Below are 57,671 nucleotides of genomic sequence, written 5' to 3'. Positions count from 1 at the left end.
CCGACGAATTTTTCATAGATTTCAATAATCCCGCCCAGTTTTACGTCCAGTTCATGCGGGTCTTTGTGCGACAAATCGAGATAAACCATGTTCTCGCCGTTAATGCCGAGTTTCAAGTCCACGCAGACATGGAAAATTTCACGGGTTGCAATGTCGCGCGGCACGAGGTTCCCGTATGCCGGATATTTTTCTTCCAGGAAATACCACGGTTTGCCGTCTTTGTACGTCCAGATGCGCCCGCCTTCCCCGCGTGCGGATTCACTCATCAGCCGCAGTTTGTCATCGCCCGGGATGGCAGTCGGGTGAATTTGGATAAATTCGCCGTTCGCATACGTTGCGCCTTGCTGGTATACAATGGAAGCCGCCGAGCCGGTATTGATCATCGAGTTGGTTGATTTCCCGAAAATAATGCCAAGGCCGCCCGATGCCATAATGACGGCATCCGCAGGAAAAGCTTTGATTTCCATTGTTGTCAGGTTTTGCGAAACGATGCCGCGGCAAATGCCTTCATCGTCTTTGATAATGCCAAGAAATTCCCAGCCTTCGTATTTCGTGACAAGCCCGTTCACTTCATGGCGCCTTACCTGTTCATCCAATGCGTATAAAAGCTGCTGACCGGTTGTTGCGCCTGCAAATGCTGTCCGGTGGTGCTGGGTGCCGCCGAAACGCCTGAAGTCCAAAAGCCCTTCCGGCGTGCGGTTGAACATGACGCCCATCCGGTCAAACAGGTGGATAATCCCCGGCGCCGCTTCGCACATCGCTTTTACCGGCGGCTGGTTGGCAAGGAAGTCGCCCCCGTATACCGTATCGTCAAAGTGGATCCATGGCGAATCCCCTTCCCCTTTTGTATTGACAGCGCCGTTAATGCCGCCCTGTGCGCAAACAGAGTGCGACCTTTTTACCGGCACTAGCGAAAACAGATCAACCTGCCGGCCTGCTTCTGCAATTTTTACAGTCGCCATCAAACCGGCAAGCCCTCCGCCGACAACAATGATTTTGCCATTAGCCAACTTGATTCACTCCCTCTTCATACTTGATGCCTCTTACAAACCAGTAAACTGCTATTTTTCGAATCTTTTCATTATGCAAATGCTAATAAAGCCCTGACGCCGACAACAGAAAGCAGCACAAAGACCACAACCATCACATATGTGGAAATTTGCTGTGACCGGCGCGACTGTGTAATGCCCCAGCTGACCAGGAACGACCAGAGACCGTTGGCAAAGTGGAAAACGGCAGCCACTGTCCCAATTATGTACCAGGCGAGCATCCAATGATTGGCTAAAAGATTTGCCATCAGATCAAAATTCAATTCCTTGCCAAGCGCCATTTGAATGCGTGTTTCATAGATGTGAAATACGAGAAAAATCAGGACCAGCACACCGCTGATTCTTTGCAAAAGGTACATCCAGTTCCGAAAGTAGCCCATCGTACCGACATTGCTCGATGCCGTAAACGAAATATATAAGCCGTAAATTGCATGGAACAAAAGCGGCAAATAAATGAACACGACTTCCACAAAAAGCAGAAACGGCAGGTTTTCCATAAAACCGGCTGCTTTATTGAAGGCAGCAGCACCGTTTACCGCATAGTGGTTCACGGTCAAGTGGATGACTAAAAATAAGCCGATGGGTATAACACCCAGCAAAGAATGCAGTTTGCGGTTATAAAACTCTCGATTTCCAGCCACATTGTATCCCCCTTTGTAGTGTGAATTTATGCAAAGAAGACAAATTTTGCATTGCTTCCTCCCGCATAAATATTTTATAACAATTATGTGACAGTTTTATTGTACTCCCGACAAATGGGCGCGTCAAGGAAACGCATTCATGAATTTGCACTGAAAATACCGTTTATTTGTCATATTTGTCAGTCTTTCTCCCATTTTTTAAAATTTTTTCAGTATAGCTCTTTTGCCATATGCTTTTGCATAAAAAAGGAATTTTTATCCAAGGCTTGTCTTTTTTCATCGGATTTTACCGCAACCGGCATCATTTCCCCATGTGACGCGGAAGCCGGCGAAAAAAAGTTCCCATTATTTTGGTGTATACTCAAAAAATGCTTTTAAGTCCGGTTTTATTTTGTATATAATATAGCATATAGAAAGAGGGGAATTGCGTGAAATCTTCTGGCGGAAATGAACAAACCGTTGCGGAACAGCTAATGGTGCCCGCATTCGGATATGAGCTGTTGCGTAATATATTAATTCCGGATATACTCGGTAAGGAAACACCGGATATTCTATACTGGGCCGGAAAACATTTGGCAAGAAAATTCCAGCTGCTTACCTATGAAGAAATGGTTTCTTTTTTCAAAGAAGCCGGCTGGGGAACGTTATCGATCAAAAAAGAAGAGAAATATCATATCGAATTTGAGTTATCCGGGCCGATGATTGAACGGCAGCTGGATATGGGCGCAGGTCAAGAGCCGACATTCAAGCTTGAAGCCGGTTTTTTGGCCGAGCAGTACCAGATGCAGAAAAAACTGATCACGGAAGCTGTTGAGGAAGTTGCGAAAAAAGCAAAAAAAGTCCGGATCACCGTGCAGTGGGATGCGAAAGACCCGGCCGGAGAATCAATATGAAAAAGCAGGGGCTCCCCTGCTTTTTCATATTTTCATATATTTTGTTCCACTGCATCCAGTTCAAATGCTTCGTGCAGGCACCGGGCGGCCCGGACCATTTCTTTTGCATCGACAACGGTGGACACTTTGATTTCGGACGTGCTGATCATTTTAATGGCAATGCCGTGATCTGCCAGCACCTGGAACATTTTTGCCGCAACGCCTGGGTTGGAAACCATGCCCGATCCGATGATGGACACTTTTGCGAGGCCGGTTTCCGTTTCAAAATGGTCTATGCTGAGGGCTTCTTTCCCGGCTTCCAAAAGATCGGCCGTTTCTTTCAGATCTTTATCTTTTATCGAAAAAGATAAATACGTTTTATGGTCCGCTGTCTGGTTCTGGATAATGATATCGACATCAATATGGTGTTCCGCCAGTGTCGTAAAAATATCCGGCAAATTGCGGAAGCCGTTTTCCAGTCCGAAAATGGTCACCCTTGTAATGCCATCTTCAAATGCAACGCCGCGGACAATTAAGTTTTTTTCCACCGAAACTTCCTCCTCTATTAACGTGCCTTCCTCCCTTTCAAGGCTCGAACAAACGATCAGCGGCACAGCCGCATTTTTGGCAAACTCCACTGCCCTTGCATGCAAAACGCCCGCCCCGAGACTCGCCAGTTCAAGCATCTCATCATAGGATACAGCCTTAAGCTTCCGGGCATTCGGAATATAGCGCGGGTCGGACGTAAACACGCCGGTTACATCCGTGTAGATCAGGCAGCGGTCCGCATGAAGCGCTGCTGCAAGCGCCACTGCCGTTGTATCTGAGCCGCCCCTACCGAGTGTCGCAATTTCGCCTTCTGGGGTGATGCCCTGAAACCCGGCGACGATTACAATTTGCCCGGCTGCCAGACGGGATTTGATTTTTTCAGTCCGGATTTCCGTGATCCGGGCGTTTCCGTGCACGGGTTCCGTTATAATGCCGGCCTGCCATCCGGTATAAGAAACGGCATCGTAGCCTTGATCGATCAGTGCCATGGCGACAAGCGAAATCGTCACCTGTTCGCCGGTTGAAAGCAGCATATCCATTTCGCGTTTTGCAGGATACGCAGAAAGTTCATTTGCAAGCCCGACAAGCTGGTCCGTTGTTTTGCCCATCGCGGAAACAACGACGACAACATCATGGCCCTTTTCCTTTTCTTCAATAATCCGGTTGACCGTATTCCGGATCCTTTCCACATTTCCAACCGAAGTTCCCCCGAATTTCTGAACAATGATTCCCAATAACTCCGCCACCTTCTGCAGTTTATAAGTAAAATGAGGCTGTCAGAGTGAAAGCAAAGCAACTTGGCGCCCATTTAAAAAAAGCAATGAGAACGGATATCTCATCGCTTTTGCATACGCGGGTACGCAGTCATTCCTGTGAGATAGCGCTCCAAGACATTTCATCCTGACAGTTCCGGACTTTTTCAGTACAGAACCAGCAAAAACGGCATTGAGGCCATTTTCACTTCGGCAAAACTTCCTTTCAGAAACGATCCCGGAAGCCCAATCTTCTCCCGTTCCTTACTCTTAAGTTTTGCGCCTCTATCATGTAACGGCTTTGCCGGACGCCGGGATGACCGCTCCCGAAAGTCTGAAACAAAGCTTGCCATATGAAATTATCATGATTATACCATATACAGAAAAACCCTGCCAGGTTATTCTTGTAATTTTTTGATTAATGCTTCGGATACGGGACGCGGGATGCCCGCTTCCACAAATTCTTCCAGCTTTGCTTGTTTCATTTTCTTCAAGGAGCCAAAGTGGCGAAGCAGTTGTTTTTTCCGTTTCGGCCCGATGCCCGGAATATCGTCAAGCGCCGATTGAAAAGCGGATTTTCCGCGCAATTCCCTGTGGAAGGTAATCGCAAACCGGTGCACTTCATCTTGGATGCGCTGAAGCAGGTAAAATTCCTGGCTGTTCCGCCCGAGCGGCACAACTTCCAGCGGGTTGCCGAACAAAAGCTGCGATGTATTGTGCTTCTCATCCTTTGCCAGGCCGCCGATCGGGATCTCAAGCCCGAGCTCATTTTCAAGCACATCCCTTGCCGCGTCAATTTGCCCTTTTCCGCCGTCAATAATGATGAGATCCGGAAGCGGCAAGTTTTCCCTTAGGGCACGGATGTAACGGCGGCGGATCACTTCGCGCATCGATTCATAATCATCCGGTCCTTCCACTGTTTTGATTTTATATTTGCGGTATTCTTTTTTTGCCGGCTTACCGTCCACAAACACGACCATCGCCGAAACCGGGTTTGTCCCCTGGATATTCGAATTATCGAACGCTTCAATCCGGTGCGGCGTGTAGATGCCGAGCTTTTCGCCAAGATTTTCAACGGCTTTGATCGTTCGTTCCTCGTCCCGTTCAATCAACGCGAATTTTTCCTTCAATGCAATCTTTGCGTTCTTCTCGGCCATTAACACGAGTTCCCGTTTCTGGCCTTTTTTCGGCTGGAGCACTTTGATTTCGAGCAGTTGTTCCGCCAGTTCCCGGTCTGCTTTTTCCGTAATCAGCACTTCTTTCGGCTTAATATGTTCCGGTTTGGCGTAAAACTGCCCCAAATAGCTCAAAAATTCCTCCTCCGGCTCATCGTAAGACGGAAAAAGCGAGACATCCCGTTCGATCAGCTTTCCTTGGCGCATGAAAAAGACCTGGACGCACATCCAGCCTTTATCCACTGCGTAGCCGAAAATGTCGCGGTCCGTAAAATCCGTCATTGTAATTTTCTGTTTTTCCATCGTCATTTCAATATTGGCGATCTGGTCACGGTATTCTTTTGCCCGCTCAAATTCAAGCTTTTCTGCAGCCTCATGCATTTTTTCTTCCAGTTCTTTTTTGATTTCCGTGTAACCCCCGTTCAAAAAGCGGGTAATTTGATCGGTGATCTCTTTGTATGTTTCTTCTTTCACCTCATTGACGCACGGCGCAAGACACTGGCCCAAATGGTAATAAAGGCAGACGCGGTCCGGCATATTGGTGCATTTCCGCAAAGGATACAACCGGTCCAGCAGCTTTTTTGTTTCATTGGCCGCCTGCACGTTTGGATACGGGCCGAAATATTTGCCTTTATCTTTTTTCACTTTCCGGGTGGTGATCAGACGCGGGTGGCGTTCATGGGTCAGCTTAATATACGGGTATGTTTTATCATCTTTCAGCATGATGTTGTATTTCGGGTCATGCTTTTTGATTAAATTAATTTCAAGAATAAGGGCTTCAATATTGGAAGAAGTGACAATATACTCAAAGTCTTCGATCTCGCTGACAAGCCGCTGCGTTTTTGCGTCATGCGAACCGGAAAAGTAAGAGCGGACACGGTTTTTTAAAATTTTGGCCTTCCCGACATAAATGATGGTCCCCTGTCTGTCTTTCATTAAATAGCAGCCGGGTTGGGCGGGCAGGAGGGCAAGTTTATTGCGGATCGTCTCGTTCAATTTCTCTTCACCTCAAAATCCTGCGTTCTGTAAAAAACCCGGACCACAGCCGGCCCGGATTTTAAAATGCATTTGCGCACGGCTTGAAGCCGCGCATTTATTGTATTATAAATGTTTGTTCACTAATTCTTGCAAAGCTTCTTTCGGCTGGTAACCGATCACTTTGTCGACCGGTTTGCCATCTTTCATGAGAACAAGGGTCGGAATGCTCATGACGCCGAATTTGCTGGTCGTTTCCTGATTCTCATCCACGTCTACTTTGACGATTTTCACCTTGTCGCCCATTTCAGCATCGATTTCTTCAAGTACCGGTGCAATCATTTTGCACGGACCACACCATGTTGCCCAAAAATCCGTTAATACCAAACCTTGGCTGACTTCCTGCTCGAAAGTCGCGTCGGTAGCATGTGTAATTGCCATATTGAAAGAACCCTCCTAAATCAAACTATTACTGCTTGGGATAAGTATATCATCCTTTATCATATGTTGCGAACAATTTGTCCGGTCCGGAAAAAGCAGTAATGATTTTATTATTTTATACCCTTTTTTCACGAATATCCAACAGAAAACAGGCCCGGAACGAATTTTTTTCGTCCGGGCCCGGGATTACGCCGATGTGACTTTTAGTTTTTTGATTTCCTCTGTGAGAAGCGGGACCACTTCGAACAGGTCGCCGACGATGCCGTAATCCGCCACGTTGAAGATGTTCGCTTCCGGGTCTTTGTTAATGGCCACAATCACTTTTGAGTTGGACATGCCGGCCAAATGCTGGATGGCGCCGGAAATACCGCATGCGATATACAAATCCGGTGTAACCACTTTGCCCGTCTGCCCGATTTGCAGGGAATAATCGCAGTAGCCGGCGTCACATGCGCCGCGCGAAGCCCCAACCGCGCCGCCGAGCACATCGGCAAGCTCTTTCAGCGGTTTGAAGCCGTCCGCGCTTTTCACGCCGCGGCCGCCTGAAACGATGACTTTCGCTTCCGAAAGGTCAACCCCTTCACTTACTTTCCGGACCACTTCTTTGATGATCGTGCGTAAATCTTTAATTTCCGCTTCGACGGTTTCAATGTCCCCTGTCCGCGATTCGTCTTTTTCAAGCGGGCTGATGTTGTTCGGCCGAATGGTCGCAAAGATGACCCCGTCTGTTACGATCTTTTTCTCAAACGCCTTGCCGGAGTAAATCGGGCGGGTAAAGACGACATGTTCCCCGGCTGATTCCACTGCGGTTGCGTCCGAAATCAGGCCGGCATCCAATTTAGCCGCTACTTTCGGGGCCAGGTCTTTGCCAAGCGCCGTATGGCCGATTAAGATGCCATCCGGCTTTTCAGATTCGACAATCGCAAGCAATGCTTGGGAAAAACCGTCTGAAGAATAGCTTTTCAGCTTCTCGTCTTCCACCACGGCAACACGGTCAGCACCGTATTGTATCATGTCTTTCCCCAAATCTTTCACAGCGTCCCCGATCAAAACGCCGACCACTTCCCCGCCTTCTGCTACCGTTTTTCCGGCGGCAATGGTTTCATATGATACATTGCGGAGCGATCCGTCACGGACTTCCCCCACTACTAATACTTTTCGACTCATGCTGATCCCCTCCATTTCCGGTTTCTTCGCTTAAATCACTTTTGCTTCGGTATGCAATAATTGGACAAGTTCTTTTACTTGGTCGACAATTTCGCCTTCAAGCACTTTTCCTGCTTCTTTTTTCGGTGGCAGGTAAACCTCGATCGTTTTGGTTTTCGGCTCCACGTCTTCTTCTTCAAGGTCAAGGTCATCCAGTTCCAGCTCTTCAAGCGGTTTTTTCTTCGCTTTCATGATCCCCGGGAGCGAAGGATAACGCGGCTCATTTAAGCCCTGCTGCGCTGTGACGAGCAGCGGAAGGGTCGTTTCAATGATTTCGGAATCCCCTTCGACATCTCTTGTGACCGTCGCTTTGTCGCCATCAATTTCCAGATTGGTGATCGTCGTGACATACGGGATACCGAGCAACTCCGCCACCCGCGGGCCGACTTGTCCGGAAGCGTTGTCAATGGCGACATTCCCGCCGATAATGAGATCCGGTTCCTGCTCTTTTAAATAAGCGGCGAGCACTTTTGCCGTTGTGACCTGGTCGCTTGCTTCCACATCGTCTTCAATATTAATGAGGACTGCTTTATCCGCACCCATCGCAAGTGCCGTCCGCAATTGCTTTTCGGCTTCTTCATTGCCGACTGTGACAACTGTGACTTCGCCGCCCTGGGCATCGCGTACCTGGATGGCCTCTTCAACGGCGTATTCATCGTACGGGTTGATGATATATTCTGCCCCGTCATCCTGGATGCGGCCGTTTGCAATCGCAATCTTTTCTTCTGTGTCAAAAGTCCGTTTTAATAATACGAAGATATTCATGCCGTTCCCTCCCTAAATCGTTAAAAAATAAAATCTTTTAAGCGCATACAAATCAAAAAATGTTAGGCCCCTGTAAAACGCGGTTCCCTTTTTTCAATAAAAGCTTTGATGCCTTCCTCTGCATCTTTTGAGCCGAACAGCTCAAGAAAACGTGCGGATTCCTGCTCCAAGCCTTTTTCGTAATCGTTTGTTTTTGAATAATTGACGAGTTCAATAGAGGCTTTCAGGGCCAGCGGGCTTTTCTTTGCAATTTTTTCAGCCAGCGCCCTTGCTTTCGGGAGCAGTTCCTCTTCTTTATAAGCATGGTTTGCAAGCCCGTGCTGCACGGCCTCCGTTCCGGTCAGCGGTTCGCTTGTCCACAGCATTTCAAATGCTTTGCCGCGTCCGACATACCTTGGCAGCCGCTGCGTTCCGGCAAAACCCGGCACGAGTCCGAGGCTCAGTTCCGGGAGGCCGAGTTTTGCATTTTCTGTGACAAGGCGGATATGGCATGCCATCGCAAGTTCGAGCCCACCGCCAAGTGCCGCGCCATGGATCGCGGCGATGACCGGTTTCGGGAACGCTTCCACTTTTTCGAACAATTCCTGACCGGAAACCGCCAGCGCATCGGAGCCGCCGGATTTCCTTAATTGGACAAATTCTTTAATATCCGCTCCTGCCGAGAAAAATCTTCCTTTCCCGTAAAGGAGCACGACCCGGGTTTCAGGATCGTTTTCAAGTTGGCCAAACGCTTGCGCAAGTTCTTTTAAAAGAGCCTGCGCAAGCGCATTGGCAGGTGGCCTGTTCATTTCAATGCAGGCGACCGCATTTTCCCGTTTGATCGTAATAAATTCCATCCCGTCTCAAACCCCCTTGTGAAAGCTGCGGCATTAAACCGCCGTTTTTTTGCCGCAGCCGTTAATGATCAATTGATGGACGGGAGCAGCCAGTGAAACGAGGTCGTATTTTTCTTTATTCATCACCCATGTCGTTACCGTTTCATCGACTGTCCCGAAAATCATCTGCCGGACGAGCCGGACGTCAAGCCCGGAATCGAATTCGCCTTTTTCCATGCCTTCGCGGATGATTTGGTCAACGAGCGTCAAATATTCTTTCAGTACGCTGTTGATTTTAAGCCGCAGATCTAAATTGGTCTGCCGCAGTTCCAGCTGGGTCACGACCGCCAAATGGTGATCGGCGGCAAGGACTTTGAAGTGGTTTTCGATCATCTTGAGCAACTTTTCGGAAGGGGAAAGGTCCCCTGCAATATATTCGGAAACCTTTTCGATAAACAGCTGCATCTTTTCTTCAAACAAAGAAATCAGGATATCTTCTTTGTTTTTAAAATACAAATAAATCGTGCCGTCCGCTACGCCCGCCTGTTTTGCAATTTTTGAAACCTGTGCCTGATGATAGCCGTGTTGTGCGATAACCACCACTGCTGCATCAATAATTTGTTTGTACTTTGGCCTGTTTTTCCTCACGGGCTATCACCTTTCAATCTCATGATCTGTCAATTTGGCCGACCGGTTTAATGGCGGCCAGAAAATGAATGACCATTCATTCATATTTTCATATTATACAAGAATGCAGCATTTGTCAAGTCCTGTTTATAAAAAAATTTCCTTACCCGATCTTCTCTCCTCCATTTTCCATCTTTTCTTTTTCTTCTGCAACCAATGAGCGCCGCAAAATTTTCCCAACGGCCGTTTTCGGCAGTTCATCCCGGAATTCGTAAATGCGCGGGACTTTATATGCCGCCAGATATTGGCGTGCAAACCGGTCCAGTTCTTCTTCCGTTACTGTCATATTGTCTTTCAGCACAATATAGGCTTTGACGGTTTCCCCGCGGTACGGGTGTGGCACGCCGGCAACCACGGCTTCCTGAACGGCAGGGTGCTCATACAGCACTTCTTCGACTTCACGCGGATAAATATTATAGCCGCCTGCAATAATGATGTCTTTTTTCCGGTCGACAATATAAAAATAACCTTCTTCATCCATATAAGCCAAATCCCCCGTAAATAGCCACCCGTCTTTTAGCACTTCCTTCGTTTCTTCCGGGCGGTTCCAGTAACCTTTCATCACTTGCGGCCCTTTTACCGCCAGCTCGCCGACTTCACCGGGCGGTAACGGCCTGCCGTCTTCGAGCGAGCGGATTTCGCAGTCCGTATCTGGCCATGGCACGCCGATACTGCCCTTGACGCGTTTTCCCCATACAAAATTGGCATGGGTGACAGGAGAAGATTCACTGAGGCCATACCCTTCCACAAGCTTGCCGCCGGTCACCCCTTCAAATTTCTGCTGAACTTCTACCGGCAGCGGGGCAGAACCGCTGATGCATGCTTCAATCGATGACAAATCATATTCCTTAATTTTCGGGTGGTTTAAAAGCCCGATATAAATGGTTGGCGCACCCGGAAACAAAGTTGGCCGCTGTTTTTCAATTGTCTTCAGCAGTGACTCCGCATCAAAGCGCGGAATTAAAATCATTTTAAAGCCCTGCATCACAGAAAGAATCAGCACGGTCGTCATGCCGTACACATGGAAAAACGGAAGCATGCCGAGCACCACTTCTTCCCCTTTTTTGGCCCTGTACATCCAGGCATCACACATTGTCGCGTTTGCAATCAAATTGAGATGTGTCAGCATGACGCCTTTTGGCACGCCGGTTGTGCCACCGGTGTACTGAAGAATCGCAAGGTCCTCTTCGATATCGAACGGCGTGTCAAGCGGTTCCGGAATTTCTTCCTTCATGATGTTCTTTAGCAAGTGATGGTGCCCGCCGTGCTCGACCCGGACAGTAACGCCCGTTTGCTTTTTCTGCAGAAACGGGTAGATGACGTTTTTGGGAAAAGGCAAATACTCGCTGATGGCGGTTACAATAATATGTTCGAGATCGGTTTTCTCAAATACTTTTGCCACTGTCGGGTACAGGAAATCAACTGTCAGGATGGCCTTCGCGCCGGAGTCTTTCAGCTGATATTCCAGTTCCCTTTCCGTATATAGCGGATTCGTCATGACGGCTATCCCGCCCGTGTAAAGGATGCCGTAAAAACCGATGACGGCCTGCGGGGAATTCGGGAGCAGCACGGCAACCCTATCGCCTTTTTCCACTCCGAGTTTTTTTAAATACCCGGCAAATTTGAGCGCCGCTTCATACACTTCACGGTATGTCATTTCTTTCCCCATAAAATGGAGCGCTTTTTTGTCAGGATACTGTTCAGCTGCTTCGGTTAAAAATGCACAAACCGGTTTTCGCGGATACGTAAGGGAAACGGGTATTTCCGGCGGATACTGGGACAGCCATGGCCTGTCTGTCATTTGCATCAACTCCATTTTGCATCTTTTATTGACTTATTTTATTATAACGAAAATTGAAAGCGTTGACAATTATTTGCAGCCGAAACAGGAGAAGGATGCGCTCCTTCTCCTTGTCACGGGCTAATCTGCAACAATCAAATAAATGACGCCAAGCAATGCAAAAACGGCACAGCAAACAAACAAAATTTTTGCCAGCTTTTCGAGAAACAAAAGGCCCTCCCCCTTGCCCTTGAAAATTACTTGAATTCTACAATCGTAACGCCGCTGCCACCTTCGCCTGGTTCCCCGAGACGGATTCGTTTTACGGCGCGGTGATGTTTTAAAAATTCCTGCACCCCGTTCCGGAGCGCACCTGTTCCTTTCCCGTGGATGATCGAAACGCGCGGATACCCGGCTAAAAGCGCATCGTCAATATATTTTTCAACTTTTAAGAGCGCATCTTCATAACGCTCCCCGCGCAAATCGAGTTCCAGGCTGACATGGGAATCGCGCCCCCTGACCGTTGCCAGGTGCTTCTCCGGCTGTTTTTGTTGCGGCGGCCGGATATATTCCATGTCGGATTCTTTTACTTTCATTTTCAAAATACCCATTTGCACGAGCCACTCGCCGCCTGCCGTTTGTTCAAGCAGCGTGCCTTTCTGGTTGAAGCTGAGCACTTTGACTTCGTCGCCCGGCTGGTAGATATGCTGTTTTTTTGCTTTTGCCGCCGGTTTGCGGTCCAGTTTCGGCGCCAGTTCCTCCAGCTGTTTTCTTGCATCAATCAGTTCATGTTCTTTCACATTGGCTTTGGATTCAAGCTGCATTTTCCGCAAGTCGCGGATGATCTCTTCCGCTTTTTCCTTTGCCTCTTCCACCACTTTTGCCGCTTTTTTCTCCGCTTTTCCGTACAGCTCATCGCGGCGGGCATAAAACGCCGCCATTTGTTTTTGCAAATCACGGTGCAGTTCCTCGGCATCCTTCAACAGTTCCTGCGCTTCCTGCCGTTCTTTTTCCGCCTCGCGCCTAGCCGATTCGAGCGCGGCAATCATATTTTCGACCTCGTTTGTGTCCGCGCCGATTAGTGATTGGGCGTGTTCAATAATGGACGGGGAGAGCCCGAGGCGCCTTGAGATTTCAAACGCATTACTCCGGCCGGGAACGCCGATTAAAAGCCGGTATGTTGGGCTTAATGTTTCCACATCAAACTCGACGCTTGCATTGACGACCCCTTCACGGTTATAAGCGTATGCCTTCAGTTCCGGGTAGTGGGTGGTGGCGACAACGCGGGCCTCCCTTTTGTACACTTCGTCCAAAATTGAAATCGCAAGGGCAGCCCCTTCCTGCGGGTCGGTACCGGCGCCGAGCTCATCAAACAGGACGAGCGACTGATCGTCGACCCGTTTCAGGATTTCAACGATATTTGTCATATGGGAGGAGAAGGTGCTAAGGCTTTGCTCAATCGACTGTTCATCACCGATATCGGCAAATACTTCTTTAAAAACAGCCATTTCCGAACCGTCCAAAGCGGGAATTTGCAGCCCGGCCTGCGCCATGAGCGTGCACAGCCCGATTGTTTTCAGCGTAATCGTTTTTCCGCCTGTATTCGGCCCGGTTATCACAATGGTCGTATATTCCTGCCCGATCGTAATATCATTTGGCACCACTTTATCGGCTGGAAGCAACGGATGACGCGCTTTGAACATACGGATGGCGCCATGATTGTTGATCACCGGTTTCGAACCTTTAATGGACCGGCCGTATAAAGCTTTGGCAAACATAAAGTCAAAATCAGCGAGAATTTCAACGATGGTTTCAAGCTCCCCGCCGGCTGCTGCCACTGCGGCGGACAATTCGCTTAAAATCCTTTCAACCTCCTGCTGCTCTTTTAAATGCCATTCACGCAGCTGGTTATTCAAGTCCACCACCGATTGCGGCTCAATGAACAAAGTCTGTCCGGAAGAAGACTGGTCATGGACGATTCCCCCGTAATTTGCCCGGTATTCCTGTTTTACCGGGATACAATAGCGGTCATTCCGGATCGTAATAATCGCATCCGACAGCATTTTCGCCGCATTTTTGCCGCGGATATAGCCTTCCAGTTTTTCACGAATGCGCCGTTCCGTACCGCGCAGCCCGTGCCGGATTTGGCGCAGCGTTTCGCTTGCCGAGTCCAGAATTTCCCCGTTTTCATCCACCGCATTCCGGATTTCATGTTCGAGCGGCGTAAGGACCGCAATCCTGTCCACCATGCTTGTTAAGATCGGCAGTTCTGTTTCTTCTTCCGTGATTCCTTCAATAAACCGTTTCATCGTTCGGCTGACATGGATGGTGCTGGCAATCTGCACCAGTTCCTGCGGGTTCAGCCTGCCGCCGATCGCCGCTCTTTTCAGATGACGGCGGATGTCATAAATGCCGAAAAGCGGCACATGCCCTTTTAAACGCAGCACTTGCGCCGCTTCATCCGTCTCCTCCTGCATCCGGACCACTTCTTCATAGGAAGAGGAGGGAAAAAGGGCTTCAATTTTTTCGGCCCCAAGCGGAGAAGAAGCGTGCTCAAGCAGCAGATTTTTAATTTTATCAAACTCGAGTGTTTTGATGATTTTATGTTGCATCTATTCGTCCTCCATGCATTCCGGATTCCAGCGTTCCGGAAAACTGCCCTCTATTCATTGCAGAAAGGGAATGGATCAGTGCTGATGTTTCTGTTTTAAAAACTCAAGGAGTTGTTCTTTCGTATACGTATTGACCACATTTTTCCTTTCAATCCAGCCTTTTCTCGCGGTTCCGACACCGAAAGCGATATTGCCCAGTTCCGCAGTTGCGTGTGCATCGGTGTTAATCGCGATTTTCACACCGGCTGCCTGCGCTTCTCTTGCACGGGCCGCTGAAAGGTCCAATCTGGCGGGGTCGCCGCTTAATTCAAGGATCGTGCCGGTTTCCTTTGCCCATTGGAAAAGCAAATCAAAATCGACATCGTACCCCTGCCTTTTTTCGATTAATCTTCCGGTCGGATGGGCAATCATGTCCACATGCGGGTTGAATAAAGCGTTGCGCAGCCGTTTCATGATCTGCGCGCGGCTATTCCCGAACCCCGAATGGATGGAAGCAATGACGAAATCAAGGCCTGACAGCACATCATCATCAAAATCCAAAGTCCCGTCCGGCAAAATGTCCATCTCAATACCGGACAAAATCAAGATATCCGGATATTTTTCATTTAACCGGCGGATTTCATTCATTTGCCTGATCAAACGTTCACGTGAAAGCCCGCCGGCGACTTTTAAATATTTAGAGTGGTCCGTGATTGCGATATATTCGTACCCTCTTCTTCTGCATGCATTGACCATGTCTTCAAGCGAATCTTTCCCGTCCGACCAGACGGTGTGCATGTGCAGGTCGCCCTTTACATCATCGATCTGGACAAAAGGCGTCCCCTTATAGGTTTCCACCTCGCTGCCGTCAGCGCGGATTTCCGGAGGGATGTAAGGCAGGCCGTAATGATGATAAAACGAAGCTTCACTCGGAAAACGGAGCAATTCGCCTGTCTTCAGAATTTTGACGCCGGATTGCGTCAGCCGCTCGCCATGAAGACCGGCAATCTGCTGCATTTTTTCCAGATGCGGTTCCGGCCCTGTTGAAAGAAAAAGCGTCATCGCATACAGGTCAGGCAACGCGATCCGGAAATTGATCCGTAAGCCAGGTTCCCCTTTTAATTTAGCCGTTATTTTTATACTCCGGATAGAAACAGCTTCCACGACTTCGTTCATTTGAAGAATGTCCTCCGCAACCGATTTTGGATCGAATGTAGAGATGACATAATCGAGTTCTTCTATTCTTTCTTCAAACCGCCGGATACTGCCGGCACGCGAATAGGTTTCTATTTTCCTGTTTCCGGACAGCGTTTCTTCGATCAGCAAAAGTACCGGCAGCAGCCGGCCGATGGTATAAGCCGGTTTCCCCGAAAGCTGGTCAAGCGCGTGCAAAAGATTGGACTGCGTCGTTTTTCCAAACCCTTTTAACGTTTCAACTTTTCCTTCTTCACAAGCTTTCCTTAAAGAATCCGCATCTGTAATGCCAAGTTCCCTGTAAAGCCTTGATATTTTCCTGGCACCAAGACCCTGTATCTGCATGAGCGGAACCAGCCCTTTTGGAACTTCGTCTTTTAGTTGTTCAAGCAGGGTGGACCGCCCAGTTTCCACGAACTCTTCGATGACGGAAGCGGTTGTTTTTCCAATATGAGGAATATCCGTAAAACGGCTGATTTCTGACAAGTCACGCCCATCCGCTTCCAAGGCAGATGCAGCCCTGCGGTAAGCCGCGATTTTAAAATGGTTTTCGCCTTTCAATTCCAAGTAAACCGCAATTTGTTCCAGCAGCCGGATGACACTGCGTTTATTTGTCCGCATTCGCCTGCCCCCTTTTTAACTTATTAAGTGAAGGATCGGGTTTTTACCGTTTTCCCGCTACGATGATTGGGAAAGCGCCCTTCCAATGGCCGCACATTTTTTCCAGCAGCATGGGAAGTATTTGAATCCGTGCCCGGCATTCAAGCCCCGTCCGGAAAAAACCAGCATGTACACGGGCGATCCCCTCCATAAAGAAACACTCCCCCGTCGCGAGAAGTGCTGTTTTGAAAAACCCATTTTCAACCCGTTTGCAAATGGTAAACGTGCCGCCCGGGTTTCTATTTCACCCACCATGACGCCACAAGAGCTGAAATATAAGGTGTATTTTTAATCATGCCTTCTGCGACTGCGGATGCCTTGAGCGCGGATTGGATCTCATCCACCGGCAGCAAGGATCCAATATATAAAACGATAAAAATGATCAAGTACAGCTCGGCAAACCCTAGGATGCCGCCCGCCCATCCATTGACTTGTTTGAGGACCGGGAGCTGGGCCAAAAAGGTAAGGGATGACCCGACAATATTTAGAAGTATCCTGACGGCAAAGAAAAGAATGGCAAACGCAATGATCCGGTAAAATGCCGTTTCCATATTGCCCTCGTGCATCAGAAGGGCAAATGAGCTGTCGCTGTTAAAAGAAGGATACGGAATCATTAGCTTCAATTTTTCCGCCAGGTCATCATACAATATGTACGCAACTGCGGAGGCAATTACAAACCCTGTGAGGTGGACAGCCTGCAATATAAATCCTTTCCGCTTCCCGTTCAGGAATCCAAGCACAAGCAAAATGATGATGATCAAATTAACCATTTTCATCTTCATCCTTTTTCAACAATTGTAAATAGTGCTGTTCAAGCAGCTCATACTGCTCTTTCAGTTTTATATAATCATGGACAGCATTTACGGCTGTCAGCACAGCCACTTTGCCAGTATCTAATGAAGGATTCTTCGCGCTGATTTCCCGCATTCTTTCATCAACCATCGAGGCAACCAGGCGAATATGGCTTGCCGGATCCGTTCCGATTATGGTATATTGCTGTCCGTATATGCCAACAGTAATTCGGGTTTTTTCCAATGTTGCCTGCCTCCCCATTTGTAAGAATCCTATTCTCTATCATAGCATGACGGAAAAGCCTTTGTCTAACAATGTCGAACAAATTCAAGGAGATCCTGAAACTGCCGGAGGAATCAAAATGTCAAATACTGTCATTCTCGTTTCAGCTTCAACCATGCAAAAAATGAAACAATCTTATCAAAACAGCCTGTCAGGAAAAGTTCCGTCCGGCGCCGTTTTTGCCGCAAAAATACCAGGCTGCTCCATTACCGGCTATAAGTCCGGAAAAGTTTTATTTCAAGGGCCGGCCGCAGAAACGGAAGCGTCAAAATGGGGACAGCCGCTGGAAAAGAAGCCGGATGCCGCCCGGAGCGCAAAATCTTCCGGCAACCCGCTGCCTCCTGATATCGGAGAGCTTTCCGTCATTGGATCGGATGAAGTCGGAACAGGCGACTTTTTCGGGCCGATGACGGTCGTCAGCTGTTACGTTGAAAAGAAACAGCTCCCGCTTTTAAAAGAACTGGGCGTAAAAGATTCAAAAGGATTAACAGACAGTCAGATTGCCGGATTAGCGAAAGAACTGCTCACCTTTGTTCCGTACAGCCTGCTCATTTTGCCGAACGAAAAATACAACCGGCTCCAGCAATCGGGCATGTCGCAAGGAAAAATCAAAGCATTGCTCCATAACCGGGCTTTGTACAATACCGCCCAAAAAATTGCGCCGGCAAAACCGGATGCAATTTTAATTGATCAGTTCGCAGAAGCGTCCACTTATTATCGGTATTTGCAGAACGAAAAAATCGTCATGCGTGACGGCGTCTATTTTAGCACAAAAGGGGAAAGCGTCCATCTTGCGGTTGCGGCCGCTTCAATTCTCGCACGCTATGCTTTTGTCCGGGAGTTTGAAAAATTGAGCAAAGAAGCCGGATTTGTTTTGCCAAAGGGCGCCGGTGCACAGGTGGACCGGGCTGCCGCACGGCTCATCAAGGAAAAAGGCATGGCCGCGCTGCCACATTTTGTCAAACTGCATTTTGCCAATACGGAAAAAGCAAAGCGGATCGCGGGCGTGAAATAAAGGATGGTGGGAAAGACATGGGGTGACGATAGGCGATAAATTTTGAAGGAAAGGCTAACGAGGAGGGACGTTAAGCGAAGGAAACGGAAACGGATGAATTTTCCCGTGCATCTTAACGTAGACGGGGGCTATGGGAAGGAGGGACTTCGTTTTTGCTTGCTTCCTTAACGTAGACGCGCTCTATGTAAAGAAACGCCTTCGTTTTTCCGCGCTTCCTTAACTTAGAGGCGCCCTATGTGAAGAAAGGCCGCCTCTTTTCCGCGCTTTCTTCATGTAGACGCACTCTATATAAAGGAAGATCGTCAATTTCCACCGCTTCCTTCACATAGACAGCGCTTTGATTTTTGCACTAAAAAAGAAGAGGCCTTTAAGCCTCTTCTTTTTTCTTGGGATTAGCCCCGTAGTACTGCGCCTGCTTTTTCTTTTACGGCGGCAAGTACTTTCTCATGCTGGGCGACGACTTCTTCATCTGTTAATGTGCGTTCCGGATCGAAATAAGTAAGCGAGAAGGCAATTGATTTTTTGTCGGGTTCCATATGCTCGCCTTCGTATAAATCAAAAATCGAAACGGATTTCAAAAGGGTTCCGCCGGCCTCCTGAATGATTGCCTGCAGCCGGGCTGCTTCCACATCGCGGTCGACAACAAGCGCAATATCGCGGGTGATAGCCGGGAAGCGCGGGATCGGCCGGTATTGAACCGGTTCGGCCGGGTAATGGTATACCGGCTCCAGTTTCAGTTCGAACACGTATGTTTCTTTGATATCGAGTTCTTTTTGTACGTTTGGATGCACCTGGCCGACAAAACCGATCGCTTCCCCGTCAAGTAAAATTTCCGCTGTCCTTCCCGGATGCAGCCCTTCAAATGTTGCCGCGTGGTAGGAAATAGCGCCGGAAACTCCGAGTTTTTCAAACAGGCCTTCCAAAATCCCTTTTGCCACAAAGAAATCTACTGCTTTCTTTTCTCCTTGCCACAAGTTGGAAACCCAAAGCCCGGTGATGGCGCCGGCGAGGTGTTCCTGTTCTTCCGGCTGCGCTCCGTCTGCCTTTTTCAAAAAGACATTGCCAACTTCATACAGGGCAACCGACTCGTTTTTACGTGCGACATTATACGCGACGGATTCCAAAAGATGCGGCAAAAGGCTTAAGCGCAGCACACTGCGTTCTTCGCTCATGGGCATAGCAACGCGGACTGGTTCGCGTTTTTCAAGCGCGTACTGGTGTGCTTTTTCTTCGCTTGTTAAAGAATACGTGGTTGCCTGGTACAGCCCCGTTCCTTCAAGAAAACGTTTCGTGGCGCGGCGTTTTTGCTGAATGACGTTCAAGCCGCCCCGCGTTCCCCTGCCCGCCGGCAATGTTTTTGGCAGCAGGTCATAACCGTACAGGCGCGCCACTTCTTCAATCAGATCTTCCTCAATCGTAATATCGCCGCGGCGGGTTGGCACAATCACTGTAAAACGGCCGTCTTCCCATGATGTTTCAAACTGGAGACGTTTAAAAATACGGAGCACTTCTTCCGCTGAAATTTGCGTTCCGAGCACACGGTTGATTTTTTCCAGCGTAATGGTGACAACAGCCGGCTCAATATGCAAATGATTTTCGGCAACCATTCCGGCAAGCACTTCTCCACCCGCATATTTGGCAATCAGCATTGCGGCCCGTTCTGCTGCGGGCACAACGCGGTTCGGATCAATCCCTCTTTCATAACGGCTGCTTGCCTCGCTGCGCAGGCCGTGGTCTTTTGAAGCCGTCCGAATTGTTCCGGCGTCAAAATAGGCGGATTCCAAAAGTACGTTTGTCGTCGTTTCGGATACTTCCGAATTGGCGCCGCCCATGACACCGGCCATTGCGACAGGTTCAGTGCCGTTCGTAATGACAAGATGGACATCTTTTAACGTGCGCTCCTGGTCATCGAGCGTGACCATTTTTTCCCCTTCACGCGCCATGCGGACGACAATTTCTTTGGAACCGAGCTTGTCATAGTCAAACGCATGGAGTGGCTGGCCGTATTCGAGCAAAATATAGTTCGTAATGTCGACCACATTGTTGTGCGGGCGGATTCCTTCTGCCATGAGCCGCGCCTGCATCCAGAGCGGGGACGGGCCGATTTTCACGTTGCGGATGACTTTTAATGTGTAAAGCGGCGCTGCTTCTTTTGCCTCGACACGGACCGAAATGGCATCAGCAGCTTTATCGGATGCTTCCTGCACTTTTGTTTCCGGCAATTTCACGTCTTTTCCAAGGATCGCTGCTACTTCGTAGGCAACGCCAAGCATGCTCATGCAGTCCGCCCGGTTCGGAGTAAGCCCCAGTTCAATAATCGTATCATCCAATCCTAAAAGTGGCAGCACATCCTTCCCCACTTCCACATCATCCGGGAACACATAAATGCCGTTTGCATACTCTTTTTGGACGAGCTTGCTTTCAACACCGAGTTCCTGCAGTGAGCAGATCATCCCGTTCGACTCCTCGCCGCGCAGTTTCGAGCGTTTGATTTTTACATGCCCCGGCAGCCAGGCGCCCGGTTTGGCAACGGCAACTTTCTGCCCTTTATCGACGTTTGGCGCGCCGCAAATAATTTGGACAGGCTCACCTTCCCCGATATCAACCAGGCATTTGTTTAATTTATCGGCGTTCGGATGCTTTTCTTTTTCCAAAACATGCCCGACAACGACATTTTTAATGCCTTCCCCCTTAAATGCCACGCTTTCGACTTCAATCCCGGTCCGCGTAATTTTTTCAGCCAGTTCTTCCGGCGAAATGCCGTCCAAATCTACATATTCCTGCAGCCATTTATATGAAACAAACATGTTTGACCCTCCTTATTCTTGTACGGAAAACTGCCGTAAAAAACGAATGTCATTTGTATAAAAGTGGCGGATGTCATCAACGCCGTATTTCAGCATCGCAATCCGCTCCGGCCCCATGCCAAATGCAAAACCGGTATATTTTTCCGGATCAAAGCCGGACATCCGTAATACGCGCGGGTGGACCATGCCGGCGCCCAAAATTTCAATCCAGCCGGTGCCTTTGCATACATGGCAACCGTGCCCACCGCACATTTTGCATGAAATATCCATTTCAACACTCGGTTCAGTGAACGGGAAAAAGCTCGGGCGCAGCCGGATTTCACGGTCTTCACCGAATAATTTTTTCGCAAACACTTCCAACGTCCCTTTTAAATCGGCCATCGTAATGTTTTCGTCAACAACGAGCCCTTCAATCTGCATAAACTGGTGGGAATGGGTCGCATCATCATTGTCGCGGCGGTATACTTTCCCTGGGCAGATGATTTTGACTGGCCCTTTGCCGTGATGTTTTTCCATTGTCCGCGCTTGGTTTGGTGAAGTATGGGTCCTGAGCAAAATGTCATCGGTTATGTAAAAGGTATCCTGCATATCGCGTGCCGGATGCCCTTTCGGCAGGTTCAGCGCTTCAAAATTGTAGTAATCGGTTTCCACTTCCGGCCCCTCGGCAATCGTATAGCCCATCCCGATAAACAAGTCTTCAATTTCCTCAATGACTTTTGTAAGCGGATGGTGGCTGCCTGCTTTTACCGGGCGGCCCGGCAGCGTGACATCAATTTTTTCAGATGCCAATTGTCGCTCGACGGCTTCCGCTTCCAATGCCGCCTGCTTTTTTTCGATACCTGTTTGAATGGCGGCACGCACTTCATTGGCGAGCGCGCCCATTTTCGGCCGTTCTTCTGCTGACAGCTTTCCCATGCCGCGCAAAACTTCCGTAATCGGGCCTTTTTTGCCGAGATAGGCGACACGGATCTCGTTCAGCGTTTTTAAATCAGCAGCCGCACCAATTTTGGCAAGCGCTTCGGTTTGCAGTGCTTTCAACGTTTCTTCCATTTTCTTGTACCTCCTTTAAGTTTTGGGCGTTAAAAAAGCCCCGTCCTGGAAAAGGGACGAGGCAATGGTTCGCGGTACCACCCTAATTAACATAATTAAATTATGTTCGCTTCATTTCAATAACGGCTTTTAACCGTCCCGCCTTTACATTGCAGGCAATGGTCCAAGCGGCAACTCGAGGGGTGAACTTCGCTTCATTTCCCCATAAAAATGCTTCCAGTCTACGGCATTTTCTCCCTGCATGGCGAAGATCAAGCTACTTTTCCCTGTCATGGTTTTTATCATTTTTCAATTATGTTTTATTATAGCGGGAAATGCCCGCAATTTCAAACGGAAAGTGACCTCTCTCTAGATGTTTATCTTAGAGGATAAAGTGCCTTCCCATTTTAGTCACAGGCGCGGCCGTTTTCACGCGAATTTTTTCGCAATAAATGAACGTGTTGAGGGTCACCTTTTTATTCTGGTCAAGCAGTGCAGCCGCTCTCATGAAAACGCCCTCCCCCGTTCCTTATTGGCACCCATGCTGAAAAATTGTCCCAGCTGTTTTTCATCATTCTGCCGCTGCTTCACCTCATGCATTTTATAGGTCTGCTTTTTTGCCTCAAACATGGATACATTCACTTTTTCCGCCGAAATTACGACCGCATCGCAAAGTCATACATTAAAATGCCGGCTGCCACCGCAACATTTAGCGACTCGCTTTTGCCGAAAATCGGGATGGACAAATTTTGTTCCGTTTGCGCAAGCAAGTCAGGGTGTACGCCGCTTCCTTCATTGCCAACAAGGATCGCAAAGGCATCACCTGGATTTACTTCGCGAAACGTTACGCCGTTTTCAAGCGCTGTTCCGTAAACCGGCACTGCCGCTTCGTTCAGTTTTTCAATCCACATGTTTAAATCGCCTTTTAAAAGCCCGACGTGGAGATGGCTTCCTTGTGCCGCACGCAACACTTTCGGGCTGTACGGATCCGCCGTGCCCTTGCCGAAAATAACGGCATCAAACCCGGCTGCGTCCGCCGTCCGGATCATCGTTCCTGTATTGCCGGGATCCTGCACGGCATCAATTAAAAGATAACGCCTGCCGATGATTTTGGACGGCTGTTTTTTCATCCGGCACACGGCAAAAATGCCTTGCGTCGTTTCTGTATCGGCAAGCGTTTTGCTGATTTCATGCGTGACAGTGGTTACCGGCACCCCTTCCGTATTCCAGCGGTTTGGCAGGTCCACGCCTTCTTCAACAATAATTTCTGTCACTACTTCTTCTTTCAGCGCTTCTTCGACGAGATGGAACCCTTCCAGCAAATAAGTAAATGTTTTTTCGCGTTCTTTTTTCGCGGTTAGTTTTTTCCAATGCTTTACTTGCGGATTTTGCAAGGATTGTATGTATTTCAACGTGTTTGCTCCCTTTTCGTTAAGTTTTCCTTGGAATAGTATACATAAAAATTGTGGCCATGTGAAATGCTAGCAGTGAAAGTGATCAAAGGAGCTGAACCGAAATGGATTTGGACTTGCGGAAAGCAGTCATTCACAATGTAAAAGAGGACACGCAAGATCAGTTAAAAGATACGATTGTCGATGCCATTCAAAGGGGCGAAGAAAAAATGCTCCCGGGGCTCGGCGTCCTCTTTGAAGTCATTTGGAACCATGCGGATACACAGGAACAAAAAATGATGCTGGAAACGCTCGAGCAGGGGCTGAGCCAGGCGTAACAAGGGAGCGGAAAAAGCCGCTCCTTCTATATGTGCACCGGCTCTTCCAATCCGTTTACAGTTGCAATGAATGACGGCAAATTTCTTTTATGCCACCCGTAACCAATCAGCACTTTGTTTAATCGGAAAACAGCCGTACCATCCGAAGTCCCAACATACAATCTGTGGTAAGTCAGCTTCGGAACAGTTTTCATGCTTGTGATCTTTTCTCCCGGAATAAATGCCGATTCGTCCGGTAACATATTGCCCGTAATATTATTGATTGGAATGACGGTCAGCCCTTGTTCACTATAGCTGAGCACATTATACTTTGTCCCCAGTGCTCCCGCCGGCCCTCTCAGCAAATAATCCGAAAACGATGGCAAAATGATCCCGCAAACCGTACACTTCTCCGCTGTTTTATCATATCTGCCAGCCTCTGTTAAAAAAGCAACAAAATCCTTTTCTTTCAACTCAACTTTCGCAGAGTGAAATTGGCAAATAAGCTTTGATATAACTAGGTAGGCCAGAGATCCACTGTTCCAGTTGACTTTGAATTAACTTTTTAAATCTTTTATTGGTCTGTTTTAGTGCGTCTTGAAGAAGCTCGATTAACTGCTGCAATGCAACAGCCCAATCAAGTTCATTTACTTCGTCGCAAAGTTCATAAAACAGCCTGCCTATTGTTCTTTGATCGGTGTTGCAGCGGTTTTGCCACGATAGCACGATAAAACGTGCAAATACAATAGTGGTATGGCTGATTAACCCATCATACGAGCGACTTTGGAGCTCTTTTTCAAGTTTTAAAAGCGATTTTGTCGTCTTAAAGAACACTTCAATATCCCAACGCATCCCATAGATTCGAACAATTTCCTGTTCGGAAAGGGTGCAGTCCGTACTGAGGAGGGCAAGCCATTCACTTTTCTTGTTTCTGTTTTGAACGAATATAACTTTTACAGGAGTTCCATTCGCCATAACGGTACGGATAGAGCGAAGGATACCCTTCTTCGACTGTAGGGGTTGAGCCAGGCGATAGAGCTGCTTTAACGAAACCAGCTTTCCGTCAACGTTATATCGTTGTTTTGTTTCCTTGACCATGCCAATCACGTCTAAACCTTGTTCCACAATGGCTTTGACAAGTGGAGGCAAAGTAAACCAAGAATCCATTAGAACATAGCTTGCATTTATTCCACTGGCAAGCGCTCGTTTGAGCATACTAGGGATCTGTTCGGGTTCTGACTGTAAAGCATTTTTACGGCGTTTATACCCACAGGTACGTTTATCAATTTGTTCAGAGATTCCATTAATCTGAGCCTTCTTGGAACTGAGTAAAGAGAAGTCAATGGGCATGAAGGTGTAGCCGTCCGACCAGCCTAAAGTTAACATGCGAAATCCTTTATAAAAACGCATTTTAAGAGAAGCGTGGTCAAAGCAACGAGCCAGCAGTTCTACTTTTTGACTACGATTTCGATAAAACGATGAGTCATCAACAATGAAGACTTTAGGACGACTTTTGTCAGTAAGGCGTTCTACTTTGCGAATAGTAAATGTGCTCAAAAGAAGTAAAAACTGCCGCCAGTTGAACGTCGATTGGTTTAAGAAACGATACACGGCATCCTTGGCTGGGAATTGATCTGCTTTCTTTGACTCAAGAAGAGAAAACCAATTCTTGTGTTGGAAAATCAAGCAGAAAACAAGTTGAAACAAATAAGAACAACTAAAACCAAAGGATTTTTTTATGCCAGCATGGCGTAAGTGCTTCTTCATTTCAAGCTCAGAAAAAACAGAATCAAGTTCTTTTGGTAGTTGATTGTATTGGCAATTTTGGTCTATCATGTAGAGGACACCTCTTCTATGTGGTAGTGATTTTTTGTCAATCTCACTATACCAAGGAACGAGGTGTTTTTCATTTTATATTCATTTTGTCAAACAACATAATGGATAGACTTAAAGTTCAATACAGCCAACGATTAGCACTTATTTTATTGGTGCGAAAGTTGAGTTTCAACATGAAAAATTCCTCCCTCTATAAATGTTGATGTATCAACGGTTTAAGCCGTTAGTGGGGTGTCAAAAAAATATTTTTTGGCACGCTTCCTAACAAAATTTTTATATTATGTGAAACTATTCCAACATACGGGTACGCTACGCGGTCACTACTGGATAATAATGGGAAGTAGTGATAGGAAATTATACGATGCACAATGGATCTCTGCGTAACTTATGATGACGTACCCTCCCATGTCTCTGGGCATCTGTGTGCCTACATTCCTTCGTTCGGTCTAGTCATAAGGCAGAGGCTAGCGAAGCTCCTTTAGGGACCCGAGGTCGAATGGAAAAAATAGTGCCAGCTTCTCCGTGTCATCCTGTTGTCTAGCTCTTACTAAGGATGTGAGGCCTTATTCAGCCTCTGCGAGACCAGGAATATCCCTCATCATTCGCTGTGCGTCGAACGGTTTGTGCTTCGTGCTAATTCCGTGTAACACTTTTAATAGCTTACCGCATAGAACCACAATGGATTGTTTCTTGCGTAACGGATTAACCTGACGGTTTGTGTAGTATTCATGTAGCTTTCTAAAGGCTTCATTATGGCGAATCATCGGCATCATTACCCGGAAAAGGAGGGCACGCAGTTTTCTTCTGCCTCTTTTGGAGATGCGTTTTTGCCCTTTGTGCAGACCGGAGGAGTTTTCACGTAACGTTAATCCCGCGAGTTTAATTAATTGGCGTGGATCTTGATAATGTGAAAAGCTTCCGATTCCAGCTAATAAGTCGACAATCGTTGTATCTCCAAGCCCTGGTACCGTTGATAGCCATTCGTACTCTGCAGATATTTTTACAAGTTCAATTAACTGCCCTGTAATACTTTCGATATCTTGTTCTAGCTGATGGTAACGGCGGACAAGTGTGGCAATTTCAATACGGGCCATCTCAAGTCCTTCTGTTACTCCGATAGAGCCAGCCGCGACTTCAATAAGACGGACTGTTTTTGGTCTTTGAGGGGATTTTAGCCCCTCAACCTTACGAAAAAGGGATAGAACTTCATCGGGCTGTTTCTGGTAAAGATCACTTGGAAATGGTGTGCATTCAAGTGCAGCTAAAGCCATCTTCCCAAAAGACGGAAACACCTGTACAAACTCTGGGAAATAGCGATCTAACCAACGAATAATCATGTTTTTGACAGCCCCTAATTCCTCTGTCAATTTACTTCTGAACGTCGACCCAACGCGAAGTTCGGCTTCCATGCCTTTTAAGATACGTGGGTAACTGAAACGTCCATCCTTAACTAAACGGGCAATAACCAATGCATCTTTGCGGTCATGCTTGGTTGGCAAATTGTCGTCCAACTCCTTTGATCGCTTTACATGCATAGGGTTTACCATGACCAAGGGAATACCCCTTTCCTCAAGAAAGTAGGCCAAATTGAGCCAGTAATGCCCTGTGGGTTCAATTCCCACAATGACTTCCGATTTCTCGTGTTCTTTCATTGCGGCTAAAACGCGCTGATAGAACAGTTCAAATCCATTTCCTGCTTGGGGCACAGAAAATGATTTTTGGAGCACTCGCCCACGGTCATCTACAATGCAAGCGTAGTGTGTACGCTTGGCAATATCAATTCCCACTACAAGTGTTTGTTCGGTGACTTGATTAATTTTCTAATTTTGTTTAAAATCCATTATGGAGTCCTCCTTGGTTACAAATTAGGGGTCATTCGTTGTGAGATGACACCCCGCATCATACCAGGAGGGCTCTTTTTGTTCAAGTCTCCGAAAGTCCTTCTAACAGGAATGCTCCTTATAAATCAGTTCCCTTTATAAGAATTATAAAACTTGAGTGAGAGAACTTTTTGTTAAACATAGAGGAAATAATAGCATCGTTTAGGAACCTTGAGTTAACAGATGATCTCTTATAACCTTTACAAGCATTTGCCAGCACTATAAACAATAAGGTTTTACCCTCTCACCCCTGATGATTCCTGCTAAATTCAGCATTGGTATTCCTGTGCGAAGAACTACCCGTTAAACTCCTGTCCCCGGCTTCCATGAGCTTCTTCATCGCCCTGTCACATCGCGGCGGCTTTCTTCAACGAGTTGGAGGGCTTTTCGGTCGAATGCATGGAGTTTTTCATTCCACTCGTCTGCAAATTTCCGTGAAGCTTCCGCGCTTTCATATAGCGGTCCAAGTCAGGAACGGGAATGGATACTAATCTAGGGCTGCCTGCCTTGTTTGGCTTTCCTCAAGTTCCATCTTTGCCATTTTGCGGATGAGATCACCTTTTTCCACTATCCGCTCCCCTTTCACAGTAAAACATTTCCACCGCCGGCGCGCAAACCGGCGGTGTTTCCGTGTTAAGCCGTTTTTCTTCTTTTCTTCCTTACCGTGAGTTTTCTCAAATAATAAGTGAGCACAACAAATGCGGACATGATGCCTGTATATGTGAGAAGGACAGTCAAGACATTCGCGCTGCCACCGTCATGATCCCCTCCTCCCCTGCGGTCACCGTCTGCAAAATCTGGCTTCTTTTCATTTGCAAAAGCCGGTTTCTGCCCGTTCGTGAAATCCAGCCTTTGCCCGTTTGTAAAATCCGATTTTTGGCCGCTTTTGCCATTAAAATCGTGATGCCCTTCCATTTCACTGTTGCCCGTGCTTCCGCCAAAAATAGAGGCGGCGCTTGCCATGCGGTTCAGGAACCCTGTTTGTATGATTTCGCAGGAGCTGAACACAAGAATCAGGGTAGCGGCGACTTTTGCAACATAACCTGCCCATTTGTTTTTCGCCTTGAAATGGACCATCCTTTTAAATACATTGACCACCCAGTGCCAATGCAGCCCGACATGCACGCCAACAAGAATCAGCACAAGGAAAGAAACGGAAATATGTGTTGTTTTGAACCAGCCTTCATTTCCAAGGTTGATGTTCGGAAAAACAACGCGTGAAATAATGATGCCGCTGATAATAATGAAACACATGGAAATCAGCAGCAACAGATTGAGCGCGTAACTCCCGCGCGCTTTCCACGGTAACCTTTTGTCAAACATTTTCAGCGTAACATTTTTTACCCAGTTTAAATTCAGGCAGACATGCGTCAAAAACACGACGCCGAACACAAGCCCTGCAATTTCATGGTACGCAAGTCCGCCTAAAACATTTTTGTTAAAGAACAAAACAAACATGATTGCCATGAACAAATCAATGGCAAATTTAGCATAATTTTTTTCATCTTCAGCTCCACCCCGGCACATTTGATATCAAAAATATAGTGCCATATTCTTAAATTCAACTTAAAAACATAATTTTTTGCAAAACAACCTTTGACAAAACGTATACAACTGTATACAATTACTTGTGTATACAACTGTATACAGAAAGGAGCACATATATGAGATCATCAATTGGACCGGGAGGAAAATTTGAAGGGCCTTGCCATCCGGGTGAAGAGGAACATGGCAGAAGAAAACACCATCATCACGGTGCGAAAACATTCCGCCGTGGAAGGGCAATCGAGTTTCTAAACAGGCTGAACATCAAGCGGAACACATTGAAAGAGCAGCTTGCAACACCGGAACTGCAATCCATTAACCCGGTGATTGTCGGCGAGTTAAAGGCAATCGAAATGGTCATCAACGAATTTACAGAGCTGTTTGAAATCCGCGAAGAGGAAATCAGAGAGAAAGCAGCCGGCGCGGAAGAAAAATCAGATAACGAAGAAAAACCGGACAAAGAAGAAAAAGAGGGGTGAACAAGGTTTTATGTTTGTACAATTACGAAGAATGACGGTAGCAAAAGGACATGCAGATCAGGTTATCGAACGATTCAGTAAACCGGGAATCATCGAACAACAGGAAGGCTTTGTTGATATAAAAATCATGCAGAAAAAACAAGGGCGCGGCGAAGAAGAAGTGATTGTCATGATCACATGGGAATCAGAAACGCACTGGAAACAGTGGGAAAAGAGCGATGTCCATATCGCAGGACATAGGGCAAACCGCGGCAAGTCAAAACCGGACTATATGCTCAATATGGAACTCGGCATGTATGAAGTGAAAGCGGTGAAAAAAGCAGCAGGAAAAGCAGAAATTTCCGAGTGAAAAACTCGAGCGAAAAGGGAAGGCCGGCTGTAAGCCCTTTTAATAAAAAGCTGGCGAACCAATTCTAATCAGAGCCCCAAGTAGCCGAACGGAGAAAAAATGAGACTGAACGCCAAATAGATAGGCCGACCCGCATTTTGTCCTTCATTAATCTGATGAAGGACATTTTGCTAGTTGCCGCACCAGCATTTTGTCTTTCATCCACCCGGTGAAGAACATTTAGAAGATCGCAGCCTCTCGAACTGTCTTTCATCCACCCGCTGAAAGACAGTTCAAGAATCCTGGCCGACCATTTTGTCTTTCATCTCCCTGAAAGAAGATATTTCACAGTCCCCGCTGTTTTTTTGCAATACCTTTACGCACAATTGCGTGCAACATAGTTGGCGCATGCAAAACCCGTGGCGAAACCGCACACGGGCTTTTGAACAACAGATTTATTGCACGCTAGAACTATATCCCCCGGGACTTTGCTGCTTTCTCCCAGCTATAGTAAACCCCTAAACTCACCACACCTAAAACGAGCGGCAACCACCACGGATAAGAAAAGGACGGGCCGATTTTCGGCATGAATTTATCCAGCAAAATAACGCCGCCCAGAAAAACAAAGATTACGGCATCTATTTTCAAAAAAGTTAGGATTTGCACCTTTTTTGTCTTTTCCTTAAACAAACTCTTTTTCAAGATACGAAAGATATACCAAATGGCAAAGATCACGTATAGCCCGGCAATGAAAAAGTTCAGGGCCGCGGGTACAGGATAAAACGGCGGCAAAGGTCTGGAAAAGAACCGTTCAACAACAAAAGCAGTAATGCCATTAATGACCAAATCAATCCCCAAAAGCAAGATCATTATCCTGATTGTAAAAGAAACCATATTGCGTTTGTTTTCTTTCGGCAGCTGCCTGATGATTTCGTCGGCAAATGCTTTCGGGTCACCGCCGAACATTTGCGCAGCTGTCTTGTTTTCTTTTTGGCCTTCGAGCAGATGGTCAAGCAGTTCCATCAGCACTTCTTCTGTTTGCTGCTCGGACAAAACGGTTTGCAGGCGAAGGTAGTCAAGCATATCGTTGTAAAATTTTTTGTTCTCAGGTGCCAGTTCCTGCCGTTTACGGTTGTTTTCCTCAATCAACTGTTTTACACTAAGCATCCTCACTTCTTCCTTTCAATAAAAGATTTACAGGGGCTGCGATTCGCTGCCACTCTGCCGTAATCTCATCCAGCGCGGATTTTCCTTTTTCCGTCAATTCATAATATTTGCGGCTCGGCCCAGAATCGGATGGCTGCATCTCTCCATGGATCCAGCCGTTCTTTTGCAGGCGTAACAGAACCGGATAGAGCGTCCCCTCGCTAATTTCCTGGAGGCCTAATTGCTGAAGTTTTTTTGAAAGAATGTAGCCATAAACCGGTTCTTTTTCAATCACAGCCAGCACACAGCCGTCTAAAATGCCTTTCAGTAACTGGCTTCGAATGGACATCCCTCCACCCCCATTTCAACTACTTTGTTATGCAAGTTAGTTTATCAAAAAACGAACTACTTTGCAATGCAAAATAGCAAAAAACAATAAAAAAATCCAGCGGCAGGCTAACCGCTGGAAAAATTTTATGATTGCTTTTTTCGCTTGGAAAAATAATGAAGGAAAAAGGACAGAATCATATAGGCTAAAATCAAAAATACGACATAATTGGCCCAAAAGTTTTCAAGGTTCAACACATTCAGTGTGCTCAGCCCTTTCTGGATGCCCATTACAATGAGTACCGTCACCGCAAACATGAAAAATAATTGCACATAGCGTTTCATAGCCGTCCCTCCCAAATAAAGATAATCACTATGATTATCTTAAAAAACGGTCCGGCCGATGACTGTGATCTGGATCATAGCAAAGCCGGTTGTTTATGGCATTTATGTGAAAAATGTCGTACTCCGAAAAAGAACGGATGCTTTAAAAGATGGCGCCTGTTCCATGGTATAATCAATTGGGAAGAATCCTTCATTTATGGAAGAGGTTTTTAGAAAACCCTCTCTAAAAAACTAAGAAAACAGCATCCCTTTTCGGTGCTGTTTTGTGTGAAAGGACGATTATCAATGAAAAAAGAAAAAGCAGTCGTTGTTTTCAGCGGCGGCCAGGACAGCACCACCTGCCTTTTCTGGGCAAAGAAAAAGTTTCAGGAAGTGGAAGCCGTTACGTTCGATTACGGGCAGCGCCACCGTCTTGAAATAGAATGTGCAAAGAATATAGCGGAAGAGCTCGGGGTAAAGCAGCATATTCTGGATATGCAGCTGTTGAACCAACTCGCCCCGAACGCGCTGACGAGGGAAAGCATTACCGTGAAAGCAGGGGCAGACGGGGAGCTTCCGAATACGTTTGTGCCCGGGCGGAATTTGCTGTTTCTTTCTTTTGCCGGGGTGCTTGCCAGCCAAATCGGCGCAAGGCATATCGTAACCGGTGTGTGCGAAACGGACTTCAGCGGTTACCCGGACTGTCGCGATATTTTCATCAAATCTTTAAACGTCACCTTGAACCTTTCAATGGACCAGCAGTTTGTCATTCATACCCCGCTCATGTGGCGTAACAAAGCAGAAACATGGGCGCTCGCGGATGAACTCGGGGCATTTGATTTTGTCCGTGAAAAGACGCTGACCTGCTATAATGGCATCATCGCTGACGGCTGCGGGGAATGCCCGGCGTGCAAATTGCGCAAAAGAGGGCTGGAGCAATACCTGGCCATCCGGAACGGGCAGTCTGAATGACGATTTCGTTGGAATTGTGGTAAAATAATGAAAAAAGGAGGCGGGGGAATGGCTGAAATCAAAACAGTATCGATCATTGGGTTAGGCGCGCTCGGTATTTTATTCGGGCATCATTTATCGAAAAAAATGCCGGCGAAAAACTTGCGGATCATCGCTGACCAACAGCGCATTGAACGATATGAGCGGGAAGGCGTTTATTGTAACGGCGAAAAATGCCACTTTCATTATGTCACACCGGAAGAAACAGTGGAGCCGGCAGATTTGGTGCTATTTACGGTCAAATTCAACGGACTGGACGAGGCAGTTGAAGCAGTCAAACAACATGTCGGGCCGGATACGGTGATTTTGTCTGCCTTAAATGGGATCTCAAGCGAAGAAATCATTGGCCGTACATATGGAATGGACAAAATGTTATACTGTGTCGCCCAGGGGATGGATGCCGTCAAAACCGGAAACCAGCTGACATATGCGCATATGGGCATGCTTTGCTTCGGCGAAAAAGAGCCGGGCCTTTTTTCGGACAAAATGAAAAAAGTGGCCCGCTTCTTTGAGCAAACGGATTTGCCATACGAAGCCGATACCGAAATGATGAAAAGGCTTTGGGGCAAATTCATGCTCAATGTCGGCGTCAACCAGACCGTCGCCGTTTACAAAAGCAATTACGGCGAAATCCAAAAAGACGGCCCTGCACGCGAGATGATGATTGCCGCCATGCGGGAAGTTGAGGCATTGTCCGAAAAAGAAGGGTTTCCGCTTACGGAAGAAGATCTCCGTTACTGGCTGAAAGTGGTCGGAAACCTGAGCCCTGCCGGTAAGCCGTCAATGGCGCAGGATGTGGAGGCAAAACGGTACAGCGAAGTCGGCCTGTTTTCCGGAACCGTCATCAAACTCGGCAAAAAATACGGCGTTCAAGTTCCGGTTAACGAGGAACTGAACCGGCGCATCCGGGAAATCGAAAGCACTTATACCGCAGTACATTGACACGGATCACCAAAAAGGGGAGCTTTCAGGAAAGCTCCCTTTTTGGTATGGCATACAATTGCCTGCTGTTTGTAGATGGAGGCTAGGGAAGGCAGTCATAGAAGCGCCCTATATGAAGAAAGGAAACTTTTTTCTGCGTTTCCTTAACTTAGAGGTCCTCTATGTGAAGGAAGAGCCTCGTTTTTGCTTGCTTCCTTAACGTAGACGCGCTCTACGTGAAGATAGACCGTCTTTTTTCCGCGCTTCCTTAACATAGACACGCTCTATGTTAAGGAACAACCTCAATTTCCTTCGCTTCCTTAACGTAGACGCACTCTATGTGAAGATAGACCGACTTTTTTCCGCGCTTCCTTAACATAGACACGCTCTATGTTAAGGAACAACTTCAATTTCCTTCGCTTCCTTAACGTAGACGCACTCTATGTGAAGATAGACCGACTTTTTTCCGCGCTTCCTTAACATAGACACGCTCTATGTTAAGGAACAACTTCAATTTCCTTCGCTTCCTTAACATAGACGCGCTCTATGTAAAGAAAGGACTCATTTTTTCCACGCTTTCTTAACGTAGACGGGCTCTAGGTTAAAGAAGAGGACCATTTTCCTTCGCTTCCTTAACATAGACGCGCCCTATGTGAAGGAAGGCTGCCTTTTTTCCACGCTTCCTTAACGTAGACGCACTCTATGTGAAGAAAGACCCTCAATTTCCCCCGCTTCCTTTACGTAGACGCCCATGCCGCAAAGAACATGGCGTTAGCAGAAGGCAACGCGACTTGCCAGAATCACGCACGGCTACATGAAGGTTCCATAGATAATTGCCGTCTTCCTTCATTCGTCGTCCTTGCTGCAAAGAACGCGGTACGCAAGAAGAATGAAGCGTGACTACTTTCGTCTGCTGATTGAATGCGTGAAACCTAAAGGGCAAGGCGTTTTGTATTTGCCTCGTGGGCCATCCCGTTAAAACCGAAAATGTTTGGGCAAAATCGGTCCTTTATTTTTGATTACCATAAGGAAGACTGGTCAATACTTTAATCGGGGAACAAAAAACCGGGAACAACCATTGACCTTCGATTGCTTGTGGTTGTCACCAAGAACATCCGGAAACCGCCAGCCGGCTTGAATGGTACATAGCAACATAGCAAGCAGGAATTTTGACTTTCCGGTGCGGTTTTCTTATCATTATCTAGCATAAAATATAAATGGAAGCAGGTCGATAAAATGACGAAAGTTGGAATTTTGCTTGGCTCTTTGCGGAAAGCATCTTTTTCAAGAAAACTTGCGGAAAATGTGGCAAACCTTTTTCCTGAAGGATATGAAACGGAATTTGTCGAGATTGGGAACCTCCCTTTATATAATCAGGATTTTGATGACCATAACCAGGTTCCGGCCGAGTATACGACATTTCGGAATACAGTAAAAGGGCTCGATGCGGTGCTGTTTGTAACACCGGAATACAACCGCTCCATCCCGGCTGTGTTAAAAAATGCAATCGATGTTGGTTCGCGCCCGTACGGCCAAAGTATATGGGATGGGAAACCGGCGGCGATTATCAGCCAATCCCCTGGAAACTTAAGCGGGTTTGGTGCCAACCATCATCTGCGCCAGTCGCTTGTTTGTCTGAACATGCCAATCCTCCAGCAGCCTGAAGCTTATATCGGCAATGTTACTGCACTGTTTGATGAAAACGGAAAAATTGTGAATGAAGGCACAGTCCGGTTCCTGCAATCATTTACAGATGCATTTGTTGATTTAATTAAAAAATACAAAGGCTGATGTACCCATCGGAAGCTGAAAAACAGCGGGATCCCTTTTCCAAAGGGTTCCCGCTGTTTTTCGTCATTGGGCCTTTCCTTGATTGTTTAAAAGCAGGGGGAAATTTTACTTTATTTTATTTTCCCCATTAAAATTTTTCTCCTTTTGCCGATCAATTTATTAGGGATTCCGCAAGCAACAAAAAGATTAAATCTTTTTTAAGTCTTTTTTTCTATACTACATACAGATTTAAATGGTGGAGGAACGTTATGTTAAAGAATGTTAAAAAGATTTCATTCAAGATCATTATGCTCTCAGTGCTCAACTCTGTGATTGTGATTGCCATTAATATTGGGGCATCGGTTTACGGAAATATCGGCAAGGGAAACAGCGGCACCGGAAACCACGTGCCCCCGGCCGGAATCGCAATCATACCGACAAATGTTTTAATCGGTCTTTTCATTTCCCTTATCATCGGTATCATTCTTTCATACATACTGGGTAGGGTAATCTCAAAACCGATCCTGCAAACGGCCGAACTGGCAGAACAGACAGCGGCACTTGATTTACGGGAAGAAAATGGGTCTTTCGATAAAATTCAGTCTTTTCAGGATGAAACGGGCAAGCTTGCCAGGGCGCTCAGGCAAACGAGAATCTCTTTAAGAGAAGTGGCCAAACGGTTGAAGGAATTTTCATCAAAGGTCGCTACCCATACGGATACCCTCTCAAAAAGAACGGAAGAAAGTTTTCAATCTATCAATCAAGTAGCCTCTTCCATTGATGAATTTGCGCAAGGGAACAGTCAGCTGTCAGAAACCGTCCATGACATCAATAAAACTTTAAACGAGGTGGTCAATCTCATTGAAACCATTACGCAGGAAGCTGCCAACGGGGCAGAACATGCAGCTGCTTCGCTTGACGCCGTAAAAGAAGGGCAGAATACGATTGACCATCAGTTCAAAAAAATAGATCAAAATATTGAAATCACAGCGACGGCAAACGAGTCTATTACAGAACTGAGCGGGATGATCGACCAGGTCCAGGCATTTGTCAATGTTATCACTTCCATTGCAGAACAGACGAACCTGCTTGCATTGAATGCTTCCATTGAGGCGAGCCGGGCCGGGGATGCCGGAAGAGGTTTTGCGGTTGTTGCCGGCGAAATTCGCAAACTGGCGGAAGGATCATCAAAAGCAGCCCGGGAAATTAAAGACCTGATCGCCACGACAACGAAAAAGTCGAATGCAGCTGTTGAAAATATTAGCAAAGCAAACGCCTTTATACATGAACAAAAAGATGCGTTCCACAAAACGGAAGCTGCTTTTCATCAGATTCAACATACTTACAGCAACATTGTTGGCAGTTTTCAGCATACCGCAGAAGGGATTGAAACGATCAACGAAAAATCAAAACAAATTTCGAAGCGGATTCAGGAGATAACTTCTACAGTTGAAAATTTTGCGGCAAGTTCCGAAGAGATGTCTGCTTCCGGCCAGGAACAGCGGGCCTTTACAGAGATTATTTCACAATCAGCGAAAGAATTGCAAGAGCTGGCTGGCAAGCTGGATACCGAAATGAATAAATTTAAAGTCAGCTGACGATAAACAGGCAGTGTGATCAACATGCAAGATGTGACCACACTGCCTGTTTTGATGTTCATATTTGAATGGGAATGGATCAAATCCGGCAAAAATCAGGAATGTTCCCGCTTGGGGTACCCGCAAGTCCGGCAGCGGGCGCTTTTAGAATCATGCTTCATGCATTCTGACAATGATTTTTCCTCGTACGTGGCGGCCTTTTAAGGTTTTCAAACCGGCCGGCAGTTCCTCACGCGGGAGCACTTGGTTGACCATCGGATTCAGCGTCCCTTTTTTCACACGCTGCATCAATTCATCCGCCATAAAAGCCAGGTTTTGCTTTGCCCGGACGGAGCCGCTCGCATGGGCTGCACCGAGGGCGACTTCATGAATCGATGGCGCAAGCGTGAACGGCTTTATGCCGGATAAGTCCGGGGCGCCTGCAATATATGCGAGCTGGCCGGAAAAAGCGAGCCGCTTCAAATCTTCGGTCGCTTCGGCGAAACTGACAGTGTTCAATATCAGGTCCACCCCTTCCCCGTCCGTCTCTTCCATGATTCTTTTTGTGACATCTTCTGTATGATAGTCTATCGCTGTATCTGCACCGAGCGATTTGACCCATTCGTGATTGGCGGCGGAAGCGGTGGTGAATACTTTTAACCCGAGTTCTTTCGCGAGCTGAATGGCAAATCCGCCAACTCCGCCGGCGCCGGCATGGATCAAAATCGTTTGCTTGTCAGTATGGTTTAATTTTTGCACCACTGCCTGATATGCGGTCATCCCGGCACAAAGCACAGCTACCGCTTCGTCATAAGAAACGCCATCAGGGATTTTTGCGGCTGCATTTGCATCAATGGCCGCAAATTGTGCAAATGCCCCTTTCCGGTTCAAATCGGTGTGGCATGCTATCCGGTCACCTGTTTTAAAACCAGACGGATCCGGGCCAACTTCAACAACTTCCCCCGCAAGATCGACACCGGTTATATGCGGATACACCCAGTTTGGATTGCCGGATTCAATCAATTGGTAGTCAACCGGGTTTAAAGCGGTGCTCATCACTTTCACAACAAGCTGCCCTTCACCTGCACGGGGATCCGGCACTTCTCCCCATGTGAGGTCGTCAATGCTTGCGGGTTTCCCGATAAGCCATCCTTTCAATTTCCGGTTCCTCCTTAATAAGCGCCTTCTGAATATGTCAATTCATAACTGTGGCTGTAAATTTCCACTAAGTTGCCGAACGGATCTTCGCAGTAAACCATCCGGTAAGGCTTTTTCCCCGGATAATATTCACGGATCGGCATCCGTTGTTTACCCCCGTGCGCTTTTATTTTTTCCACGAGGCCTTCTACATCCGGATCCTGGACGGCATAATGGAAAATGCCCGTTTTCCAGTACTCGAAGTTATTGTCAGGTGTTTCATTGTTTTTGAACTCAAACATTTCAACACCTGTTCCGTCGCCCATTGCCAAGTGTGCGATGCGGAACGACCCCCAGCCAGAGCCGAAAACATCTTTGCACATGATGCCAATGGCGCTGTCGTCTTCTTTAATTTCAGATGGTTCCATGATCACGTACCAGCCCATCACCTCGGTATAAAATTGAACGGCTTTGTCCAAATCAGGAACGGAAAGGCCGATATGTGAAAAAGATCGTGGATACGTCATTTTTTTATCACTCCTTTTTTGGTTACTATACTAGTATAGTATGCGACAATCCATTTTAAAAATGAGACGCATTTTTTCTTGATCCTGTTCTTGAACATTTACGCCGGCCCATTTTCATTCTTTTACCGGTTCCAATCTGTTTAGAAATGGCTCGGTCCATGTCCTCTCCCGCAGCCTATTCTGTGGACCCGAATTCGCCTTTCCCTCTTTTGGATTCAGCTAACCGTTTCCAGGGCGCGATCGTCATTTGGGCAATTCGTAACCTTTTTTCCACTTTGAACGGATTTCTCATCCTCAACCTATCTTGAACAGCTAGCCGGCAAATCTGCAAACGCTCCTGAAAACATCTGTAGGGACGTTTTTTGCCTGTTGGAAAGCAAGTTTGATCGCGCAGTGCCACTTCATACGACAGATATGCTTGTCCCTCTATTCGTTTTCTTTATCCGGTGTTTTATCACTCAGCTCTTTGTCCGGCGTTTTTTCGTCCGGTTTGCCCCGATTGTTCCTGGCTTCTTTTTTGCAGATTTCAAATGGCTCTGCCGTTTCATGGACCACGGATTCAATCGCTTTTATTTCTCCCGTGATGGCCCGACTGATAGACTGCAGTTCCGGTTTGGGAAGCTGCCGTTTTAATATGTTGTGTTTGACGTTCAGCCTGTTTAAAAACGCGACATGCGGTTGAAACATTCGCTTTGAATACCGCTCCCAGTAGGATAAAAGCACTACTGCCAGCATCCCGATTTGGGGCGAGAAAACTGGTTCATCGAGAAAGCCGGTCAGGACGATTACCGGCAGGCTGAGCAGAAAAATGTTCAAGTAACGATAATTTCTTTTTATGAAAAATAATCTGCCCAATTTGCACACCCCCATGGCTAACACAGCAAGAAAAGCAATACCGCCAATTGCCCCGTATTCGACAAAAAAACCGATAAAAATATCATGGGCGTGGTAAATATTTTTATGGAACAGGCTGGCATATACTTTCCCGAAACCAAGTGGTGTTGTGCCAAACAAAAAGTGGGTTTCAAAAATTTTATAGGAATGATACCAGATCTTTTCCCTGCCCGTTAGAGAACCTTCAATGGAATGAACTCTCGGGATGACCGCCGCAAGCTTGCCTGCTCCGAGCGCCAGAAACAGAAGCCCGCCTCCAAAAATCCATTTATTCCATCTGAAAAAGAAAATAAAATAAATGCATATCATCGAAATAAAACCGGCCCGTGATCCAGTATCAAAGACGCCTTTACTAAGGAAAAAAAGCGGGATACATTTCCAAATCAAGTTTTTCCAGTCTTTCTTGCCCGCGTCTTTCAGCATCTCCGCAAACAGAAATGAAATCCCGATCAGTAGCAGAAACATCGTGAAATTCGGATTGTAAGTACTGCCGATTAATCTGTTGTAATGTTTAAAACCGAACAGCTCCGTGCCGGTCAGAAATGCCAGCACTGGGTCATCCGACAACATTTTTGGAAGCCAGCCAATGAAAATACCATAAAGGCCACAGCCGATCACAATCCAGCGGAAATGCTTGAATCTGCCCCTTGTTCCGCTGTCCATAATTTTAAGGAAAATTCCCCAGTAAAACAAAATCCTTAAGCTTTCAGCAAGAAGGAGCGGTTCTCCCATTTGCACAGCCGCTCCGGTGGTTGCTGCCAAAAGACAGAGAAAGAAAAAGGAGACAGGGGAAGATGAAAACAACCGTTTATTTTTGATATGCCTGTACAGTTCCGAAAGGCTGAATACAAGCATGATAAACAGACCAACAGGCGGGAGCGCAAAACACAATACTGCAGCCAGTTCAAATGCATGCTCTTTTATAAAGTGTATTAAACTGTTCATAGGATTCCTCGTTATTCGGATCTAATTGCTCAGGAACCACTATACCATGCACAGATTAAATTTCGTTGAAAAAATCTCACGAAAAGAAATTTTATTTTTCATTTATTTTGGTAATCCCGGTGGACCCAAATCCGCCTTCCCCTCTTTCGGATTCTGCTAACTGTTCCGTAACGCTTACGGTGACAGACATAACGGGTGCGATAATCATTTGGGCGATTCGCATCCCTTTTTCAACTTTGAATGGCGTCTTTCCAAAGTTGATTAAAATGACTTTAATTTCTCCTCTGTACCCCTCATCAATCGTACCCGGGCTGTTTAAAACGGTGACCCTGTGTTTTAAAGCGAGCCCGCTTCTCGGCCTGACCTGCGCCTCTGTTCTGCGCGGCAGCTCGATGGCAATGCCGGTACGGATCAGTTCCGCTTCCCCCGGCGCAATGTTTTTTTCTTCGATGGAATATAAATCCAGCCCTGCATCTCCAGGATTGGCCCTTTGCGGCAGTTGTGCATCAGGATGCAATAATTTTACTTTTAAGACATCATCCATTGAAATCGCTCCTCGTATAGTTCTTCCATGATTATATCAAACTAAAACAGGTTTTTACTTTTTTCCGGGGAATCCGGAAATTTTTTACCAGAAGGGGGACTATTCTTGGTTAAAATGACGAAAAAGATGCCAAAAATTCCGGCAGAGCCTGAAATGACAATCGCATCCGACCAAAAAGAATTTCAGCCGGGCGAGTCAGTGGACGAACATGCCAATTTGGAAGCTGCAAACGAAACTTTGAACCAGGAAGAAATCAGACAGCAGACGGAAAATTTATAATGCTTTTTTAAAAAACAGAGCCCCCGGCATGCCGGAAGCTCTGTTTTTTGATTATAATGCTGCTTTTGCTTTGTTTGCCAGTTCGGCAAATGCTTGTGCATCGTTCACAGCGAGGTCGGCAAGCATTTTGCGGTTCACTTCAATGCCTGCCTGTTTCAAACCGTGCATCAAACGGCTGTAGGAAAGGCCATTGATTCTTGCCGCAGCGTTAATACGGGTAATCCACAGTTTGCGGAAATCGCGTTTTTTCTGGCGACGGTCGCGATACGCATACATGTAGGATTTCATCACTTGCTGATTGGCAACTTTAAATAATGTATGTTTTGAACCATAATAACCTTTGGCTAATTTCAGAACTTTTTTGCGTCGTCTGCGGGTAACTGTACCGCCTTTTACACGTGGCATAATCTTTTCCTCCTAATTGAAAGCTTTGTTTTCTTACAGATTGTCGAGCATTTGGCGGATGCGTTTCATGTCGCTTTCGGATACAAGCGTTGATTTACGCAGCTGGCGTTTTTGTTTTGTCACTTTATTTGCGAACAAATGGCTTCTGTAAGCGTGGGAACGTTTCAGGCTGCCGGAGCCGGTTTTCTTAAAACGCTTGGCAGAGCCGCGGTGTGTTTTCATTTTTGGCATGATTAGTCCTCCTTAAGTTGACGTTACTTCTTCTCTGTTTTTGGTGCGAGCACTAAGAACATGCTCCGTCCGTCCATTTTCGGTTTGGATTCGACCGTGGCGACTTCGGCACATGCTTCTGCAAACCGGTCGAGGACGCGCTGCCCGATATCTTTATGGGTAATGGCGCGGCCTTTAAAACGGATCGAGGCTTTTACCTTATCGCCTTTTTCCAAAAACTTAATGGCATTGCGGAGTTTTGTATTAAAGTCATGTTCTTCGATGGTCGGGCTCAAACGAACCTCTTTTACGTTAATGATTTTTTGCTTTTTCCGTGCTTCCCTGTCTTTTTTCTGCATCTCGAAACGGTATTTTCCGTAGTCCATGATGCGGGCAACAGGCGGTTTTGCGTTTGGCGCAACAAGTACAAGGTCAAGGTTGGCACGTGCCGCAATCTCCAATGCTTCGTTCCGGGATTTAACTCCCATCTGTTCGCCGTTTTGGCCGATTAAACGGACTTCGCGGGCACGAATGCCTTCGTTCACCATCATGTCTTTGCTAATAATGAGCCACCTCCAAGATAATTTCAAACAAACGTGTGAATATTTCGCTTGCGAAAAAGCCCTGAACGTACTGCACACGAAAAAAAGCGCAGGGAACACACCCGCGCTTATGATCACGATCATTGATAGATACCTGACAACTGCACCATTGCGTCAACAGGTGAGAAGCGGGCTGCTCCTTCTTTTCACAAACTTATATTCAATTTCACTCAATTATTGTATCACTTTACCGTATCCATGTCAATTTGCAAGAATCCCGGAAAATCTGTTTAACTTTTTTTGGCTCAACATGCGTTATTTTATCAAAACGGCAGAGAAATCGCAAGTGTTTTTTTGGTCTCCTCTCTGAAGTGCTTAATGAAAATGCTTGTCTTTGTTGAAACAAAAGCTTCTAAAAATAAAGCTTTTACATCAAGCCTGAGCATCTATTTACATGCTTTTTTCGGTAGGCAAGAGAGCGGCATTTTATATAAAATGAACGGAAATTGGATCAAATGTAAATCAATTTTTCATTTTCCCCTCCTAACCATGCCACCGGTTTCAATCCATTTTTCTGAATGATGGTTGTACCTTCCATTTATCTCCTTTTTTATCTACTTAATTTCACATACGTATGGTCAATCTCCACAACTTTTGGCAGTTTTCTCATTCTTCCGCTTCCCATATAAAACAGTGCCAGGACAAACAACCCTATTCCAAAAAAGCTCATGGTAAGCTGGACAGAAGTGATCTTGGCCATCACGCCGCCGATCAATGATCCTGCCGGCATCGCAAGCGATAGCAAACTCACGTTGATGGTATTGACCCGCCCTAACATTTGTTCATCAGGCAATTGCTGAAATATGGCAGAAAACAAAACATTGGTGGCGCCAATAGATAACTCGGAAATAAACATAAGCGTATAAACATACCATATCGAAACATTGCTCAATAAAATCATGAAAAGCCAGGACAACCCGGAGAGCAAAAAGCCTGCAGCCAATATTTTGCCAAACGGAAATATCCGGCTGATTTTATCCGCGCCTGCCGCTCCCGCCAAAGCCCCTAAACCCAAAGCCGCTGTCATGATGCCGTAGGATGAAGCGCCTTCGCCCGCAGTATTGGCGAAAGAAGGCAATACGACCATTACAATTGCGAAAAAAAAGTTTAAAAACAGCAAGGGGATTAATAATTGCAAGATGAAAGGCTGTTTGACAAACGATAGGCCTTCTTTAAAATCCCGTTTGTACGCCTGCCATTCTTCCCGTACGCTCCCGGTTTGCTTGCTTCTTTTTACCTGTACTTTTAAAAACAAAAACAGAATGGATGAGAGTATAAAAAGAAGCGAATTCATCCCGAGCACCATCGACATCGAGAAAGCGGCGAGGATAAACCCGGCAATCCCATTAAAGAAAAAATCCGAACCCTTATATGCAATGGACATGAGTGAATTGGCCTTGACGAGATCTTTCTTTTCCACGGCTTTCGGCAATAATACGCTTTCTAACGGGTAAGTCAGTTCCGATAAAAACGAAAGAACCGGGATGGAAAGCAACAGCAGCCAGACATTCATGATGCCAGACTTGCTTAAAACAACAAGAAAAAGCAGTAAGCCGGCTTGTAAAAAGCTTGCTGTAACCAGCAATTTTTTTGCATTTATTTTATCAAGAACCGGGCCGTAAAATAAACTCAGCACCTCTGTCATTGAAAATAAGAATCCGGCAAATCCGGTATAAACCGTCGAGTTCCCCCCTAATTTTAAAACCATCCACATCATCGCAATATAATAAACACTATCCCCGATATTGGTGAACAGCCTGCCAAAAAACAACGCATTAAAATGACGATTCCGAAATAAGTCCATTAGGCTCCGTCCCCTTCCCCTGTGCCAACCCATTTTTTCCTCTATTATATAATAAAAAGCACCCTGCAAACCTTTTTGTGGTCCTTTAGGGTGCGTGATTTCTTGTCTGTTTTACCGTTTTATTTCTTCTTTTATCTTGCTGAGGAATGTGTCCACCGGCACCGTTTCCGTTTGTTTCTCGCCGTATTTGCGAACATTGACCGCATTGTCTGTGGCTTCCTGGTCGCCGACAATGAGCGCGTACGGGATTTTTTGCACTTGGGCTTCACGGATCCGGTAGCCCAATTTTTCATCGCGGGCATCAAGTTCAGCGCGGACCCCTTCCGCCTTGAGCGCTTCTTGGACTTTCCGCGCATAGTCATAATGGGCATCCGGTGATACCGGGATCACTTGTACTTGAATCGGCGCAAGCCATGTCGGAAACGCCCCTTTGTATTCCTCGATTAAATAAGCGACAAACCGTTCCATTGTCGAGACAACGCCGCGATGGATGACAACCGGGCGGTGCGGCTTACCGTCTTCCCCGACATACGTCAGGTCAAACCGTTCCGGGAGCAGGAAGTCAAGCTGCACGGTTGACAATGTTTCGTCTTTGCCAAGCGCCGTGCGGACCTGGACGTCGAGCTTCGGGCCGTAAAATGCAGCTTCGCCTTCCGCTTCGTAATAGTCAAAACCAAAATCATCCATCGTTTCTTTCAGCATCGCCTGTGCCTTGTTCCACATTTCATCATCATCATAATACTTGTCCGTATTTTCCGGGTCACGGTACGACAGGCGGAACGAGTAGTCGGTAATGTTGAAATCTTTATATACCTCAAGAATCAGTTCGACTACGCGCTTGAATTCTTCCTTAATCTGGTCCGGACGCACGAAAATATGGGCATCATTCAATGTCATGCCGCGCACCCGTTGCAGGCCGGAGAGCGCACCGGACATTTCATAACGGTGCATGAGCCCGAGTTCGGCAATCCGGATCGGCAATTCGCGGTAGCTGTGGATCGTATTTTTATACACCATCATATGGTGCGGGCAGTTCATCGGACGCAACACGAGTTCTTCATTGTCCATTTTCATGACCGGGAACATATCTTCCTGGTAATGGTCCCAGTGGCCGCTCGTTTTATACAGGTCCACGCTGCCAAGCACCGGGGTATAGACGTGGTCATAGCCAAGTTTGACTTCCTTGTCGACAATATACCGTTCAATGGTGCGGCGGATCGTTGCGCCTTTTGGCAGCCAGAGCGGCAGGCCTTGTCCGACTTTTTGCGAGTTCGTGAAAAGTTCGAGTTCTTTCCCGATTTTCCTGTGGTCGCGTTCTTTTGCTTCTTCCAGGAATTTCAAATGGGCCTCAAGATCTTCTTTCTTGAAGAAAGCCGTCCCGTATATGCGCTGCATCATTTTGTTGTTGCTGTCGCCGCGCCAGTATGCACCGGCAATGTTTAATAACTTGAATTCCTTAATTTTTCCGGTTGACGGCACATGGACGCCGCGGCACAGGTCAACAAATTCGCCCTGTTCATAAACCGTGACCGTTTCGTCCGGAATCGCATCAATCAGTTCAAGCTTGTATTCATCATGTGCAAACATTTTTCTGGCTTCGTCACGGGATACGACTTTGCGGACAATTTCAAGATTTTCCGCAACAATTTTTTTCATTTCCTTTTCAATTTTCGGCAAGTCTTCCGGCGTGAGTGACACTTCAAGATCCATGTCGTAGTAAAATCCGTTTTCAATTGCAGGGCCGACACCAAACTTGACATTGCCGTACAGGCGGCGGACAGCCTGTGCCATCAAATGTGCCGTGCTGTGGCGCAAGATTCCGAGCGCATCTTCATGCTCAGGGGTGACGATTTCAATTGCGCCGTCTTCTTCAATCGGTGTGCGCAAATCGAGCAGTTTGCCGTTCAGTTTGCCGGCGAGCGCCTTTTTCCTGAGGCCCGGGCTGATCGATTGGGCAATCTCTTCCGTTGTTGTTCCAAATGGAAATTCCTTTAAAGCACCATCTGGAAAAGTGATTTTTACGATCTCTGCCATATGTCCCACTCCTTTAAAAATTAAGCTGTCACGCGGGCGGCCTGCACGAGGCTGCTTTTTGCAGGCATCCGTACGAGCACGTCCGCACGAAAACACAGCCAAAAAATAAAAAACCCGCCCCCGGCAAGGGACGAGTTTTGTACACGCGGTTCCACCCTCATTTCCGCACGTCTTTACGCGCGGCTTGAGTATGATAACGGAAATATCCGTCAGCCGCTACTGATTTTGTTCACGACTGAAGTTCGGAGGCGGTAAGCATCCTGTCCGTGCCGGAAAGCTTGCAGCCTGAGGCTTTCCTCTCTGAAAGGCGGTAACAGAATCCTGTTGTCCTCGTCATCACATTGACTTTTTCATTTCCAATTGATTATGTAAGTAATTATAGAAGTTTGCAATGAAAAAATCAAGGGATGGCGATTGATTTTGTTGCCGTGCTGCATTTGCCCCCGGTTCAAGCCCCCTTTTTATTCACTGGCGGCGAATTGATCGTGCATAAAATGCATCCGGCTTTTCACGGCCACCCGTTCTTCAAAAATATTGCATATCGTACGAATCAAAGCCTGGTCCGGCGTATCCGTATAAATTTCAATCCGGCTGGGCGCAATCGATAAAAGCGGTGCAATTGTGACTGAGTCAATATAGACAGGGTGGTTGGACAGAAGCCTGCGGTCAATCAATCCGTTCAGTTCTTCCCTCGTCATTTCCCGGAATTGGCCGTTGTAAAATTTCACCTGTTCCCCGAGGCAAAGCTTTATTTTTTCCCTTTTTGGTTCTTTTTGCTTTAAGTAATCCCTAAGGCTTTGCACAAAAATCTGGTATTCCTGTTCCATTTTGTATTCGTCAATCGCAATGCCGATGTATCGGTCAAGACAGTCAAAATAGCCTTTTAAGCGGAACGTCAGCACGGAAGCGAGCGGCAATGTGCACGATTCGCCAACCAGCGGTGCGACCGCTCCTTCAATAGCGGCGCGTTCGTCGATCTCACCCGCCAGATCCGTCAGCTCCGGCCGCTCTCCTTTCAGCATGCCGTCTACGATTTCGAGTATCCGGTTTTGCTCTTCTTCCGCCTGAAAAAAATAGGCTTGTTTCAGTTGGTTACAAATCCACTCGTTTCTTTTTTTCTTCATAATAAAATTTGCAACGGCTGCCTGCAGTTCCTGTTTATTGCCGGCCGCTTCCACAACATAATGTATTTTCCCATGCAGCACTGCTTCCCGGATTTTCACAGTGCGCCGTTTTTCCTTTGCAAAATACGCTTTTAACCATAATGCATCATCCTTGTCCCTGATCAGGAATTCCAATCCAAGCCCCCCCTGTACGGTAAAACATTCTCGTTTGCTTTACCTTATGTATATGAAGTGGCATCAGCAAATAGAAGACGGGAAAGCGTTACGAAATGAAAAAGGCGGGCCCCCTCATGCAAGGGTCAGGCCCGCTGGTTCGGCCCCTCCATTCGGACAGGGGCGCTTAAATATTTGATGCGCTCGAGAATGCGCGCTGCTTTCAATTCTTCCTTTTCCCCGCGCTGGGTATAAGTGAAATGGTACTCTAAATCCTCATAGCTGAAATTGGATGTAAAAAAAGTGGGAAGGTCTTCCTGCATCCTGTATTGGAGAATCGGGCCGAGCACTTCATCCCGCGTCCAGCTCGAGTTCGTTTCCGCACCGATATCATCCAGCATCAATACGGGCACTTGCTTCACCGTATCCAGCTTTTCCCCGGTGGAGTGGTCGCCGATCGAGTCCTTCATTTCGCGGAAAAACTCAGGCACGTACACGATTAAAGAAGAGACCTGTTTCAGGTCCGCCAGCTCGTTCGCAATTGCACCAAGCAAATACGATTTGCCGACGCCGAAATTGCCGTATAAATATAGTCCCTTCATTTTTTTGCCCGGCTCGTATTCACGGACAAAGCGATGCGCAAAATCGTATGCATCAAGACGCCCCATTTGTTCAAGGAAAAAATCACCAAAGGACGCCTCCAATATTTTTTTCGGCATGTGCATGCTTTGGATCAGCCTGCGCGTTTTATTGCGCTCATCCTCCAATATTTTCTTCTGGCACCTTTTATAGTGGATCTCAATATTGCCATGTTCAATAACGAGTTCCGGCACATACCCTTTCATCATATTCACGCATTCGCCAAGGCTTTTGCACCGGCTGCAGTTTTTTTCCTGTGAAATGAATTCGTACAGTTTCATCCAGCTTTTTTCAATCATCGACCTTGTGACTTCCCCGCGGTGTGCATCCAAAAAAGCGCGGATGTCGGGATGCGTGATGATTTCCTGCTTCATTTCTTCATAACGCTTGCGGAAACTAGGATTGGATGAAAGCCTTTTGAGTGTCTCATTTATGTTTTCCACCGCCTTCACCCTTTCTTGTATTGTTCACGTATTTTTTCAAGCCTTTTTCTTTTTTCTTCCAATGACTCGCCATCGGCTTGGACCGCGGCCGCAGCGGTTTTTTGGTCTTCTTTTTTAAACCAGTCCGGCAGCTTTTCAACCCGGACCGGCTTTCTCCGTCCGGTGCCGTTCTTCTCTTTATTGTTCAGCCATTGTTTGTACTGGCGGTCTTCTTTTTTGGCAAACGCCATCGCTTCCTTAGCGGTTTTCAGTTTTTTGCGCGCCCAGTGGGAAGCCACTTTTTCTAAATAATTTTTCGACAGCTTCATATCGGTTTTAAATAAAACATATTGGATTAGTACATTTACAACCCCGAGGGGAAGCTGCTGGGCAAACATGACTTCTTCAATGGCGGCAAGATCTGCTTTCGCCGGTTCGCTGCCGCCTGAAAAATCGATGAGCATTTGCCGTGGAGAGGTCGTTTCCAGGTAGCGGAGGAATTTCTCCTCATCGTTTTCCGGCTCTTTTTGTTCTTTCGCATCCGTTTCTGGCTGGAAGCGGTCAACAAGGCGCGGCAGTTCATCATGATGTTCAATCTGGTACCAGCTGCGCGCGATTTTCCGCAAATCCTCCACCCGGATTTCCAAGTCTGCCGTCAATGCCTGGAGCAAAATTTTCTTTATGTCCAGCTCATTTAAACCGTATAAAAATGAAAGCTTGACAATCGCTTCTCTGACTTCCGGCGTAATGGCACGCAGCGGAATCAGTTCATCACGTAAGTTTGCATATAAAAGGTCAAAATTGAAATGGGTGTTTTCGATTTTTATGACCGGGGCGGCGGTTTTTTCGATATAGCGGCGGTTTTCTTCCAGCCGGCTGAGTTGCTGCGCTTCCGCGTCATTCAGCACTTCGGGGCCGATTTTTGCGGCATACACATCCTGGAATGAGCGGGTGATGTCCCGGTACTCACCCGGTTCTACGGCGCGGTCGGAGAAGAAGTGTTTCAACCGCAGGAAATGTGTCCTGCCGAGCTGCCGGTACAGGAAAACATTTAACAAACCGTCGTTAAAAAACTGTTCCGGGGACAGGGGCGGCTGCAGTTCGTATATAAACATGCGGATGTCGTCCGTTTGTTTCATATATGTTTTCAAAAGCCCGATGCCTTCAAGCTTCAACCGGGCTTCGTAAATTTCAGACAAATTCATGGACAAAAAGCTCATCAGATGGTAATGGTTCCAGTCTTCGGACCAGAGCCGGCCGACTTCCACTTCATTCCATAATGTCATATACAGGCTGTAACATTGCGGCCCGATTAACGGCTGGTACAGGAGCGAAATGACCTTTTGATCATAATCCTGGAGCAGGCCGTTCGACGATGCGCGGTAACGGTCAGCCGGCTGTATTTCATTCCATATCTGTTTCATAAAAGGCACTCCGTTTAAGCATTCTTGTTGAGCAGTTCTTTCAGTTCATCGAGAAAAACATTCAAATCTTTAAACTGGCGGTAAACGGAAGCAAAGCGGACATAGGCCACTTCATCCACTTTTGACAGCCTGTCCATGACCATTTCCCCGATCAGGGTGGAACTGACTTCTGTATATCCTTGCCTGCGGATTTCTTTTTCGATCTCCATGGAGATTTTTTCAAGCTGGTCCAGCGACACAGGCCGTTTTTCACACGCTTTAATCAGCCCGCGCAAAATTTTCTCACGGTTAAATTCTTCGCGGTTGCCGTCTTTTTTCACGACAATGAGCGGGGTTTCTTCCACTTTTTCAAACGTGGTGAAGCGGTACGAGCAGTCTTCGCATTCACGCCTTCTGCGGATGGAACGGCCTTCGTCCACCGGCCTTGAATCGATCACACGCGTATTGTTGCTATGGCAAGACGGACATTTCATATGAACCCCCCGTTCTGATACATTCTTACTACCATCATATATAAAAGAAGGCGAATAGACAACAGATTGCCATTAGAAAAACGGGATGAAAAAATCACCCCGCACGGTTTTTTAAAAGCTTATGCACCTGTTGCGGCACGGAATGATTCGGCCTCGGGCTTTTTTCTGTCGTAATAAAGGATCTCTGCCGTTTTATGAACCTCCATTTTTTACCTCCGGCCGTAATGGATCCACAGCTCGTTTTCTTTTTCTTCCATTTTAATCCCCCGAAAGCCCTCGGCAAGTTTTTCTTTTTGCGCGCTGAAGTCATTCATCGGGATTGGGGTGACCTCCCGGCAGGCCGGCGGAACCGGTTCGTACAGATCTTTCACGAATACATAGCGCGTAAGGCCGCCATATTTTTCGGTCAGGGCTGCAATTTGCATGCCCTGTGCAAATTTATCTTTCAAACTGGGCACGTTAAAAGGCGCAACGGTACAACAAATATAGCGGAAGGAATGGCCCTCCTTCTCCAGCTCTGCCATAATCACACCGGCGAGTATTTTTTGCAGGCGATTGCCGCGATACGCCGGCAGCACGACGGAAATTTCCTGATAGATGACTTTTGCCAGTTCACTGCCAGATAAACCGATATCAATCCCGAGGTGCTCCTCATCAAGAGGCGGAACAAGCAGCGCACGGAAGGCGATCAGGTCATTCCCCTCATAAGCCCCGAGCATCAATCCGTGCCCTGATAAAATATACGCAAATTCTTCTTCAGAGAGCGTCTGTAATATTTTTTTATTTTCAAGCTGTATAAACACTTGTTTTTGCACCGTTAAAACCGAACACAAATCTTCTATCGTTAAGCGCCGGATATAAAATGGGCGACCTGTATCCTCCCCTTGTTTCCTGAGCGTGCCTTCAAAAATGTGCATGTATATTATAACCCTCCTCGTATAATAAGTTTAAATCCAAAGTGGATGTCAATTTCCAGTTCATTCTGCTGCTCATTGACAAGTGAATATAAGATTTTGTATTCCGGGCGAGCCCGGAATACAAGTTCGGACTTGGACGCTTCGCGATGTTCCCGGATAATGGTCTTAGGATCGTTTGGGTCAATGCTTCCCCTCCTTGTAGCCTGACTACTCGAAAAGTCTGCATCCCCAGGTTCTTGCTTGAACGTCTAACCCGTAGGCCGTTCCTCCGGATCTCCGTGCTGGAAATGAGCAGTTCCAGGCAGCCCACGGCCCGGATGAGTTCTCATACGCGAGGCTGACAGATCGGCAAGCCATCTGGGGATATCCCGAAGCGTCCGATTCCATCGATCCCAATACAGAGAGGAGGAAATCATATGCCCTTATTTGTCGGTATTGACGTGAGCTCCAAAAACCTCGATGCCTGCCTGATGGATGGAATGGGGGAAACGTTAGCCACCCAAACGGTGACAAACAATCTTCCCGGTGCCTCTGAGTTAAGAGACGCCATCCTCCAACATGCGGAGGCGGATGACACCATCCAGATCGCCATGGAGGCCACATCTGTGTATAGTTGGCACCCGGCAATGTTTTTCCATGAAGATCCCGAGCTGAAACAGCGTCGTACAAAGGTGTTTACCCTGAATCCGAAGCTGGTGAGAAATTTCAAAAAGGCTTATGCCGAGATGGACAAGACCGATCCCAAAGATGCCTGGGTAATTGCGGACCGCTTGCGTTTCGGGAGATTGCCGAAATCCGTGATTCAGTCAGAACAATACCTTGCCCTTCAACGGTTAACACGGATGCGCTATCACCTGATTCAAAGTTTAACCCGGGAACAACAGGTATTTTTGAATCATCTGTTTTTCAAATTCAGTGCCTTTAACCTTGAAGTGGATACACCGGTCTTCGGCCATGCCATAACGGAATTTTTGCTTGAGGCCTATAGCCTCGATGAAATGGCCCAAATGCCTCTGGAGGACTTAGCGATGTATCTCCAGACCAAAGGCCATGGCCGCTTTAGCGATCCCGAGGATTTGGCCGCATCCATCCAAAAAGCTGCCCGGTCCTCTTACCGGCTTTCTAAATGTGTGGAGGATTCGATTGACTTGGTCCTGGGCAGTTCTATTGAGATCATCCGGCATCTTAAACGCCAAATCAAGGATTTGGATAAGGCGATTGCCCGCGTTCTTGATGGAATCCCGAATACCCTCCAGACCATTCCGGGAATAGGCCCGGTGAGCTGTGCTGGGATTCTCGCTGAAATCGGCGACATTGAGCGCTTTGACGACCAAGCCGCGATCGCAAAATTTGCTGGATTGTTCTGGCCCCGCCACCAATCGGGTGATTTTGAGGCTGATGACAAAATGCTTGCGCGTACAGGCAATCGTTATCTCCGGTATTACCTGGTTGAGGCTGCCAATCTGGTCCGGCGACACGAACCTGAGTACCGCGCCTTTTACCAAAAGAAATATCGTGAGGTGCATAAGCACTCACACAAACGCGCCTTCGTCTTAACGGCAAGAAAACTGGTGCGCCTGATCGATGCGCTGCTCCGCAACGATCAAATTTATGCGCCGAAAAAGAAGGTAACGCGATGAGGTAACCAGGTAACCATCATCGATAGCCTGAACTTGAAAACTTCCAGATTATTCCAATTATCTGGAGGCTTAGTTCAGTATTGCCATTTTTACGACATAGAGCCAACAAAATTTCCAATTCACTTGTTTTTAACCCTTGACATCACACCGTAGGACTTTTCAAATGGCATGGCGCCCGCGGGACAGCCATCATGCTCATCGAATGGTTTCCTGAAATTCCGTCAATTCCTCCAGTATTTCTTCATTTACTTCAACTCCGAGCCCCGGTTTTTCCGGCAGGCTTATAAACGGGATATCATAAGTCAAATGGCCAATATCCTTCGAAAACTTAAGCGGGCCTGTCAATTCCACACTGGTGATCACTTTTTTCGAAAAAGCCACATGGAAACCGGCTGCCGATCCGACCGATGATTCCACCATGGACCCGATCTGGCACTCGATTCCCGCGAGCTCGGCTTGGTGGGCCAACTTGACCGCCGGGTAAATCCCGCCGCATTTCATGAGCTTAATATTGACTTTATCTGCCGCCCGTTTTTGAATGGTTTCCCACATCTCCCGCGTCCCTTTTAAACCTTCGTCAATCATGACCGGAATCGCAATTTTCGCCCTTACTTCGGCCAATCCGTCGATATCATCTGCTGCTACCGGCTGTTCCACCCAATCAATCTGCAATTCTTCCAGTTGCTTTAGCGCTTTAAGTGCAGCAGTGCTCGTTTTCCATCCCTGATTTACATCGACACGGATGGCAATGTCATTACCAACCCGCGAGCGGACGGCTTTTATCCGTGCCACATCTTCTTCAATACTGGTCCCTACTTTGATTTTTAGAAAACAGTAGCCCTGATTCTTCATTTTCAATGCCTGCTCCGCCATGGCTTCAGGCGAGTCAATGCTGAGCGTGTAGGCAAGCGGGAATTTTTCATGATAGCGCCCGCCGATCAATTGATAAACAGGCATGCCCCATTTTTTCCCTGAGAGGTCAAAACAAGCCATGTCAACGGCTGCTTTCGATGTAGGGGCCGCATAAATGGTCTGGTTCATCCGGTCATGGATTTTTTCAATTTCCAACGGATTTTGGCCGATTAAAGCGGGGCCAAGGGTATTTTTAAGCGTGTAAAAGACACTTTCCCATGTTTCGCCGGTCACATGTTCATCCGGGACCCCTTCCCCGTAGCCCGTGATCCCTTCATCTGTCTCCATTTTCAGAATCACTGCGGGCATGGTATGATAAGCATGATAACTGATCACAAACGGTTCTTTCAAGGGAAACTGGACGGCGTATAAATGAATGGCGGTAATTTGCATTGTAAAACTTCCTTTCTATTTACAAAACTTTTGATGATTTGATATATTGTCGTTAAATAGACGTTTTAGAAGAAGAGGTGCATGATGGCTACAAAAATTGCCGTAATCGGGTCTCATGAATTTATCAACAGAATTGAAACGGTTTCTCCCTGGGTTGCCGATATTGAAATTGATCCTTACATTTATCAGAAACCGCAGGATGCATCCGGGCTTGTCAGGAAAATGAAACCGTGCGATGTGATTTTATTTTCAGGTGCCCTGCCTTACTATTTTTCGGAAAAAGACCGGGAAAACCTGCCGATTCCCACAGTCTACCTGGCTACAGATGAGATGGCGATTGCTTCATCATTGCTTTCCATCCTGTATAACCAGCACATTAACCCGGAACGGATCTCCATTGATATCATTGATTCATCCGTTGTCACCAATGTTTTAAACGAGATTCATGTTGCTGTCCCTTCCCATGTTTTGGACTACCGCCAATTCGTTGAAAAGAATTTTGACCTGGACCAAATTGTACAATTCCATATGGCCCTTTGGAGGCAGGAAAAAGTGGATCTTGCATTAACAAGCATCCATGCTGTCTATGACAAATTACAAACGCTTAAGATCCCCTCCATACGGATCAATGATCCAAAAGTATCCCTTATCCGGGGGTTGCAGCATGCCAAAAATCAAGCTGAATTGTATAAAAGCAAAGCTTCCCAGGTAGCAGTCGGGTACATTTCTGCGACCATCCCGCAGGCAAGTATGGCCCGTTTTGCCCAAAAAATCCATGCTTCTTTTCAAAAGCTGGACGACACATTGTTTGTTTTTTACAGCACCCGTGGCGATATCGAAGCCATGATCGAGCAAAATTTTTCCCACGGGTCTATAAGCGATAAGAAACCTGTTACAGTCGGTTTTGGCTTTGGTGCCACAACGACGGAAGCAGAACGGAATGCCAAAGTGGCCCTCCACTTCGCTGAAAAGGACGGAGCCGCCCATTGCTGCTATGTCCTGACAGGAGACAAAGAACTGCTGGGGCCTTTCCCCAACGAAGCCAAGCAGCAACGCTTGAAAAACGATGATCCTGAATTATTTGAGATTGCGAGAGAGACAAGATTAAGTCCGGCCAACCTGTCAAAGCTGGTTGAATTTAGCAGGTCAAGGCAGTCCCCGCATTTTACCGCCGCAGACCTGTCCGAATATTTACAGGTAACACGGCGGTCTGCAGAACGCATTTTAAAAAAATTGAGCGACCATGGCTATGCAGAAAGAGTCGGCAATGAGATGACTTACCAGCAAGGCCGCCCCCGGGCCATTTACCAAATGAATATGCCCATTTATAAATAAGCAGCTTCGAGAGTCTGTCACTGATGAAAACCGTTCTGCAAAAGTGGCATCAGCTTTCAGCCAGATGGCATGATACGATATGGCCCGGCGCCAGTTCCCTTGCCTGTGGGCGCTCGGTTTTGCACAGGGCCGTTGCATACGGGCACCTGGTGTGAAAAACGCAGCCGGATGGCGGATCGATCGGAGAGGGCACCTCACCTTTTATAATGATTCTCTCCTTTTTCAGCTTCGGGTTGGGAAGCGGGATTGCCGACAACAGGGCCTGTGTATACGGATGCAGCGGGTGTGTGAACAATTCATCTGTCGGCGCACGCTCGACAATCTGACCCAAATACATGACACAAATTTGATCAGCCATGTGCCGGACAACGCTTAAGTCATGGGAAATAAACAAATAGGTTAATTGAAACTGCTCCTGGATTTCTTCCAGGAGATTGATCACCTGCGACTGAATCGATACATCGAGAGCCGAAACCGGTTCATCGCAGACAACCAGCTTGGGATTCACGGCAAGCGCCCTTGCCAGCCCGATCCGCTGCCGTTGCCCTCCGGAAAATTCATGCGGATAACGGTAAAATTGGTCTTCCCGGATGCCGACCTTTAGTAACAGTTCCATTGCCCGGTCCATCCGGTCTTTTTTTGTTCCGATATGATGGATTTTCATCGGTTCCATCACGGCATCGCCTATCCTCATTTTCGGATCCAGCGAAGAGTGCGGATCCTGAAAAACAATCTGAAATTCCTTCCGTATTTGCTTAAGCGCTTTTCCCTTTAATTGAAAAATATTCTTTCCCTGATAAATGGCCTCGCCATCTGTCGGTTCGATTAACCGTAAAATCGTCCGCCCTGTTGTGCTTTTTCCGCATCCGGATTCACCCACCAGCCCCAATGTTTGGTTTTCATACAGATCAAAATCAACCCCGTCCACAGACTTGACAAAGCCCTTCGTTTTCCCGAGTGTGGTGGTAATCGGAAAGTATTTTTTTAAGTTTCTAATTTCGAGGAGGGGGATGTTTGTCTGCTCTTTGGTTTCACGTTCAAGATGGGATTGCAACATCTTCAAATGCCCCCTGTTTTTGAATTTCCTCGTAATGCCAGCATCTGATTTTATGCCTGTACGCTGCTTCTTCCAATGGCGGGAGCTCCTTCCGGCATTTGCTGTCCGCAAAAGGGCAGCGCCCGGCAAACCGGCAGCCGGGAGGGATATCGTCCAGCGAAGGAACTACCCCTTCAATGGTAAAAAGCGGCTTTGTACGGTCTCCATCCAATTGCGGAATGCACTTTAACAGGCCGTTTGTATAGGGGTGGAGCGGTTTGGAAAAAATCGTCTCCACATCCGCTTCTTCAATGACCTGCCCCAGATACATGACGACCACATGGGTACAGACTTCCGCTACGACGCCAAGATCATGGGTAATCAAAATAATTCCCATATTCAGTTCTTTCTTTAATTCTTCCATCACTTCCAAGATTTGAGCCTGGATCGTAACGTCCAGTGCTGTAGTCGGTTCATCTGCGATCAGCAATTGCGGGCGGCATGACAACGCCATGGCAATCATCGCCCGTTGCCGCATGCCCCCGGATATTTCATGGGGATACTCATGTATCCTTTTTTCAGGTGAAGGAATGCCGGTAAGCCGGAGCATCTCCACCGCCTTTTCGTAAGCTTCCTTCTTGTTTAAATCAGAATGGGCCATGATCGATTCGGCGATCTGATTCCCAATCGTGTAAACAGGGTTCAACGAGGTCATCGCATCCTGAAAAATCATTGCAATTTCGTTGCCGCGAATCGCTTCCATTTCTTTTTCCGGAAGCTTTAGCAAGTTTTTTCCTTTGTAATTGATTTCCCCTTCATACCGGGTCGCACTTTCATCCAAAAGGCGCATAATGGACTCAGCTGTTACGCTTTTCCCGCAGCCGGATTCGCCC

General features: G+C 47.0%; 54 protein-coding genes, 2 riboswitches and 3 other annotated features (2 of these 59 only partly in view). Of the genes, 12 read left to right on the top strand and 42 right to left on the bottom strand.

Annotated features, from left to right (window positions below; genetic code table 11):
* Positions 1–1,010 carry the 5' portion of a succinate dehydrogenase flavoprotein subunit gene (sdhA, locus tag BCOA_RS30590; protein ID WP_014097813.1) on the bottom strand. It extends 742 nt beyond the left edge of the window, so the window shows 1,010 of its 1,752 coding nt (coding positions 1–1,010); it begins with the start codon at positions 1,008–1,010; its stop codon lies beyond the left edge, outside the window.
* Positions 1,011–1,081: 71 nt separating this feature from the next.
* Entirely contained in the window at positions 1,082–1,690 is a 609-nt protein-coding gene (locus BCOA_RS30585) for a succinate dehydrogenase cytochrome b558 subunit (protein WP_014097812.1), read from the bottom strand.
* Between the two features lie 428 nt (positions 1,691–2,118).
* On the opposite strand from BCOA_RS30585, the gene BCOA_RS30580 reads away from it, so the two are divergent.
* The gene (locus BCOA_RS30580) at positions 2,119–2,583 is read left to right on the top strand and encodes a YslB family protein (protein WP_014097811.1); all 465 of its coding nucleotides are present in this window, start codon (positions 2,119–2,121) and stop codon (positions 2,581–2,583) included.
* A gap of 32 nt (positions 2,584–2,615) precedes the next feature.
* Here the strand turns inward: BCOA_RS30580 and BCOA_RS30575 are convergent, their stop codons facing one another.
* The 12 genes from BCOA_RS30575 to zapA all read right to left on the bottom strand — a co-directional run bounded on the left by BCOA_RS30575 (position 2,616) and on the right by zapA (position 17,205).
* Positions 2,616–3,845, bottom strand: a complete 1,230-nt coding sequence (locus BCOA_RS30575) for an aspartate kinase (protein WP_014097810.1) — start codon at positions 3,843–3,845, stop codon at positions 2,616–2,618.
* Between the two features lie 136 nt (positions 3,846–3,981).
* Positions 3,982–4,159: riboswitch (Lysine riboswitch) on the bottom strand.
* A gap of 102 nt (positions 4,160–4,261) precedes the next feature.
* Positions 4,262–6,034 carry an excinuclease ABC subunit UvrC gene (gene uvrC, locus BCOA_RS30565; RefSeq protein WP_014097809.1) on the bottom strand — a complete coding sequence of 591 codons (1,773 nt, stop codon included), beginning with the start codon at positions 6,032–6,034 and terminating at the stop codon, positions 4,262–4,264.
* Between the two features lie 105 nt (positions 6,035–6,139).
* The gene (trxA, locus tag BCOA_RS30560; RefSeq protein WP_014097808.1) at positions 6,140–6,454 is read right to left on the bottom strand and encodes a thioredoxin; all 315 of its coding nucleotides are present in this window, start codon (positions 6,452–6,454) and stop codon (positions 6,140–6,142) included.
* 186 nt (positions 6,455–6,640) lie between these two features.
* Positions 6,641–7,621: an electron transfer flavoprotein subunit alpha/FixB family protein gene (locus tag BCOA_RS30555; RefSeq protein ID WP_014097807.1), complete on the bottom strand. Its 981-nt coding sequence runs from the start codon at positions 7,619–7,621 to the stop codon at positions 6,641–6,643.
* A gap of 30 nt (positions 7,622–7,651) precedes the next feature.
* Positions 7,652–8,425: an electron transfer flavoprotein subunit beta/FixA family protein gene (locus BCOA_RS30550; RefSeq protein WP_014097806.1), complete on the bottom strand. Its 774-nt coding sequence runs from the start codon at positions 8,423–8,425 to the stop codon at positions 7,652–7,654.
* Between the two features lie 62 nt (positions 8,426–8,487).
* A complete protein-coding gene (locus BCOA_RS30545; RefSeq protein ID WP_014097805.1) occupies positions 8,488–9,261 on the bottom strand; it encodes an enoyl-CoA hydratase in 774 nt (257 codons plus the stop codon).
* Between the two features lie 33 nt (positions 9,262–9,294).
* Entirely contained in the window at positions 9,295–9,888 is a 594-nt protein-coding gene (locus BCOA_RS30540; protein WP_014097804.1) for a TetR/AcrR family transcriptional regulator, read from the bottom strand.
* A gap of 142 nt (positions 9,889–10,030) precedes the next feature.
* Positions 10,031–11,728: an AMP-binding protein gene (locus BCOA_RS30535; RefSeq protein ID WP_014097803.1), complete on the bottom strand. Its 1,698-nt coding sequence runs from the start codon at positions 11,726–11,728 to the stop codon at positions 10,031–10,033.
* Between the two features lie 236 nt (positions 11,729–11,964).
* On the bottom strand, positions 11,965–14,319 hold the full coding sequence (locus BCOA_RS30530) for an endonuclease MutS2 (RefSeq protein WP_014097802.1): 2,355 nt from the start codon (positions 14,317–14,319) through the stop codon (positions 11,965–11,967).
* A 75-nt stretch (positions 14,320–14,394) separates the two neighbouring features.
* Positions 14,395–16,113 carry a DNA polymerase/3'-5' exonuclease PolX gene (polX, locus tag BCOA_RS30525; RefSeq protein WP_014097801.1) on the bottom strand — a complete coding sequence of 573 codons (1,719 nt, stop codon included), beginning with the start codon at positions 16,111–16,113 and terminating at the stop codon, positions 14,395–14,397.
* A 278-nt stretch (positions 16,114–16,391) separates the two neighbouring features.
* Positions 16,392–16,928, bottom strand: coding sequence for a CvpA family protein (locus tag BCOA_RS30520; RefSeq protein WP_014097800.1), 537 nt, complete (start codon positions 16,926–16,928; stop codon positions 16,392–16,394).
* Entirely contained in the window at positions 16,915–17,205 is a 291-nt protein-coding gene (zapA, locus tag BCOA_RS30515) for a cell division protein ZapA (protein WP_013859878.1), read from the bottom strand. Before zapA ends, BCOA_RS30520 begins: the two co-directional genes overlap by 14 nt.
* 100 nt (positions 17,206–17,305) lie before the next feature.
* Here zapA and rnhC point away from each other — a divergent pair, with 100 nt between their 5' ends.
* Entirely contained in the window at positions 17,306–18,241 is a 936-nt protein-coding gene (rnhC, locus tag BCOA_RS30510; protein WP_014097799.1) for a ribonuclease HIII, read from the top strand.
* Between the two features lie 392 nt (positions 18,242–18,633).
* Here rnhC and pheT read toward each other — a convergent pair whose 3' ends face one another.
* The 4 genes from pheT to BCOA_RS30495 all read right to left on the bottom strand — a co-directional run bounded on the left by pheT (position 18,634) and on the right by BCOA_RS30495 (position 23,489).
* Positions 18,634–21,048 carry a phenylalanine--tRNA ligase subunit beta gene (gene pheT, locus BCOA_RS30505; RefSeq protein ID WP_014097798.1) on the bottom strand — a complete coding sequence of 805 codons (2,415 nt, stop codon included), beginning with the start codon at positions 21,046–21,048 and terminating at the stop codon, positions 18,634–18,636.
* A 12-nt stretch (positions 21,049–21,060) separates the two neighbouring features.
* Positions 21,061–22,098, bottom strand: coding sequence for a phenylalanine--tRNA ligase subunit alpha (gene pheS, locus BCOA_RS30500; RefSeq protein WP_014097797.1), 1,038 nt, complete (start codon positions 22,096–22,098; stop codon positions 21,061–21,063).
* 49 nt (positions 22,099–22,147) lie between these two features.
* Positions 22,148–22,380: a binding site (T-box leader), on the bottom strand.
* A gap of 79 nt (positions 22,381–22,459) precedes the next feature.
* On the bottom strand, positions 22,460–22,585 hold the full coding sequence (locus BCOA_RS35630) for a hypothetical protein (protein ID WP_014097796.1): 126 nt from the start codon (positions 22,583–22,585) through the stop codon (positions 22,460–22,462).
* 148 nt (positions 22,586–22,733) lie between these two features.
* Positions 22,734–23,489 carry a TrmH family RNA methyltransferase gene (locus tag BCOA_RS30495; RefSeq protein WP_014097795.1) on the bottom strand — a complete coding sequence of 252 codons (756 nt, stop codon included), beginning with the start codon at positions 23,487–23,489 and terminating at the stop codon, positions 22,734–22,736.
* A 104-nt stretch (positions 23,490–23,593) separates the two neighbouring features.
* On the opposite strand from BCOA_RS30495, the gene sspI reads away from it, so the two are divergent.
* Entirely contained in the window at positions 23,594–23,806 is a 213-nt protein-coding gene (sspI, locus tag BCOA_RS30490) for a small acid-soluble spore protein SspI (RefSeq protein ID WP_014097794.1), read from the top strand.
* 26 nt (positions 23,807–23,832) lie between these two features.
* Here the strand turns inward: sspI and BCOA_RS30485 are convergent, their stop codons facing one another.
* The 4 genes from BCOA_RS30485 to BCOA_RS30470 all read right to left on the bottom strand — a co-directional run bounded on the left by BCOA_RS30485 (position 23,833) and on the right by BCOA_RS30470 (position 28,968).
* A complete protein-coding gene (locus tag BCOA_RS30485) occupies positions 23,833–24,258 on the bottom strand; it encodes a hypothetical protein (RefSeq protein WP_014097793.1) in 426 nt (141 codons plus the stop codon).
* 1 nt (position 24,259) lies between these two features.
* Positions 24,260–25,621 (bottom strand): IS4 family transposase, encoded by a 1,362-nt coding sequence (locus BCOA_RS30480; RefSeq protein ID WP_014097792.1) that lies wholly within the window; start codon positions 25,619–25,621, stop codon positions 24,260–24,262.
* A 563-nt stretch (positions 25,622–26,184) separates the two neighbouring features.
* The gene (locus BCOA_RS30475) at positions 26,185–27,438 is read right to left on the bottom strand and encodes an IS110 family transposase (RefSeq protein WP_230951706.1); all 1,254 of its coding nucleotides are present in this window, start codon (positions 27,436–27,438) and stop codon (positions 26,185–26,187) included.
* A 696-nt stretch (positions 27,439–28,134) separates the two neighbouring features.
* Positions 28,135–28,968, bottom strand: a complete 834-nt coding sequence (locus BCOA_RS30470; RefSeq protein ID WP_230090463.1) for a cytochrome b/b6 domain-containing protein — start codon at positions 28,966–28,968, stop codon at positions 28,135–28,137.
* Positions 28,969–29,165: 197 nt separating this feature from the next.
* Here BCOA_RS30470 and BCOA_RS35625 point away from each other — a divergent pair, with 197 nt between their 5' ends.
* Entirely contained in the window at positions 29,166–29,525 is a 360-nt protein-coding gene (locus BCOA_RS35625) for a hypothetical protein (RefSeq protein WP_014097789.1), read from the top strand.
* Between the two features lie 10 nt (positions 29,526–29,535).
* Positions 29,536–29,874, top strand: coding sequence for an antibiotic biosynthesis monooxygenase (locus BCOA_RS30460; protein WP_014097788.1), 339 nt, complete (start codon positions 29,536–29,538; stop codon positions 29,872–29,874).
* Positions 29,875–30,324: 450 nt separating this feature from the next.
* On the opposite strand, the gene BCOA_RS30455 is transcribed toward BCOA_RS30460, so the two are convergent.
* The 3 genes from BCOA_RS30455 to BCOA_RS30445 all read right to left on the bottom strand — a co-directional run bounded on the left by BCOA_RS30455 (position 30,325) and on the right by BCOA_RS30445 (position 31,671).
* Positions 30,325–31,020 (bottom strand): DUF1129 family protein, encoded by a 696-nt coding sequence (locus BCOA_RS30455; protein WP_014097787.1) that lies wholly within the window; start codon positions 31,018–31,020, stop codon positions 30,325–30,327.
* Positions 31,013–31,348 (bottom strand): PadR family transcriptional regulator, encoded by a 336-nt coding sequence (locus BCOA_RS30450; protein ID WP_014097786.1) that lies wholly within the window; start codon positions 31,346–31,348, stop codon positions 31,013–31,015. Before BCOA_RS30450 ends, BCOA_RS30455 begins: the two co-directional genes overlap by 8 nt.
* Before the next feature lie 125 nt (positions 31,349–31,473).
* A complete protein-coding gene (locus BCOA_RS30445; protein WP_013859890.1) occupies positions 31,474–31,671 on the bottom strand; it encodes a hypothetical protein in 198 nt (65 codons plus the stop codon).
* 196 nt (positions 31,672–31,867) lie between these two features.
* Positions 31,868–31,912: riboswitch (PreQ1 riboswitch) on the top strand.
* Positions 31,913–31,956: 44 nt separating this feature from the next.
* Between BCOA_RS30445 and queC the strand changes: the two genes are divergently transcribed.
* The 4 genes from queC to BCOA_RS30425 all read left to right on the top strand — a co-directional run bounded on the left by queC (position 31,957) and on the right by BCOA_RS30425 (position 36,950).
* Positions 31,957–32,622: a 7-cyano-7-deazaguanine synthase QueC gene (gene queC / locus BCOA_RS30440; protein WP_014097785.1), complete on the top strand. Its 666-nt coding sequence runs from the start codon at positions 31,957–31,959 to the stop codon at positions 32,620–32,622.
* 48 nt (positions 32,623–32,670) lie between these two features.
* Positions 32,671–33,603 carry a ketopantoate reductase family protein gene (locus BCOA_RS30435; RefSeq protein WP_014097784.1) on the top strand — a complete coding sequence of 311 codons (933 nt, stop codon included), beginning with the start codon at positions 32,671–32,673 and terminating at the stop codon, positions 33,601–33,603.
* A gap of 1,215 nt (positions 33,604–34,818) precedes the next feature.
* Complete coding sequence (locus BCOA_RS30430) at positions 34,819–35,373, top strand: NADPH-dependent FMN reductase (protein WP_014097783.1); 555 nt, start codon at positions 34,819–34,821, stop codon at positions 35,371–35,373.
* Positions 35,374–35,621: 248 nt separating this feature from the next.
* The gene (locus tag BCOA_RS30425) at positions 35,622–36,950 is read left to right on the top strand and encodes a methyl-accepting chemotaxis protein (protein ID WP_014097782.1); all 1,329 of its coding nucleotides are present in this window, start codon (positions 35,622–35,624) and stop codon (positions 36,948–36,950) included.
* Positions 36,951–37,100: 150 nt separating this feature from the next.
* Here BCOA_RS30425 and BCOA_RS30420 read toward each other — a convergent pair whose 3' ends face one another.
* From BCOA_RS30420 to dut, 4 genes are all read right to left on the bottom strand, one after another.
* Positions 37,101–38,087, bottom strand: a complete 987-nt coding sequence (locus BCOA_RS30420; protein ID WP_014097781.1) for a zinc-binding dehydrogenase — start codon at positions 38,085–38,087, stop codon at positions 37,101–37,103.
* Positions 38,088–38,101: 14 nt separating this feature from the next.
* Positions 38,102–38,593, bottom strand: a complete 492-nt coding sequence (locus BCOA_RS30415) for a lactoylglutathione lyase family protein (RefSeq protein ID WP_014097780.1) — start codon at positions 38,591–38,593, stop codon at positions 38,102–38,104.
* A gap of 426 nt (positions 38,594–39,019) precedes the next feature.
* Entirely contained in the window at positions 39,020–40,432 is a 1,413-nt protein-coding gene (locus BCOA_RS30410; RefSeq protein WP_014097779.1) for an O-antigen ligase family protein, read from the bottom strand.
* A gap of 91 nt (positions 40,433–40,523) precedes the next feature.
* The gene (dut, locus tag BCOA_RS30405; protein ID WP_014097778.1) at positions 40,524–40,976 is read right to left on the bottom strand and encodes a dUTP diphosphatase; all 453 of its coding nucleotides are present in this window, start codon (positions 40,974–40,976) and stop codon (positions 40,524–40,526) included.
* A 105-nt stretch (positions 40,977–41,081) separates the two neighbouring features.
* Between dut and BCOA_RS35405 the strand changes: the two genes are divergently transcribed.
* Complete coding sequence (locus BCOA_RS35405) at positions 41,082–41,255, top strand: hypothetical protein (protein ID WP_014097777.1); 174 nt, start codon at positions 41,082–41,084, stop codon at positions 41,253–41,255.
* A gap of 51 nt (positions 41,256–41,306) precedes the next feature.
* Here the strand turns inward: BCOA_RS35405 and rplT are convergent, their stop codons facing one another.
* The 10 genes from rplT to BCOA_RS30355 form a co-directional block, all read right to left on the bottom strand.
* Entirely contained in the window at positions 41,307–41,660 is a 354-nt protein-coding gene (gene rplT / locus BCOA_RS30400) for a 50S ribosomal protein L20 (RefSeq protein WP_013859897.1), read from the bottom strand.
* A gap of 33 nt (positions 41,661–41,693) precedes the next feature.
* Positions 41,694–41,891 (bottom strand): 50S ribosomal protein L35, encoded by a 198-nt coding sequence (gene rpmI, locus BCOA_RS30395; RefSeq protein ID WP_014097776.1) that lies wholly within the window; start codon positions 41,889–41,891, stop codon positions 41,694–41,696.
* 23 nt (positions 41,892–41,914) lie between these two features.
* Entirely contained in the window at positions 41,915–42,436 is a 522-nt protein-coding gene (infC, locus tag BCOA_RS30390) for a translation initiation factor IF-3 (RefSeq protein WP_071646874.1), read from the bottom strand.
* 71 nt (positions 42,437–42,507) lie between these two features.
* Positions 42,508–42,623, bottom strand: a sequence feature (ribosomal protein L20 leader region).
* A gap of 399 nt (positions 42,624–43,022) precedes the next feature.
* Positions 43,023–44,276, bottom strand: coding sequence for an MFS transporter (locus BCOA_RS30385; RefSeq protein ID WP_041818130.1), 1,254 nt, complete (start codon positions 44,274–44,276; stop codon positions 43,023–43,025).
* A gap of 111 nt (positions 44,277–44,387) precedes the next feature.
* On the bottom strand, positions 44,388–46,310 hold the full coding sequence (gene thrS, locus BCOA_RS30380) for a threonine--tRNA ligase (RefSeq protein WP_014097773.1): 1,923 nt from the start codon (positions 46,308–46,310) through the stop codon (positions 44,388–44,390).
* Between the two features lie 123 nt (positions 46,311–46,433).
* Positions 46,434–46,656: a binding site (T-box leader), on the bottom strand.
* A gap of 115 nt (positions 46,657–46,771) precedes the next feature.
* Positions 46,772–47,608, bottom strand: coding sequence for a putative sporulation protein YtxC (locus BCOA_RS30375; protein WP_014097772.1), 837 nt, complete (start codon positions 47,606–47,608; stop codon positions 46,772–46,774).
* A 125-nt stretch (positions 47,609–47,733) separates the two neighbouring features.
* Complete coding sequence (dnaI, locus tag BCOA_RS30370; RefSeq protein ID WP_014097771.1) at positions 47,734–48,678, bottom strand: primosomal protein DnaI; 945 nt, start codon at positions 48,676–48,678, stop codon at positions 47,734–47,736.
* Positions 48,675–50,072 carry a replication initiation and membrane attachment family protein gene (locus BCOA_RS30365; protein WP_014097770.1) on the bottom strand — a complete coding sequence of 466 codons (1,398 nt, stop codon included), beginning with the start codon at positions 50,070–50,072 and terminating at the stop codon, positions 48,675–48,677. The genes dnaI and BCOA_RS30365 overlap by 4 nt, the downstream gene beginning before the upstream one ends.
* A 14-nt stretch (positions 50,073–50,086) precedes the next feature.
* A complete protein-coding gene (nrdR, locus tag BCOA_RS30360) occupies positions 50,087–50,545 on the bottom strand; it encodes a transcriptional regulator NrdR (protein WP_013859905.1) in 459 nt (152 codons plus the stop codon).
* A 209-nt stretch (positions 50,546–50,754) separates the two neighbouring features.
* On the bottom strand, positions 50,755–51,462 hold the full coding sequence (locus BCOA_RS30355; RefSeq protein ID WP_014097769.1) for a hypothetical protein: 708 nt from the start codon (positions 51,460–51,462) through the stop codon (positions 50,755–50,757).
* A 416-nt stretch (positions 51,463–51,878) separates the two neighbouring features.
* On the opposite strand from BCOA_RS30355, the gene BCOA_RS30350 reads away from it, so the two are divergent.
* Positions 51,879–53,102, top strand: coding sequence for an IS110 family transposase (locus BCOA_RS30350; RefSeq protein WP_014097768.1), 1,224 nt, complete (start codon positions 51,879–51,881; stop codon positions 53,100–53,102).
* A 195-nt stretch (positions 53,103–53,297) separates the two neighbouring features.
* Here BCOA_RS30350 and BCOA_RS30345 read toward each other — a convergent pair whose 3' ends face one another.
* Positions 53,298–54,407, bottom strand: coding sequence for a mandelate racemase/muconate lactonizing enzyme family protein (locus tag BCOA_RS30345; protein ID WP_014097767.1), 1,110 nt, complete (start codon positions 54,405–54,407; stop codon positions 53,298–53,300).
* 84 nt (positions 54,408–54,491) lie between these two features.
* On the opposite strand from BCOA_RS30345, the gene BCOA_RS30340 reads away from it, so the two are divergent.
* Positions 54,492–55,742: a MarR family transcriptional regulator gene (locus BCOA_RS30340; protein ID WP_014097766.1), complete on the top strand. Its 1,251-nt coding sequence runs from the start codon at positions 54,492–54,494 to the stop codon at positions 55,740–55,742.
* A gap of 49 nt (positions 55,743–55,791) precedes the next feature.
* On the opposite strand, the gene BCOA_RS30335 is transcribed toward BCOA_RS30340, so the two are convergent.
* Together BCOA_RS30335 and BCOA_RS30330 are read right to left on the bottom strand one after the other, a co-directional pair.
* Positions 55,792–56,799, bottom strand: coding sequence for an ABC transporter ATP-binding protein (locus tag BCOA_RS30335; protein WP_014097765.1), 1,008 nt, complete (start codon positions 56,797–56,799; stop codon positions 55,792–55,794).
* Positions 56,780–57,671, bottom strand: the 3' portion of a protein-coding gene (locus BCOA_RS30330) for an ABC transporter ATP-binding protein (RefSeq protein ID WP_014097764.1). The gene runs 122 nt beyond the window's last position; the window shows 892 of its 1,014 coding nt (coding positions 123–1,014); its start codon lies off the right edge, out of view; the stop codon is at positions 56,780–56,782. Before BCOA_RS30330 ends, BCOA_RS30335 begins: the two co-directional genes overlap by 20 nt.

Source organism: Heyndrickxia coagulans 36D1, from assembly GCF_000169195.2.
Classification (GTDB): Bacteria; Bacillota; Bacilli; order Bacillales; family Bacillaceae_C; genus Weizmannia; species Weizmannia faecalis.
Note: the sequence above shows the minus strand (reverse complement) of the source record. Positions and strands in the feature narration are given on the sequence as shown.

Coding starts and splice junctions, on each gene's coding strand:
- trxA (WP_014097808.1), bottom strand. CDS start 6,454: ATGGCAATTACACATGCTACCGACGCGACTTTCGAGCAGGAAGTCAGC.
- BCOA_RS30555 (WP_014097807.1), bottom strand. CDS start 7,621: ATGAGTCGAAAAGTATTAGTAGTGGGGGAAGTCCGTGACGGATCGCTC.
- BCOA_RS30550 (WP_014097806.1), bottom strand. CDS start 8,425: ATGAATATCTTCGTATTATTAAAACGGACTTTTGACACAGAAGAAAAG.
- BCOA_RS30545 (WP_014097805.1), bottom strand. CDS start 9,261: ATGGAATTTATTACGATCAAACGGGAAAATGCGGTCGCCTGCATTGAA.
- BCOA_RS30535 (WP_014097803.1), bottom strand. CDS start 11,728: ATGACAGACAGGCCATGGCTGTCCCAGTATCCGCCGGAAATACCCGTT.
- BCOA_RS30530 (WP_014097802.1), bottom strand. CDS start 14,319: ATGCAACATAAAATCATCAAAACACTCGAGTTTGATAAAATTAAAAAT.
- polX (WP_014097801.1), bottom strand. CDS start 16,113: ATGCGGACAAATAAACGCAGTGTCATCCGGCTGCTGGAACAAATTGCG.
- BCOA_RS30520 (WP_014097800.1), bottom strand. CDS start 16,928: ATGAAAATGGTTAATTTGATCATCATCATTTTGCTTGTGCTTGGATTC.
- zapA (WP_013859878.1), bottom strand. CDS start 17,205: ATGGGGAGGCAGGCAACATTGGAAAAAACCCGAATTACTGTTGGCATA.
- rnhC (WP_014097799.1), top strand. CDS start 17,306: ATGTCAAATACTGTCATTCTCGTTTCAGCTTCAACCATGCAAAAAATG.
- pheT (WP_014097798.1), bottom strand. CDS start 21,048: ATGTTTGTTTCATATAAATGGCTGCAGGAATATGTAGATTTGGACGGC.
- pheS (WP_014097797.1), bottom strand. CDS start 22,098: ATGGAAGAAACGTTGAAAGCACTGCAAACCGAAGCGCTTGCCAAAATT.
- BCOA_RS35630 (WP_014097796.1), bottom strand. CDS start 22,585: ATGAGAGCGGCTGCACTGCTTGACCAGAATAAAAAGGTGACCCTCAAC.
- sspI (WP_014097794.1), top strand. CDS start 23,594: ATGGATTTGGACTTGCGGAAAGCAGTCATTCACAATGTAAAAGAGGAC.
- BCOA_RS30480 (WP_014097792.1), bottom strand. CDS start 25,621: ATGATAGACCAAAATTGCCAATACAATCAACTACCAAAAGAACTTGAT.
- BCOA_RS30470 (WP_230090463.1), bottom strand. CDS start 28,968: ATGGCAATCATGTTTGTTTTGTTCTTTAACAAAAATGTTTTAGGCGGA.
- BCOA_RS35625 (WP_014097789.1), top strand. CDS start 29,166: ATGAGATCATCAATTGGACCGGGAGGAAAATTTGAAGGGCCTTGCCAT.
- BCOA_RS30460 (WP_014097788.1), top strand. CDS start 29,536: ATGTTTGTACAATTACGAAGAATGACGGTAGCAAAAGGACATGCAGAT.
- BCOA_RS30455 (WP_014097787.1), bottom strand. CDS start 31,020: ATGCTTAGTGTAAAACAGTTGATTGAGGAAAACAACCGTAAACGGCAG.
- BCOA_RS30450 (WP_014097786.1), bottom strand. CDS start 31,348: ATGTCCATTCGAAGCCAGTTACTGAAAGGCATTTTAGACGGCTGTGTG.
- BCOA_RS30445 (WP_013859890.1), bottom strand. CDS start 31,671: ATGAAACGCTATGTGCAATTATTTTTCATGTTTGCGGTGACGGTACTC.
- queC (WP_014097785.1), top strand. CDS start 31,957: ATGAAAAAAGAAAAAGCAGTCGTTGTTTTCAGCGGCGGCCAGGACAGC.
- BCOA_RS30435 (WP_014097784.1), top strand. CDS start 32,671: ATGGCTGAAATCAAAACAGTATCGATCATTGGGTTAGGCGCGCTCGGT.
- BCOA_RS30430 (WP_014097783.1), top strand. CDS start 34,819: ATGACGAAAGTTGGAATTTTGCTTGGCTCTTTGCGGAAAGCATCTTTT.
- BCOA_RS30425 (WP_014097782.1), top strand. CDS start 35,622: ATGTTAAAGAATGTTAAAAAGATTTCATTCAAGATCATTATGCTCTCA.
- BCOA_RS30415 (WP_014097780.1), bottom strand. CDS start 38,593: ATGACGTATCCACGATCTTTTTCACATATCGGCCTTTCCGTTCCTGAT.
- BCOA_RS30410 (WP_014097779.1), bottom strand. CDS start 40,432: ATGAACAGTTTAATACACTTTATAAAAGAGCATGCATTTGAACTGGCT.
- dut (WP_014097778.1), bottom strand. CDS start 40,976: ATGGATGATGTCTTAAAAGTAAAATTATTGCATCCTGATGCACAACTG.
- rplT (WP_013859897.1), bottom strand. CDS start 41,660: ATGCCACGTGTAAAAGGCGGTACAGTTACCCGCAGACGACGCAAAAAA.
- rpmI (WP_014097776.1), bottom strand. CDS start 41,891: ATGCCAAAAATGAAAACACACCGCGGCTCTGCCAAGCGTTTTAAGAAA.
- BCOA_RS30385 (WP_041818130.1), bottom strand. CDS start 44,276: ATGGACTTATTTCGGAATCGTCATTTTAATGCGTTGTTTTTTGGCAGG.
- thrS (WP_014097773.1), bottom strand. CDS start 46,310: ATGGCAGAGATCGTAAAAATCACTTTTCCAGATGGTGCTTTAAAGGAA.
- BCOA_RS30365 (WP_014097770.1), bottom strand. CDS start 50,072: ATGAAACAGATATGGAATGAAATACAGCCGGCTGACCGTTACCGCGCA.
- nrdR (WP_013859905.1), bottom strand. CDS start 50,545: ATGAAATGTCCGTCTTGCCATAGCAACAATACGCGTGTGATCGATTCA.
- BCOA_RS30355 (WP_014097769.1), bottom strand. CDS start 51,462: ATGCACATTTTTGAAGGCACGCTCAGGAAACAAGGGGAGGATACAGGT.
- BCOA_RS30350 (WP_014097768.1), top strand. CDS start 51,879: ATGCCCTTATTTGTCGGTATTGACGTGAGCTCCAAAAACCTCGATGCC.
- BCOA_RS30345 (WP_014097767.1), bottom strand. CDS start 54,407: ATGCAAATTACCGCCATTCATTTATACGCCGTCCAGTTTCCCTTGAAA.
- BCOA_RS30340 (WP_014097766.1), top strand. CDS start 54,492: ATGGCTACAAAAATTGCCGTAATCGGGTCTCATGAATTTATCAACAGA.
- BCOA_RS30335 (WP_014097765.1), bottom strand. CDS start 56,799: ATGTTGCAATCCCATCTTGAACGTGAAACCAAAGAGCAGACAAACATC.